The sequence below is a fragment of the Paenibacillus endophyticus genome, from assembly GCF_014192395.1.
Classification (GTDB): domain Bacteria; phylum Bacillota; class Bacilli; order Paenibacillales; family Paenibacillaceae; genus Pristimantibacillus; species Pristimantibacillus endophyticus.
Map to the genome: position 1 here is coordinate 195,691 of NZ_JACHXW010000010.1, position 56,290 is coordinate 251,980.

Below are 56,290 nucleotides of genomic sequence, written 5' to 3' on the forward strand. Positions count from 1 at the left end.
TCGCTGTCACGGTTCCACTGGTAGGTCGGACTGTCGCTGCTGGTGCTTGGCGTGTAAGCGACTGCACTCAGATCTACTGCTAGCGTTTCTCCATATTTTTCTGTTCCCGTAGTCCCGACCGTTCCTCCGATAACCGGAATGGCGTTCACATTCTGAGTCACGTTCGCATCTGCATAACCCGTCGCCAATACTTTAATCGTATGGGAACCTACACTGAGCACGCCTGCGTTAATACTAATCTTTCCTGAGACAATGCTGTAATCCGTTTCTTGCAATGCCGTGTTTCCGTCCTTAACTGCGGTAATTGCTCCCCGCCATGTTGCATCATCGGTAAACGCAATGTCAATGGGATGAGTTATATCATTATCGGTGCTGTCTGCCGCTAAGGTCGGCGAAGTTGCCGGCGACGTCAATACAGGGTCATCAACAGAGAATGAATTGAAGTAAAACTGAAGACCAGGATATTCATTATCTGGATCTGAAAATTGACTGTCTGAACTTGGCGTTATCACTACACGGTCTACATCTTGAAAAACACTTGGCGTGAGTTCCGAAGATGTCAATTTAGAAAGAAAAGTTGGAGCACCTACAGTTTGAATGGTAACTGAGCCGGTAGATAACTCGTTCTTAAATCCAATAATCTTCAGCTTGGTGTCATTCCCGTCAAGACCAAAATAATTAAAAACATTTAAACCATTAAATTGAAATTCGCTACCATCCGTTGATTTTAGTACTAAATACATTCTGGCAGTATTATCTCCGCCGCTATAATCGCCTCCGAATTGCGTATTCATTACAGTTGCTCTTTCACCGTTGAATACATCCGGGTAATCGCTAATATTTAACTCAGTGTCCTTCCATTGATACAATCCAATGCCGTCAGATCTCGTGTCACTCATTGCGGACTCCGCATAAAAGATTTCAAAATCCTGACCCAATATATTAGTTGAGTTTTGTTCGCCGTCAGTAAGTTCAGACCCCAAGTCATGCCAACCTGCCGTTCCAGTTGGCTTTATCACATCTTTAATATCCGTAATTTCAAAGTCTTGAAACTCAACGTAATCACTAGCCGTAATCTTAATTTGACTTACATCATTGATTGGATAATCAAAGGTATTACATATGGAGTATCCACTCGAACCGTCAGCAATGACTGGACAGCTATCGTTATAAGCCACGCCTTTTGATATATAATTTAGTTGAATCGCATTTTCAGACTCTAAAATAGCCGCAAACTTAAAACTCGATAAATCAAAGGTAGAGCCAGCTTGTGCTTCAATAATCAGTGTTACTGGTAAATTATCGTCTCCAGAATATGCATATAAACCGCCAGGGTAAGTTCCGGCATTCTCTCTAACCCCATAAATGTGAAGATATGCCGAATCACTCTCAGGTGTTTTGAAGGTGAATTTTGCGGTTCTGCCGGCTGTCACCTGTTTTGTAAGACTGTTATTCTCTATATGCTCATTATCCGAAGTAGAAAGACTAACATCATTGATGTCAATTATTGCAATAGATACGTGCTGATCTGTACTTCCATTATGATCGTCAGCAGTTATAGTAGCCTCATATACGTTATTACCATCCGCATCCGAAGGCTGCTCATAATTAGGAGCACCTAGGAAAATCATGTTGCCCGTGGAAGAATTAATCAAAAACTTGTCTTGATCAACCCCGCCAGTAATGGAATATGTAATGTCGTCCGTACCTGTTGCTTCTGCCTTGTAGACTGTTCCAGATTGATTTTCGGCAAACTCTGCAGTGGCGGCTGAGGTAAATACCGGTGTAGTCACCAGCGGGGTTGCCGAATAGATACCATACTTATAAGTCGTCGCGGTAATATAATCACCATTCGACAGATTTGCAATACCGGCATTTCTATTAAGAAGCCCCTGATCAGGATCACCGGAAACAGCAGTTGACGCAGCACCTGCATTCACCGTTCGTGGAAAGCCAACAGAAACCAGCTGAAAAATGAAAACGAACAATAACAACAGCATAAATAACCGTCTCGCAAATACATTCTTGAATAAGAACATATAGTAGTCTCCTCTCATTGAGACTTAGGTCGAATGGTTGGGTCCACAGGAAGAAAGACCCTATTATTCGCCAAAATTCCCCATGAAAATAGTATAACTGCTTTACGATTAGGTTGTAACTTCTTTTTTTCATAGGACTTTTAAAATAGAATATGGCTGATCTAGTGATAAATAACAGCTAACTATTCAACACAATAGCACTTCCCGCTCCCTCCAAGTGCAGCCTTGCGCGGGACAACCTTGCCTTGAGCTATGCTACTGCTATCAGTAACCCAAAGGCGCGCCACCCGTTAAAAAAGCGGCAAAGGATAACGAATCCCTTGCCGCTTTTTACAATCAGGCTGACTCTTGAAATGGTTACAAAAGATTTGTAACTAGAACGACAAGCACTATTATTTAATTGTGTGTAATTGGTGTTCCAGTTAGCCAAGACTACGGCAGCAATTTGACGAAAACGTATAAATTGATATGCTATGAATCTCGTATCCATGTAAAACGTCATGGTAGCTGGGATATTTACACTCTTGCACCCACCTCCAACTGCCTATCTTCCCCCATTGACATTGTTCGCACGGCTTCTTCTGCAAACTTATGCTAACGACTGAATCGACGGCGCAGCAGCCTGCTCTTTTTCGGTTGAACTTTTTTCCTCTAGGCCTATCTTCCCTTCGGTTCCGACAGCTCTCGGCGCCGCTTATCCACCGCGTCCCCGAATAATTCACCAGCGCTTCCTCAAGCGCCGCTCTCGACGCGATGTCCATATTGTTCGTTCGTTTGTCTACATTTTAGCAATTGATCGATAACATGCAGGTTCCTCCTTATGCGAGGCCCCTTCCGATCCTTGGCCCATAAAAAAAGGACGCAGGGAAAATTCCCTGCGTCCAATCCAGTTCGGTCCTTTCAGGTTAAGAGAGGCGCCTTCTTGCGAATTGTGAATTCGTATGGTTAAAAATGAACATGTTTCTTCCGCCATACGGATAACCATGAACGACGCCAGCCATCGCGGTGGGAAGCCTGATCACTTAAACAAGCTTTCAATTCATCCTACCTTCACACCTTTACACACTTAGTTCCGAGCATACTGCTGCTCACTGCCTTCAACAAGCAGCACCCTGCACTCCCATACATAGCCCAATTCACTTATTCAGCCGCTCGACGATACGCTTGATGAGCGTAGCGGCTTCCGCCCGGACGGCAATGCCGGACGAGTCGAATCGGTTAGCGTTCGTGCCGCGCAGCAGACCAATCTTGATCGCCGATGAAACCTCGGCACGGGCCCACTGACTGATCTTGTCTCGATCTGCGAAAGGCTGCAGCAGCGCCGCACTCTCCGCGTCCGTCGCCGCCGCTGCTTCGGGTACGAGCTTAGCGTAAGCTCTCCAGGCCATCAAGGACATTTGCTCGCGGGTAATCCGGTCATTCGGCCGAAGCTTGCCTGAACCGTCGCCGCTAATCAGGCCTAGAGCGGCAGCCTTCCGAACCGAATCGTAGTACCAGTCGCCCGGCTTCACGTCATCAAACGATATGCCGACCGTATCCAGTGTCCCATCGCCGACGATGCGTGCGACCAGCGCCGCGAATTCGGCCCGGGTCACGCTTCGATTCGGCTGATAGGCATCATCGGACACGCCTTCCACGTACAAACGAGCGGCAAGCCAGTCGATGTCTGCCTTTGCCCAGTTCTTTTCAATATCTGCAAAAGGACTCTCATATACTACAATCCCGTAATAAGCCGAACCGCCTGCTTCGTTCCCTAGTGGAAGCGCCGCAGCTGGCTGTATTTCAGAGACGAAGCGCCAGTTCGGGCTGGACGGCTCGTAGCGGTAAATACCTGGCGCACCGCCATTAGCGATAAAGGTCCACTTGACGTTAATCGCATCCGGCAGCAAAGCATCCAGCGGTATTTGATTCGTCCCCTCCTCCGCTGTCATGGCAAACCGGTACAGTCCGGTCCGCGCGTCCATCCCGTTCGAGTCGGCGCTTAAGCCATCCAGCCAAGCCCGCTCGTCGCCGACCGAAGCCCGACTAACAACCAGATGAACGAGATTCGTCTTATCGCTGACGCCATGCCAGCCATCGGTGCTTACGATAATGGAGAACGCTTCGGTCTTGAGCGTCACTTTCGCTTTCGCTCCGGTGAGCGCACGGTAAGCTTCTGCGGGAATGACGATATCATAGGAATCGTATCCTGAAGGCGCGCTTAGGAGCAGCTCTATTCCGTCCTGCCGTGCCTTCAGCGCAGCCAGTACCGTCGCGGCCTTCAGCGAGACGACCGCTTCCTTGCGTCCGTCCGCTTCTTTGCCCGTCACCTCCGCGTCGCGGCCGATGTCCGCAGGATCTCCGTCGTTTGATCCGCCCGTTCCCCCATTGCCGTTGCCCGAACCAGGTCCAGGCTCGGAACCGCGTACGATCTTCAGCGTGTATACATTATTAACTTCAGGGTGGTTCGCGGCCTCGACCTTGATTGGTATTACATCGTCGCTCGGAATGCCTATCGTACGGAATTCGCCGTCTTCAAGCGGAACGTCCCGTACGGACAATTTGCCGCCGGCTTGCGCCAAGGAAGCTTTGAGCTTGACCTTCATGACATCTGCGCCAACCTTTACCGTGTAGTTGGCTTTGTCGGGGGAAAACGTCTCGGTCAGCGCGCCGCCCTCGATCACTAGCCCGTTCAGCGTGGCGTTCGCTCCCGACAGCCGAAGCGTGCCATCGACGGACGGATTGCCGAGCGCATCGGTCGCTGCGCCAGCCGCGATATGCACCGTGACGCCATCCGCTTGGGAGATCGGTCCGCTGAGTGTCAGAATCGCCGCCTGCGGCTGCCCGTTACCTGTCGGTACCTCTACGACGGCAGACTGAACCGTGCGGTTCGACCCGCCGATCGTGAACGCCTCTCTATCCAGGAGCGCGCTCAGAGACAACCCTTCATCGAACAAAATTCGGATCGCTGCATTGCCCCCCACCGCCGAAGCCGAAGTCGGCACCGGGCCCGACATGTCTCGAAGGACAGCCTTGACTGTTTGCGCCGTACCGATCAGCATCTTCACGTCCGCGTAGCTGCTGAACGGGTCTGGCTGAATATCGACGCTATATTCAATTCCCTCCGTCAAGCTGCTCCCGCTCGGCGTGAATCGAACCTTGCGGGCTAGCTTCGCGCCTCCAGTTTCTTGCGTTTCTATATAAGCGACAGTACCAGCTACGGTTCCGTCAGGGCCTGTCACGACGACCGTCCCGTCTGTTACCATCCCGTCTGCCTTCATGTACTTGCTAAACGTTATGTCGATATAGCCTTTGCCTTCGCCTCCAGCAATGGCCTCGATTCCTATTATGGTCGGCGGCGCCTTCGAGACGAGACCCGCATTGACGTCGAAGTGCGGAGGCGGTACCTTCAGCTCCTCGCTGTAAGCAGTCTCATACCCTGACTTCTCCCAGACAACCTTCCAAAAGCCCTCAGGGACGTCCCAGCCGTATCGGCCTTGGGCGTCTGTGTATTGCGGATTGATCTGCCCGTAATCCGGCGCGTCGTTCCACACCTTCCACTTACCCGAGTTTGTATCCTTGAAGAGCACGGTCGCCTTCACCTGCTCCAGACGGTTGGAGGGAACCGCTTCGTACACATAGCCGCTCGGATCGTAAATCCATTTCATACGGGCGACCCGCTTCAATCTTTTCTTGTAAATGTTTTCTTCGTCGAGGTCTTCGAGGTCATCGTCTTGACAAGCCGCAGGATCCGTAGGCCCCGCCGATCCGACAAGTCCAATTTGCTCGTCGACATAGCTGTCGATCTTGTTGGTGACGTATTTGCTCGCGTAGCCCGCCAGAAACCCGACCGGTCCCTCCAGCATCATCGCGCCCGTCCAAGCGCCGAGCGCGGTCTTCGCGATTTCGCCACCGACCGTGGCCAGCAGTGCCTTACCGGCCTGTTCGCCGGTCGCTTCCATATTTTCCGGACATACCGATGAGGATCCGACATTCTCCATGATCTTCATGACTTTGCCGGCGTAGCCTTTGTAGCCCTCGTATTGATCCTTGATTGAGAAGAGCGGATCGGAAGCACTCTTAGAGATCATCGCATAATCCGTGGATACCTGAATCATTCCCTTTCGATAGGGGGTCGTCTCGATGCCCATCTCTTCCAGAATCTCGAGCGGGTCCAGCTCTTCGTCGAACGCAGCCATCCCTTGGACGCCCAATGGAGCTTTTTCCTCAGGGAACAGGTATCCTTTCGGCATATACGCTTTCATATTGACCAGGACGCCGTTATCCGTCTCCTTCACATCGAAGGTGACGTTGTACAACGGGATGCCCTCCGCCTCCGCCTTTACGATCTCTTCCACGGTCGGAAGATAGGACGTTGGCGTCAGATCAATGCGCTCGCTCGCTTCGAGCCGGATGTTCTCCGCCTCAGGGAATTCTAAGACGGCATGACCGGCATAAACGCCGTCTTTTAGGGCGAACGGGGTCTTTTCGACGATTTTGAAATCCCGGAATGCTGGAGGCAATAGCGCGTTCGTCTCTTCCTCAGTCGGGATATCCCGGGTGATCACAACCTTCGGCTTCACAGTGTCGTAGGCCACATACAAGCCGCCGAGCGAATTCAGCGTCGTTGGGACCGTTGCCCTGAACTTGCCATCGTCATGCTTCTCTGCCGCGACGGGCTTACCGATCTGCCCGCCCAGATAAACCTTTACGTTTTTCACAAGTTCCGGTTTGTCGAACTGCAGAACGAATTCGAATGGATGGCCCGGCACGATCGTGTATGGAAGCTGAGCGATTCCGTTTGCGACATTCAGACTAACCCACTTTCCGTCCGGATACTGGACCATATCAATCGATTGGAGCGTTGGCTCCGCCTCGTCGTAGCTCAGCAGCTTGCGATCCGTGCGGATCTTCCGTTCACCCGTCACCGCCTCTGCCCACAGCAGATGCACGTCCGAGCTGCCCGAAGGACTCAATTGAATCACGCTTTGCCAAGTGCCGGCCGATGTCGCATTCACGGTTGCGAGCAGCAGCTGCTCGTCGTAGATATTGACTCGGCTGGACGAGGGGGCCAGTCCGTTGACTTTGACAACGGACGAGGAGACCGTCTTGGGCGCTTCAATCGTTACAGTCGGCACTTCCAGCACCGCGGTGCCCAGCGCTTCGTCCACCGTTTTCCCTTCGGACGTCCCCGTAATCCGAGCTACCAGCTTCGCACGGCCTTGACTATAATTCGAAGCCAGCTTCACCTGTAGAATAACCGCCCCTTTCGCGTACGAGGCGATTTCACCGAGCTGGACTTCCAATGTTCCGTCCTTTATGATGGCCTTTCCAGCCTCGCCGTTCACGCGAACGAGAACCTCTCCGTCTTCTGCCACCGGCGTTACGCCATTCGGGAGTTCCATTCGAAGTACGGCTCCGCCGATCGCCGCCTTCGCGCCATTCTGATAGTAAGCCCGCAAATTGGCGGTCGCGCCAGGCGATACCTCGCTCGGTTCCGCCATGAAGCCGTTGTATCTCGAGCTGCTGAAATAATTCGCCGGCGCAAGTCTCAGCTTACCGACGTCCAAGTTCTCCCTCTCTCGAATGGTCACTTGAGCCGAAGCCGTCAAAAGCGCATCCGTATCCGGATCCCTGCGCGTGAGATCCAGCTTGTAAGTTCCCGCTTTTGGCGCATGTACGAGGAAGCTCCCTCCGCGGTAGCTTTGGGAGTCCGCGTAAACATAGTTTCTATCGGTAACCTCGTACAGTGTCACATTTGTCCATGCCTCAAAATTGCCGTCAAAACTCCCGCTGACGAGCCCGCCCTTCTCCTCGACCCACAGATCGGCCGTCGCATTGGCGTTGTCATCCAGCACAACATTCGTGCACTGCATGAACGTTCGCGTGATTACGCCGTTCACGCATACCTCTACGTTGTCGCCGGGCAAGCCTTGAAGCGTAACTATATTATGGAAATAACTGACACGATTGCTCGTTCTTCCCTTTAGCGTAGCGCTGAACCGAAGCGCCTCCATATCGACCGGCCCCTGCCATTCGCCGCCGATTGGCTTGAGATGGACATTTAACGTCACCATCCCCGTCGGAAAAGTCGCTACCGGAATATCCAGTGTCTTCGTCACGCCATTGACGATCGAAACGGTCAAGCCTTCCTCCGAGTTATAGTTAAAAGAGGACTTTGCCGCCTGGATAGCCGCTTCTCCGGCATACAGTGTCAATTCATAGGAGCCTGATGGCCCCGTGTACGCTTTGCGGACGACTGGCTTTCCCTTATGCATCTGAGTCGCGGATACAAGCGCATTCGCAATCGGCTGGCCTTTGGGATCAAGCACCCTGCCCTTCAATTTTCCCTCAGGCGTTCGCTTGACAGCCAGCTTGACTATCTGATCGCCGCCGACAACCGAGAACGTCAACGGTGCCATTTCCTCAAATTCCGTATTTTCCAGCTCGGCCTTCACGGTATACTTCAAGGCAGCATCCTCGAGCTCAATCAGGTTTGAGCGGCCGTCATCCTCTGTCACCGCTGTCGACAGATAGTTCTCTTGAGATTCATCCCAAAGCTCGACGCTAATACCAGGCACCGGATTATTGCCCTGATCACGGATTTCGAACGCCAGACGGACAGGCTGTTTGACAGTCAAGGACAATGCGGAGATTAATCCTGCCGACACTTGGACGGGCGCTTGGCTTGCGAGCAATTCGCCCCCCGAAGACATCAACGAGACCGTATAGTCCTCGGACGGCATCAATCCTTCCAGCTCTGCAGGCCCGTCACCCATCAGTCTCATCGACTCTTCTTCTCCTGCCGAACTGGACACCGATAAATACGCACCGTCAAGATTAACTTGGCCGGGGTTGTCAAACGCAACCTGCAAATTTCCGGGGACCAATAGCGGCAAGCCTGCTGCCGTCTTCTCCACGGGTCCTCCCGCCGCGCCTTCCATGACAGCCGTCACCGACAGCATCCGTGAGACACCTTCCTTCACCTTGAACGTCGCTCCATATTCGCCCGACCCTAACTGCGTCTCGCCAAGCTTGATCGACGACTCGGCCCAGCGGGTATCCGGCAGTTGGTTGCCTGACTCGTCCAGCCATGTCTCGTAAGCGACTTTGGCAGTAATCGTGCGTCCGGTCATCGCCTTCGCTTTGATTTTCAACATACTGTTCAACTTCGGCAGCCTAGCCGGTGTCATCTTGTCGAAAGTCAGGCTCAGTTCGAGCGTTTGGTCGTCCGCTCGCGTATTTACGCGCGCGACAGGCCCGTTGGTCGACGAAATGTCATTCACGTTTACAGCCTCTACACGAAAAATATATTCCGTAGCAGGAGAGAGTCCCTCAGCCGTATACGTCAACGTGCTGCCGTCAACGACAGTGATCTGCTCGTTATTCGCAAAGACGCGGTACGCCTTAATTCCGCTGGTTGAGACAGCTGCTCCCCAAGCTAATGTCGCCCGGTTCGAACGGATGTCGGCTGCTTCCAGCTTGCTGCCTTCCGGCCATGTCGGAACACCGTCATCGGGACGGGTCTTCGAAGCAATGAACAAACCCGCCTGCAATTGCTCATCCTCTGTCACGGGGCCACCATTGCCGTATCCGGCGCTGAATACGGCGACCTCCGCGCCGTCGCTGAGCGCCACGTCCGGAAGCGGCAGCTTCAACGCCGGATCCGACACGTTAACATTCGCTTCTTTCGTGGTGCCGGTTTCCACCGAAGCAATCAAGGACTGTTCTATCTCCGACGAATGGAGCGTCGTCTCGAAAGAGACATACCGTCCGTCCGCACTCATACGCGGCTCGTAGCTCCCATTCTCGAGCTCCGATCCGTCCGGCGCGACGGATATGCGCTCGAGGCCAGCGTTAGACGCACGATAGACATAGATGTCTTTGAACTCGTTTGTATCATCGTCCTCCAAAGCGCCATCCGATTCGAACACAACGATCATGCCGTCGGCGCTTATTGTCGGGCTGCCGCTCTCCTCCCCGTTCTGCTCGCCTGAAGCCGTCACGCTAATGAGTCGATTCGTCCCGGTCGTGCGGTCAAGGATAAAGACGTCCTTGCTAGAATCATTATCTTCCTCGACGAGGTAAGCAGAATCCGACTCGAAGGCAACATAGCGGCCGTCCGCGCTGATCGAAGGCCGTTCGCTGTAGTCCGAGTCGGACTCAGTAGTCGAACTGATCTTGGTGTTCGAGCCGCTATCGCGGTCGTATACAAAAACATCGCGGTTGTCTGTGTCATCCGGGACGAGATCCGCAGCGCCGGAATCATAAGCCACGTAACGGCCGTCCGCACTAATGGAGGGGTTATCGCTCATCCCCGTCCCGGGATCATCACTATCCGCTTGTTTGCTGATTAGGATTGTTTCCTGTGTCGTACGGTCAAAAAGATAGACCTGCTTGTTAAGCTGGGCGAAAATGCTCTCCGCGCCTATAATGGCAAACGAACGAGCATCCGGCGTCATCTCGAACTTTACAGCCTCCAGCCCGGACACCTTTTTTAGAATGGACTCCTGCGTGCCGGACTTTCGGTCGAACAGAATAATCTCTGAATGAAACTCCGCCCCTTCCAGCTTGTAGTGGAGGAAGGCGACATAACGTCCATCAGGCGTGACCCTCATATTATTCAGCAGATCCGTTTCAGAGTAATCGAATATTTTGATGAGATGATTCCATATCGGACCTTCCGTGGACGGATCCAACTCGGGCTCGAGGATCTGGGACTGCCGATCTGGCACGCCTTCCTCTGCCTGCACCCACCCCGCGAACAAGCTGCCACTCAGCATCGAGACGATCACCAAGCAAGCGATCCATCGCATGCCGATGCTTTTGGCTTTGAACAAACTCACGATAATTCTCCCCTTTCATATTGTTTGCGCAACCTAGTCTGAACACCTTGTTGTATGTGCCTCCCTTTCATCTAGGGCTATCCCATTTCGCATGTCCTACGTGTCAGACTTTGTTGGTGCCTTTCTCGTTCGGATTTTAGAAAATACGCTCCCTTATCCCACAGAATTGGCTTGAACGAAGTCACATGATATGCTCATGACGATATTCTCCAGTGCATGCATTCCTAAGCCGCAATTTCATTTAATCGCAGACGCCCGGAAGAGTCGACGGACTATGGGTATCATTTTGTAAAATAGCGTTTCGAATCTAAGCCACATCCGCAATCGCCATCGCTTCAGCAAGATAAGTCCTCTTAACCACTCGTCAATGACGAATGAGATCCAGATCCCCAGTAAACCCAACTTCAAGGAAACTGTAAGAATATAAGAGAGTACCACGCTATCCCCCATATCGAAGCAAACCCGAGATAAATGGCGAACTTAATATCGCCCAATGCGAGCAAGTAGATGAACATCATCAGGTATTCCGTATATGCTTTGATTGTCAGCTCCTATTCCAACAACCGCAGCGATATAAGCAATGGCCAACGGGGAGGAATGAAACGATAGGAGTTCTGAAGCGGAAGGCGCACCTATTTAAAATAGTCTCCTAAAAAGCGCCACCGGCAAGCAGAATATCCGCTTAACGGTGACGGTATTTTACCCGCTTCTTCAGAATCGCGAAGTGGACGACAAGTCCGGTTCCTTAGCTAATCTTAGTCGTAATCGCAACGCCAAATACGCCAAGATGTGGACTTGCAAATCAGGTTACCACTCCCTCCAAATTCCCCCTTAAACCCACGCCCCACAAGAGTTACCAGCGATTCCTCCTCCTTCTCTCCAAATCTCCGAAGAAAAATAAGCTTGCCCCTGAAGCCCGCAAAATGACCGAGGAAATCACAATAAATCGAGCAAAATCAGAGCTGAAAAGGCAAAATAAGTTTGACGTAAAATTAGGGAAGATCGTAGGGAAAGAACTGGGCTTAGGACGAGATCAATCGGGTAAAAAATCGGCAATTGAGTCGAGAAACAACTGAGAAGAGCTTTCATGCGGGAGATAAAAAACTGAGGAAAAAAGCCTGAGAATGCAGGCGTGCAGCGGTATTCCTGAGATGTGGATGCGGATGAAAGGCGGAAGAAAGAGATTCGGGGTAGATACGTTAAATTCGTCGGCTTTGTGATAAGCCTGTAAATTTTCTGATATCCGCCCACTCGGGACACAAGTCTGCAACTACTTCAATCCAATAAAAATAAGCAGGCGCCGAGGCACCTGCTTATACCTATACGTATTCTATTAATAAAGAACGTTCCAAAGCCGCAATAGAACGACTGCTGCTTCGGCTCTAGTAGTCAAACCTTTCGGCGCAAAATGATTATTTTCCCGCCCTTTTATAAGTCCGTTTTCATGAGCATTTGCAACATAATCTCGGGCCCAAGCTGGAATGGCGGCATCATCAGCAAAAGAAGGGCTTTTCGCATTATTTGCCTCCCATTTCATTGCTCTGGACACCATGGCAGCCATCTCTGCTCGATTGACCCTTTGCTGCGGCTGTAAGGTTCCATCCGAATACCCCTCAATAATTCCCACGGCTACTGCTGTCTGAATCTCCTCCTGTGCCCACTCTGGAATGCTGTCCTTGTCGCTGAATGGCATTGCCATAGCTTCATTGTCTATAGAAATCTGAAGAGTACGAAGCAGCATAACCGCAAACTCCGTCCTTGTTACATAGCCATTCGGCTTAAATGTGAGGGCATTTGTTCCCTTGACGATTCCGAACTCTACCGCTTCGCAAATATTAGCTTTTGCCCAGTGATTCGTAGTATCCGTGAAGGTACAAAACGATGTGCTGACATCATCGGCAATGCGATTAATCGTGAGCTTGTACGCCTTGACGGTTCCATCCTCTGCCTGAACCGTTATTGTGAATACATTAGCTCCCATTGCCAAAAGAAGTGCCTTGGTCTCCCCTATGCGTTCCCCTAACAGCTTAACAACGGCTTTGGAATGAGAAGGTGATAATTTCAGTTCAATCTGCTCTGCGTCTGTCTGTACGGTATACTCCGTTTTCTCAGGTGTAAATGCAGGCAATAGCTCTAATTCCTTGTCCGATTTATATATGTCTAATTTAGCTAGGTTGGCATTGCTCGAAAGCGTTACTGTTGGCGGCGTTGGCGGGGCTGCCACTGCGCCCACTGTAACTGTAGAAGCTAGATCGACTACTTCCACACCATTAAGGTAAACCGTTATGCTAAAGTTTTTAGCAGACTGTGTTCCATTGTTTGGAAGAGTAATTATGGCTGTCGCATTTGTGCTGCTGCTGACCGCTGCAATTGCAGCTTCTACTCCATTCACATATACCTGCAGTGTTTGTCCAATTAAATTGACCCCAGTTACAGTAGCCGTTATATCGCCTCCGGTACTCGGCAAGCTGGCTGGGCTCGCTGCAATATTGGTAACTACAGGAATAGCTACGACAAAAGCAGCCTTCGCTTCATCAAGCGTTGTGCCATACTTATTAGCTACCTCGTCCCCGGAAACATGAACCTCGTATTCGCCATCACCGAGCGTGCCATTAAAGGTCAACGTAAATGTGAATGAAGACTCATCATAGGCTTTCGTATAATCGGAAAATGTATGGCCGTCCTTCGTTATGCTAATTAAAGCCAGTGCATTAACAGAAGTGAGCTCCGCTCCTCCTGCAACCCAATATACGGACTCGCTGACCGTAACGGAAACACTAGCGGGCGGTACAACGAATTGCTCATTATGTGCAAAGTTGCCAAATGTAACAGCTAGCAGCGTTGTATCATACATCAAATTCAATGTATTGGAGGCTGTACTCTCATTGCCTGCCACATCCGTTGCAGCTCCTGCTTCAACGAATACCGTTACATGCTGACCGCTTGTCGCCGGACTAATTGTAGCTGTGTAAGTAGATTCGCTTACAGCGACCAGATCTGATGCTGTCCCATTCGTGACCTCAAGATCATCCACGGTAAAACCATCAACACTCTCATTAAAGGCTATCGTTACCGGAAATGAGCCATTTACCCCACTGCCTGCCGAGCTAGATATGGCAGCTGTCGGTGCGGTGTTATCAAGTACAAAGGCGCCTGAAACAGCAGCAACCGCATTGCCTACTTTGTCTGTTGCTCGAATATGCAAGTACCAGTTGCCGTTGCCGCTTGTCTGGCTTATTGTATCCTGGTCATTGAAAGGCATCCATCCATTGAATGGAACCACAGTGCTTTGGCTCCATACATATGCCAAGGAATCAGAATCGACGCCGCTTTGTGTATCATTAAGCAGTACCTTGCTTGACGCTGTTTTCGCCGCTATTGCTTGTCCATTCGTGCCAAACACTACTTCCGGGGACGTTGAATCGATTTCCAGCGTAATGGTGTAGGTTTGACTTGCCTTAAGATAGGGCTCTACGCGAACAGGAATAACGGTATTCGTGGTTGCTCCCGCTATATTAATGGTCTTAGAGCTGCCGCTAGCCAGCAGCTCATTATTCACATACAGAGCCGCTCCAGTTAAGTCTGCAAGCGTTGGTGTTACATCTACGCTGGACAGTGATTGTCCGTCATAGTAATACGTGTAGGAGGTGTCGGAGGCTTGGAAGGGCTCAGAGAAATCACCTTCTTGCAAAGCTAGGCCGCTTAAATCGGCATTACCCGGTACAAGGTCTGGACGATTAGCGCTTGCACCCCATCCGACGACCGTACCATCTGATTTCAATGCAAGTGAATGAAACTTCCCCGCAGCGATAGATTTCACTCTGCTTAGTCCATTAGGGACAGTGGCTTGACCAAAAACACCAAATCCCCATGACACTACACTTCCGTCTGATTTTAACGCGAGTGAATGGCTTGCTCCTGCAGCTATTGATACCACGCCATCTAGTCCTGCAGGTACTGTACTTTGATCATAAACGTTACTTCCCCATGCCACAACGGTGCCATCCGATTTCAGCGCGAGAGAATGGTTTGCTCCCCCAGCAATCGACACCACGTCAGTTAGCCCACTCGGGACGCTAATTTGACCAAAGTAGTTATGTCCCCAAGCTACGACGGTACCATCCGATTTCAGTGCAATTGAATGGGATTCTCCCGCAGCAATCGACACCACGTTATTCAGCCCGACCGGTACGGAACGTTGACCATCCGCGTTACTACCCCATGCCACAACGGTGCCATTCGATTTCAGCGCAAGAGAATGGAGTTCTCCCACAGCAATCGACACCACGTTATTCAACCCAATTGGCACGGAGCTTTGACCATAAAGATTTTGTCCCCATCCTACGACGGTACCGTCTGATTTCAGTGCAAGTGAATGGTACAACCCACCGGCAATCGACACCACGTCAGTAAGTCCCACCGGAATGGTTGTCTGACCCACAGATGACATTCCCCAGCCTGCGACTAGGCCATCCGATTTCAGTGCGAGCGAGTGGTATCCTCCCCCCGCAATACTGTTCCCTTTGATCGGCAATGCAGCACTTGTCGGTAATGTCGTTTGATTATAATTGTTGGCCCCCCACGCAACAACAGTACCGTCTGTTTTCAAGACGAGCGTATGGTTCCAGCCTACAGCAATTGAAGCCACATTAGTCAGTCCAGCAGGCACGTTGGTTTGGCCGTTATTAGGGTTCCCCCATGCGACGACAGTACCATCTGTCTTCAGCGCAAGTGAATTATTCCCCCCCGCTGCAATGGATAACACGCCACCGCCTGTAAGTTCAGCTGGTATTGTTGATTGACCATTAACGTTGACGCTTCCCCATGAATCAACCGTTCCATCCGATTTCAGTACTAGGATATGACTGGTGCCCGCAGCAATGGCAACCACGTTATTTAATCCAAGAGGGACGTTCATTAGTGAACTGCCTCCCCATACGACTACATTGCCATTCGATTTCAGTGCGACTGAGAACCCTTTACCGGCAGCAATTGCAATTACACCTGTCAGTGCTTCAACAGGTACATCCGCCTGACCAGCGTCATTTCCCCCCCATGCAACGACAGCACCATCTGCCTTCAACGCGAGCGAGCTGTTTGCCCCTGCTGCAATGGCTATTACTCCTCCCGCTGTCAAATCATCTGGTATTGTCGAGGCGCCGCCAGTGTTATTCCCCCATGCGACGACGGTGCCATCCGATTTCAGAGCAAGCGAATGCTCGCTTCCGGCAGCGATTGATATGACATCAGTCAAAGAGTTCGGAATACTTACTTGACCTGCATTATTAAGACCCCAACCCGCTACGGTGCCATTAGGTTTTAAGAGGAGCGAATGGTTGGCTCCAGCAGCAATTTGTGTTCCCTCCACACTTCGAATTCCCGTTTGCGATGCATAAGCGATGTGCGATCCGTAGGGAACCATTAAGCTAAGCAGCAGTACAAAAGTCAATAAAAGGTGAACCGATTTGCGCGAATGTAATGATAACAATGTATACGTCTCTCCTTTGTATGAAAAATAGAGGAAATTAACCATAACAGGACATTTTCCTTGTTTCGACTCTATCATAGCGCTCTGAAAGACTAATGAAAGAATGAGGTATAAGAAACTACGGTAGAGCCGATTACTCAAACTCTGCCGTGTTTTTATTGGGTATTCTTATTCACTCAACTTTTGCAGCTTGAAATCTCACGGCTTGGCAACACCGTTACTTTGTAGGACACTCAGTCAAAGCAAAACTTTTGTACATTAGGGATTAAGCCGAATCAAATACATTTGCACAAAAAATACACGGTAAACGATATCGTTTTGGAGACTTATCTTTCGGTGAAAGCGCAAAATGGGGGTTGATGTTTAGTTGGGCGAAATTAATAAGCAGAAACTTAAGGAGTCCGGAAGCAGAATTGAAGAAGGTTCTCGTCGTGGAGAAAAACATCAGCAGACACATAACAAACCAAAAGGGAGCAGAGGCGTTGGGGCTGTCGAACCGACAGGTCATTCGATTAAAGAAGAAGTATATGACGGAAAGGGGAACAACTTCCATTTTACAGAACTGCTTGAGCAATGCGAGTTGCTTGTGCTCCGCACCTCAACCGTGCGCAGGATTCTGCTGGCAAAGGTAATGAACAAGCAAAACAACGCCGTCGCTAGAAGGCGCACCAACCTCGCGAGCGTCGTTCTCAGGCTGGAGCGCTATGGCAGATTTACGCTACGCCTTACGCCTGGCTTCGAAGATCATGCCGCAGCTTTCGCGTTTCATACGGCCATAAATGACGCCACAGGCATAGTTGCAGTGCCATATTCAGACCAACCAAATGCTGCGATGGCTAGAAACAGTTCATGCTTCAAGGGATCAAAAAACACGCGATTCTGCTTGGATTGTACAGCGTCCTGCTTACGATCTTCAGTTCGACGAATGATCAACTCACGGTAAAATAGGAACTGACAGGCGATACCATGCTGAGCTTCCAACACCATGTTCTCTAGAAAACGAGAAGCTGGAGCTTAAAGTTCGGATTGGAGAAGGCCCAAGTCTTTGGCTCGTTGGACCGCGATCATTCTTTTGTTTACGCCCAGCTTCTCGTAGATGCTCTTAATGTGGTTCTTGACCGTACCCGTTACGATGCCGAGCTCGTTAGCGATCTCGCTGTTGGACAGTCCTCTGGCGATCCACTCCAGAACCTCGAGCTCGCGGAGGGACAGCAAGTTCAGCTTAGTCGCGCTGTCGATCGAAGAGGAGGTAGTCGGACGATTGGAGTATGAACGGTTCTTCTCGTCGTTGGTCGATTCTGGAGGCTCGTCTGTGGCATCTTTGGTTCGATTCAGCGCGCGGATTTTGGCGGCGGCTCCCCACTTCCGGTAACGGAGGCCGGCTTCCTTGCGGGTCGTGTCGGCGATCTTGGTTGCTCCGCCCGAAGCGAGCATTAAGGCCATCCGTTCCAAGGATAAAGCCGCATACCCGTAATGGCGGGTCGAGTCCCCGGCAATAACCGCTTGGTCATATAGACGGAGCGTCTCTATTTGCTGCCCGAACAAGCGTTGAAGCTCGGCCGCGACGAGCAGCGAGTGAATGGCGTAATGCTTCGGATTGGCGGCGGCGAGCGATTGCAGCTCGGAATGGTGTACGCCCAATCGCGCTTTGTATCGAGTTCGTTCGGAATCCTTGAGCTTATCCCAGGATTCGGAGATTGCAATCGTATCGTACACGCGCAATTCCGGAACGATCGCTTGCATGTCTGCCGAAGGCACTCGTTTAAACGCTTTGTCCGCGGAGCGCAAGACGGCCGGAAAGTCGCGGAACAAGAAATGGAGCAAGGCGCCGTAGGCATGCTTGTTGAACAAGAGGAAAACGGCCTCAGAATTCGCGAAGCCGGCTGCCGGCACGTCTTCTTCGAAGTCCTTGGCGACGACGGTCTCCCTTACTACTTCCTCAAGCGCGCCAGTCTCTGCTCTGCGCATTAAATGAACGAAGCCGAAGACTTGATCCAGTAACTCAGATCTAAACGATCGTTCGCCGGGCACCATTAGCTTGCGATAGCGTTCGATTAAGCTCTCGGCTTCTTGAAGACGCCCCCTGGCGCAGATGAAATGGATATGCTCGACCATGGATAGACCGGTATGCAGCCTAGAGCCTAGCGGCGAGTTTCCTGACGCCGCTTGGAAGAGGAGATAATAAGCTTCCTCATTCCGATCAGTCCACAGCGCCAACGCCCTGCCCTCCGAATACTTGCGTATAACGGGATCTTCTGCTTCGTCCGGCGATCCTTCGTTATCGGAAGAGATAGCCCATTGCCTCGCGCGACGTTCTTCTCTTCGAATCCAATTCGCGAGCTCCGCGCTTAATTCCTCGACTCTTAACGACATGGTTAGACTCCAATCCTGCCCATTCTGCATAACTAGATTCATCATATCACTATTAAAATCGAATAAAAAGAATGAACAGCGTGCAAAACTACTTCTTTTGGGGCGAATTTTAGAACTCAGTATCCCTTTAGTTACATCTCTTTTTCCAGTAAAACGCCTATAATAGACGATAGTCTTAATATCATATTATTTGGGTTGGGAGTGTAGTGTATTGATGTGGCAATTTAAACATAAGGGAGTGGGCAAGCTGCTCGCGTTGGCGCTTGCGGTATCGTTGACCTTCGGATCGGGTGCGTTTCTGCAGCCGAGCTCGGCGGGCGCAGAACCGGTCTCGGTTGTTCCGGGAACGGTGGAAGTGGATAAAGCGGCGCTCTCAAACAATAACCGGGACGTTACGATCAGCTTTAAGACGAGCTTGTCCGATTCCGCTTATCTGGACAAGGATCTGTTAGAAGGAATCGAGATTAAGCGCACGGGCGAGGGACATTACAACTGGTTAAGCAGCCAAGGGATTTATGAACTCGACGATGGCAAGTTGATTCTTCATTTGAACAATCCGTTAACCGGCAATGCGAATCTCATTCGCATCGCGATCGATTATCTGGCGGATCCAAGCGGCAATCCGCTATCGCTGTCCAGCGCAAATCCGATCGTCGTATCAGCTCCGGAACTGAATGACTACTATATCGTTAGCAATTCGGTGATTGACGGGGGACGTACGATAACGTTGCATTTGAGTCAACCGGTTGCGCTCCGGGATTCGGTTAATTTAAAGAACGCTATCACTACGTCTGATGGTCCTCTTGCTTCTGAAGATACCGCCGAGTTGTCCGCATCCGGCATGCAGGTAATCATTCACCTGGACAAGCCTTTACCGAGTAGCAAAAGCATAAACGTTAATTCTTCTGCTTTTCAATCGCCACACGGCCCTGTTGGGTCACTCAGCACTTATGTCAATCTGATCAAGGTCGGTGAACGCCGATCTCTCTATGTATTTCCTGAACAAGAGCGCGATCTCGATATTATTGATTTGGATTCAGCTGGCATATATAACAATCTTGCCGATCTAGATGCTTTAAAGGCAGCCATTACGGTATATAAAGACGAGGTAGTGTTCGACGGGGATTTTGAGATTGTTTCCTTGTTTAGTAGCTATGATGGTGGCTATTTCAGGCTAAAGTTTGCATCAGAACTTCCTTCGGGCTACTATCGTCTTGCATTCCCCGCCAACTCGTTGAAGAATATCAGCGGAATTGGAACGACAAAAGAGTTGCTCACCGGGAGGAGTTTCGTCGGTCCCGCACCGCAATACCAAGGAGCGGAAGTATCGCATAATTTCTCCGGACAGACGGTCGCTTCCCTTTTCTTTGATCGACTTATCGATACATTGTACTCGGAGGAAAATACTCCGGGAGCCCTGAAGAGGAGCATAACTTACTCTTTGAAGGCGGGAGATGACTGGATTCCGCATAACCTTGGCGCTGAAGACAGCGTTGTTTTTGAAGACAATAAACTCGTCGTCACGTTTGGCAAGAAGCTAAACGGCACTTCTATCAAGATTAAAGTAGATCCCAGAACGATCATAGATCCCTGGAATTCAATTGTAATTGATGAGACGATTGAGACGGCCGCTCTAGCGATAGGAAGTAACGTGTCCCCTACCTATGGGGGGGCAGAATTCGATAATAATAACCATGACGTTATCTTTAAGTTTGACAAACACGTTCAACCAGCTCCTAACGTGGACCTTCACAGAGCCATCACCTACGGGGCTAACGACAATGCTTTGGCTGCTTTGGATTCCGATGCGACCGTGTCGTTCAAAAACAATAAGGTTATCCTCCATTTTCCGAACGCTCTGATCGAGAATCATTACGAATTCTCCATCGCGGCCGGCACGCTGGCGGATCTGTCCGGGAATGTGCTTGATGAGGAGATAACGGTAACAGAGCTGAAACCCACTGATCTTGATCTCGCCCCTCCGGAGATTGCTAAACTTGAAGCATCCTCCGATTTGGAACTGGGCAAATCTGTTATCAACATCACTTTCAATGAAACGATTGTGGATCATACCGTCATTAACGGAGTCTCGCATCTGAAGGATTACATCGAGGTATCCAGGGATGGAGGAAACACTTTCTCCGGTCTTGGCGCTAACGACAGCGTTCGAATCGAAGGGAATTATATCGTGCTCTCGTATGGTGCCGGAGTCGATTCTGATTACAGAGTCAAAGTAAAGGCGAACGCCGTGAAGGATTTGTTCGGCAACGTGGCGACGGAGGACCTGACGGCGGAAGGACTGGCGGAAGGCAATCATCACCTCCAAGGCAATATTTACACCGATGCGGACACGGTGCTGACGACCTTCTCCGACAGCCAATGGGGCAGCAATGTTTACCGAGTGCTTATTAAGAAAGGCAACGAAGCCACTAGCCCCCTTTCGAAAGACCGATACGAAGTAGTAAACAATACAGTCGTGATCAAACAAGGCGTGTTCAGCGAGGGCGAACGCTATTCCATCCAAGTGTACTCCTATGGCTATGAGAATCGTAAAACCGATGGTAGCTACGGCGCTATTTCTCATCATGAAACGTACTATATGACCACTCCTTCGGTCCTGTCCACATCGGGCGGAATCATCGCTACGGCTAACGTTTTAGCGAATCCGAATGCCAGGAACAACCGCGCAACGGTCGTATTTCAATTGATGAAGGGCAACCTGCCCGTTGCTAATACGGCAGTCTACACGTATGTGTATGCCGGCATAGTATCCGCTTATTTCAACGTCAACAATCCATCCGATTATACGGTCAAGGCATTCGTGCTTGACGACTATAAAGGCACCGTTGATAGTGTCGGCTTGAATCTGGCTACCGTGGTATCGGAAGAGGAATTCGATTTCCTATATTTAAGCAGTCGTCGTTAATGTGAGTGAATAGTCAAGGTCTACACTGATGCAAGAAAGCGAGGAATAAGCGAGTGAAGCTGCGAATAGCAAGTCTGATCATGGTGTTCTCCCTGCTGCTGTCGGTGCTTCCGATAACGGCGCTGTCTGCCGCTAATCCCGTCGAACTCGAAGCGATCGCCGAGACAAAGACGGGACAAGCGGTGACCATTAAGGGCACCTCTAGTTTCTCCGTAGTCAATATCAAGGTTCTGCGGCCGGACGGCAGCATTCTTTATTTCAATATCGTGCCTGTTAGCGCAGGCAAGTTCACAGATACGATTACCCTGGCAGACGCAGAGAAAGCCGGAACTTATCAGGTCGTGGCGGGGCAAGGGACGACGGTTGATCTGATTACGTTTACGGTCGCGGGCGATACCACAGGAACGCCGCCTCAAGGAGGAGGCGGTGGCGCTCCTGCCTCGGGCGACACGACCGCGAACTGGTATAAGGTAACTCCAGGCAGCTCGACGAGTGTCGTGACGTTCGATGCCGAGAAGCTGTGGGCTCAGTTCTCCAATCTTGTCGGTCAAGGCGGCAGCGCCGAGCTTCTGGTCGACTTAAGCAAGGAGGCGATCGCGGATATGGTGGCCGAGCTTCCGGCATCCGTGCTTCTGGACGGCTCCAAGCAGGTTCCCGAGGCAAAAATCGTGATCAAGACGGCCGCGGCAAGCTACACGCTTCCGCTTAGCGTTTTGGATCTGGTTTCGTTGTCCGATCGATTGGGAACGACTCTGGACAAAGTGACGATCCGAATTAGCATCACGAGGGTTACCAAAGCGATAACCGATCAGATTGAATCCGGTCTGCGAAAGCTTGGAGGACGTTTGGTTGGCGACGCATTAGAATTTAAAGTGATCGCCGAAGGGAACGGCCGATCGATCGAGCTGAACGACTTCGGTACGACTTATGTCAAGAGGACGATCGTTCTTCCTACGGAAGAGAGCCCGGATTCGGTGACCGGGGTGCTGTACGATCAGGCCACGGGGGAAATCTCGTTCGTCCCGGCAACGTTCGGCAACGAGAATGGGAAGACGACGGCTGCCTTGTACCGCAACGGCAATAGTATTTATGCGGTTGCGGACGTGAGCAAGACGTTCCGTGATCTGGGCAAGCATTGGGCGAAGGCCGATATCGAGCTGCTGGCTTCCAAGCTGATCGTTAACGGAGTGAAGGAAGCAATCTTCGCGCCGGATCAGACGATTACCCGGGCCGAATTCTCCGCTCTTCTCGTCAGGGCACTCGCGCTTCCCGGCGTTGCCGCTCCAGCTGGCGTATTTAAAGACATAAAGAGTACGGCGTGGTATGCCGGAGCGGTGGGAGCTGCCGTGAAAGCCAATCTAGTGAATGGCTTCGACGACGAAACCTTCCGTCCTAACGAAGCGATTACCCGCGAGCAGATGGCGGCTCTGGTTTCGAAGGCGATCGTCGCAGCCGGCAAGAACGCGCCCAAGACGGCCAGCCTCTCGCCTTTCGCCGATCAGGCCAAGATCTCGACTTGGGCGAAGGAAGCAGTCGGACAGTCCGTGGAAGCTGGAATCGTGACCGGAACGGACAAGGGCACTTTCGAGCCAGTTGCGAATGCCACCCGTGCTCAAGCGGTAGTCATGCTTAAGAGATTGCTTCAGTATGTCGAATTCTTAAATAAGTAGCCGGTATGTATGTGGTTTCGGGAGGGGCTGTCTCAAAAGTAGTTTTTTTGCTTGACGAGACAGCACACTTGTTGAAAAGTTAGCTAAAATAAATAAATGGTGGTGCCAGGGACGCTATCCCTGCACCGCCATTTTTGCTTTTTGGTCTATTGCCGCCTTCTTGAGCAAATTATGGGCGAGCGAAAGCCAACCGACCTCTAGGCTCACTTTTGGCAGGCCTCGAAGCAGAAAACGTCTAAACCCTCGGTTATTCTTCATTTGTCCGAATACTCTTTCCGGTTCAATCGTCCTTCGATCCAAAAGGGCGTACCCGTCCTCACTTCTGAGCTTCTCGCGCGCTGTTTGTAACGCAGATACTTCAGACTCACGCTGAATTCGCGATTTCCCTTTGCTTTTGTACATGCATCTTTGAGCGGACAACCTTCGCAGCCCTCGCTTCGATAGTGCCGCTTTTTCATCTCATATCCGCTTTCTGTTGTTTCCATGCTTTCATAGCGAAACAGCAGCTTCCGCCCGGCTAGACATGTCCATGTATCTTCGTCCTCGTCGCACTGCCAGTTGTCTAGCTTACTGATATCTCGTTGCCACTTCTTCGATTTTCCCCTGTGATACGTGCTGAACTTCACTAATGCTTCCATTTGTTTAGACTACGCAATGGCGAAGGCGCACGGTGAGAAATTCAACGTGAGCAAGTCCATTGCGACGAACCTGGTCAGCAACGCTGTGCCCGGTTTGGGCGAAGCGAAGACTGTTAATAAGTCTCTGATGCTAGCCAAAACGGTAGATACGGCTATGAAAGTGGCTATTAAAGGAACCGGGAAAGGTATTAAACAAAATCATACTGTTACCTACCGCCCGAGTAACTCCTCACTTGACAAACACCTCACTCATGGTTGTATATAGATTAATCATTTAAATTCTGAGGTAATTTATAAAAGTTGTAAATTCAAAAAAACAGGGTGAAAATTTGAATTCCTTTCACATGTGAATCTAGTACACTTGTATAAAGTCCTTTCTGTTATAGTGTCATGGTGAAGAAGTGAAAATATGCAGCAGCTCAAAAAGCAGCTGTTATTGGGCAAATTCACTACATTGATGCTGAATTTTTCTGGAGAGCTTAAAGGTTTTGTATATTTGAATTAATTGGCTAGACGTATCTACTATTGCTATTTTGAAGGGAGGGGACATCTACCCGGACGGTGTCAAGCCAGTATAGTGCTACGGAATGTAGAATTGAAGAAAAGGTTCTAGCGATCAATTGAATGGATTACTCGGTGAATACTAGAAAGCGCTTTCTGCGAAAGGCCAATTACTAGGTATAGGAACATTACAGAGAGTAAATGTCATATTATACCAAATCAAAAAAAGTATTTCGTAAGGAAATTACTATTACTGGAGTAATAAGTTAGTTCAGTAATAGGACAAGCAATGGATTGAATCTTTAAAAACTAATTTTGAAATGTGAACAGGAGGATATTATGAAAGCGGTTAACAAAAGATTGATATCATTGATTACTGGGTTTTCACTATTTTTCGGATTACTGCCGGTTGGGATGAACGAGGCGCCTTCGGTATCCGCTGCAGCGAATGCTATCGCTAATGATAGTCTTTCTGCTAATATCGGGGATTTAGGGCAGATTGAAGTACTAAATATCAAGAATAACCCATTAAACAAAAAAAATGCTGTTGTCAATTTTGTTTTGCCAAACTCTACATCACCACAGAACGACGTCCAGCACCAATGGATGGGCGAAATGCTTTTTTCTTATCGTACCGGTGACACGGCAGTATTCCCTAACGACAGAGTTGGCTTTGTAGAAGTGGATACAAATAAAACACTGGCGGCTGGTGGATCGACTAAATATTCAACCATCAATGCTAGTAACCAATATTTTACGAAGGTGGCTTCTTCAGACGGAAAGAAAGTAGAAGTCAATTTTATCGGACAAGCCCTTACTTCTACAGCTGCTCGCGTGATGAAAGGTTTTGATGTGAAGTCTGTATTTAATATGGATACCACTGACGGTTCATTGCAATGGGAAATCACCTTGAAAAACAAAAGCACCAAATATATTGAATTCGGTGATATTGGTTTACCGATGCCATGGAATAACAAATATTTGAGTACATCAGATACGTATGACAACCGAGTTACTGTGCATAATTTTGCCGGTGCTGATAGTGGGTATTCCTATGCCATCCGCACGAGCGGCGAAGGGAATTTCATGATGTTCTCCCCAGTGCCGGAAAGCGGCGCACGCATTGAATATGTTGATTATTGGTTGGGTGACGCGGGTGAAGTTCGCGCTGGATCTACGTACTCCAACTGGGTCGGTGACAGTGGCGGCTGGTTCCCGGGACTGAGTGTTCTATATATTCACTCCAAGGATATATCGAAAACAGGTCGTGGATATTTTACTGATGCCACTAGCTTGGTTTTGGCGCCTCAAGCGGAAAAAACATATAAGTTTAAGTTTTCAGCGGTACGCGCAGGCGACAACACACCGCAAGTAAATGCGGCAAGTTCAAATAATGCTTCTACTTCTATGGAAGACCGTGAGAAAAACCTTCGTTCCGTTCTATACAAATCAGGGATGATTGACGCTGTAGCGTTGCCTGGCTTCCAGGCTGCAATCAATATGCCTGTCATGCTGGATCTGCATTTCGACAACACTAAAATAGATTTTCAGTCGATAGAGATTCAGAATATCCTCCAGAATGATCCATATGATGCAGCACATATCCCGGTTATTAAAGGTACGAACAGAGCCGCTATGGTCAACAATACTCGTACCGGACGTGGTTTACCTTCCGGGAACCCGGGATATACAAAATCCGCAACGTTTGTGGAAACCAAGATAATAGACGGTGAACAGCATCATATCTATGCACTCACTTTTGACAACATCGGCAATAACAGCGTTCGTGTGAATTATAAGCTAAAATCTGATCCTGTAGGGGTGAATAAATTTACCCAACTTGAATTCAATATTCTAGCTGAGCTTGACCAAACATCGCAAGCCCATAGCCAATTTATGGTAAACAACACTCAGGATAAGGTCACGACTAGTCCTACCTTCGGTATCTACCGTGACTGGTACCTTACAACCGGCCTTGATACGGCGAACAGCCATTGGGGAGATGACTGGAGTCACGATAACATCAACTTCATGGCTATGAAAAATTATCTCGATCCAAATGCTAGTGAAATCCAATCCATTGAAAACTACCTGATCGACTTTATGTGGAAGAATTATATGAAATATACGCAATCAACTTTTACGGTTGCGAACTATCTCAACGCTTCAGGTATTTACTCAGCTTCAAGTGCGCCTTATGTACGGACATTCTCTGAAGCGATGGAAGCGACTGGATTCTTCAATATGTATCGGATCCAAAAGGCATATCCCAATATGATACAGTATCGCGAATCTCCGCAATTCTATCTGGAAAAGGCTTATGGCATTTACTATAACCGTGTCGGCACCGGAGCAACCGGATTCTACGGTGAACAACAAATTCCAGATTTAATTGAGGCACTTAAAGAAGAAGGAATGCTAACTCAGCATAATAATCTAAAAACGAAGTTTGCTCAAAATAAAGCAACGAGCATGTTAAACGCTGCTTATCCTTACGGGTCAGAATTCGAATATGACAATACTGGTGAAGAAGGAGCCTATGCAGCAGCAAAGGCATTGCGCACTTACTACCCGCAAGACTCGAAGGTAGCCAAAGCCTTGGAAAGCATGAAAGCAGATGACTTGAAAACTCGTGCAATGCGTGGTATTCAGCCTACTTGGTACTTCTATTCCGTACCGGCATTCCGCGCTGGCGAAGGCTGGTGGAATTTCCAATATACCGCGTCTTTGGCAGGATCCATTATGGATGATATGCTTCGCTATCAGGCTGATGGCAGGAATGCAGATCAAACGGCTGTCGCTCAGCAGCGCAACTATGCTGCGAAGATTTCAAACTTCAACTCCGTTAATATGGGGCAGATATCAGCCCAGTCTGTAGGAAGTATCGCTTGGAGATTTAATGCTCATAAGGGCGGAACAGGTACCAAAGATGTATACGATGGTGGTACACGCGTTATGAACAACGGCTGGCAGGACTTTTCTGGAGAATCAGAGGAAGGACTCTATGGCTCGCTATTGCGTATCAGTTCTGATATTGTCACCGATCCGGTATTTGGGCTTTTCGGGTATGGGGCTACGGTCACTGACGTAAGCAACAAATACAATATCACGCCAAAAGACGGTTTTGGCAAGCGTATCAACTTAATCAAAGAGAAAATTTACCTAGTTTCGGAAAGCGATAAAATTCAAAGTGCGTTGATTCAAAAAGATGGTAAGGCAATTACCCTGCAAATCTCGAATCTTTCTCAAAAAACGCACGCATCAAGGATTACTCTCGATGGGCCAGGAGTAGAGAATGGCTATTATACAATCAAACTGAATGGTGCAAATGCCGGACAGTTCTATGTTCAGAACAATAAAGGTGTTGCTATGTTCCAAATGAGCAATGCGCTAACTACTGCTGAGGTGATCATTGAAAAGTCACTTACTGGATCAAATCAAGCTCCACAGGTTACTACAGAAGTGGTGACACTAAGCCCGCCGGTAAATCTACCGATTTTGTTGAACGGAATTGTAACCGACGACGGCGCACCGAATGGCGCTACGACTTACCTATGGGAAGTTGTCAGCACTCCGTCAGGTGGCCAACTAAGCTTTACCAATAATAAAGCAGCAGTCACAAAAGCTGTAGGTACAATAGCAGGCTCCTATACGGCTAGGCTAACCGCTAATGATGGTGCATTGAGCACCTCTAGCTTACTGACCTTTGTGTTGGGTGGTAGTGGTACAGGTAACGTAGACAAGACGGAGCTAACAAACAACTATAACTTTGCAAATTCATTAGTAGCTGCGAACTTTACCGGTCAAGGACTTACACCGATTGCTGCTGCGAAAACGGGCGCTTCCGCTGTGATAGCAAACGCATCTGCTACTCAAGCTGAAGTTACTCTAGCAAATGATAAGCTGCTGACAGATTTGCGATTGCTCACTCCGCTCAATAATAATATGGCGTTTGCAGCGAGTGTCTCAGCCAGCTACACTTCAACTTGGGAGAGTCTACCTGCGGTTAAAGACGGGTTAAAAACTGCTACAACCAACCCGCATTGGGGTAGCTGGGGCAATGCAAGCGCTTCGGAATATGTGCAATATAATTGGCCACAGGGAGCAACAATCGGAAGTTCAAATCTGATGTTGTGGAACGATGGGCAAGGTATAAAAACGCCTACAAAGATAGAATATTCATACATTCCGAAGAATAGCAGTACGAATGCATGGGTAACTGCCGGGACCATTACCACAGGCATCGTAGCTTTAAATACGCCAGTAGGTTCCTCAAATATATTTAATATTAATCCAGCCTTAGAAGTTAAAGCGCTGCGTGTTACAATTACAAAACCAGTAAATGACAGTAATGGTGTTGGCTTATGGGAATGGGAAGTTATCAAGGGGTAACGGTTGGTACTTCCATCCAGTAATTATGCATTTCACTGCAACAGATGATGCAAGCGGCGTGGAAAAAACATTGTATAGTGTTTGATGAAGAACTGCACCTCGTCAAGTAGACAGCAGAAATAGGAAAGTTAGTTAAGCGGCCTTTGTCCTGAATTCCATAGGACTGAGGCCGTTTTGTATTGCTTGTAGTCGCTCGTAATTGTAAAAATGAAATATAGACCTTGCCTTAATAAAGTAGACAGCAAGAAAGCCTCATTACAAAACAAACGTTGGTCTAATCATTAAACCGCCTCAAAACGCTGTAATGGCGGGATGTAATTGTTGGAAGAATGCGTTCTCCGTCAATTTATTATTTTTAAGATTGTATCTCTTTTTTAATAATGGCAAATTATAATTTATTGAGTCATTGATACTTTGATCCGTACCTTGAATATGCACTTTAAATACTCTAGGATCATCCGATAAGTTAATATTAGGAATTCCCATGAGTGCTAAAGAATAATCAGAAATAGATTTATGACACCTATGATTCTTTGTTATCTCTAGATAAACAAAATTCTTGTCGGACATTAGAGAGAATAAATATTTGAATGCCTGTTTCTTTCTTGCATCGAATTTCCAACTCACTACCCTTCTTATTTGTGAATGAAATGGAAATTACACCCTGATATTCTAATAATATTTCAGAAATAATACTAATCTTCTCAACGACAGTAAATGTTTTACCTCTACCTGGCTTTGAACGCAATGCATGCGAAGATGAACCGGCAAATTACGTTCTAAAGAATTAAAAATTGGACTTGAAGACAGGCTTTTCACTACTGTTGATCATCCCAGATTGGTGGGAGTGCTTCTAGTAATGGATTATTCCGATAATCCTCCTGCCCGTTGTCCAACCCACACCACGAGTGGCTTTGTCATCCGAGGAAACATCCTAAATCCGAAGCCATGGTAGATAATCTTTGCCTGTTCCTTGACCTCTTCCTTCTCTAATAAAACGATCTATCTTTGCTTCTGTGATCTCCCGTTTCCGTTTAGCCATTACGAACCACCCCCAAAATGAAATTCAAAAAAAATGAGGCTACCCGAAGGTAACCTCAAATAGAGTCATGTTGTTTATTCTGGATGTCGATTCTGTAGACATTAGTAGAGCTCCTAGTAGCAGTATGGCCAATTCCGTCAGCCTACAACTTTATTTTCTCAGTCTAATGCTTTATCTTTCAATCTAACACTTTATTTCTTTTAACAAAATCCTAACCCAACCCACCTCTCCCTACTCCACCGTCACACTCTTCGCCAAATTCCGCGGTTTATCCACGTCATGCTCTAGCGCTAGCGATGCATAATAGGAGATCAGCTGAAGCGGAATAACCGACAGTGCAGGCGATAGGATTGGGAGAGTCTTCGGAATCGCGAACAGCTCATCCACCGACTTCGCTACCTCTTCTTCGCTGCCTTCGTTCGCTATGCCGAGCACGTGAGCACCGCGAGCTTTCACTTCTTTAATGTTGCTAAGTGTTTTCTCGTACAGCTCTTCTTGCGTCACTAGCGAGATAACTGGAATGCCATCCTCGATCAAAGCCAAGGTACCGTGCTTCAACTCGCCTGCCGCGTAGGCCTCCGAGTGAATGTACGAGATTTCCTTCAGCTTCAGCGAGCCTTCCTGCGCTACAGCGTAGTCTACGCCGCGGCCGATGAAGAACAGATGCTTGTGATGCGAGATCGATTCCGCTACTTGCTTCAGCACTTGCGCCTGCTCCAGAATGCGTTCAACCTGCTCTGGCAGCTTGTGCATCGCAGCAATTACTTCTTCAATATAAGCCGCGTCTTTCGTCTCCAGCGTGCTAGCAAGCTGAAGGCCAAATAGATAGAATGCGATCAACTGGGAAGTGTACGCCTTTGTTGATGCAACAGCGATCTCAAGACCTGCCCAAGTAATGAGCACATGGTCTGCTTCACGGGCAACCGAGCTGCCTACCACGTTTGTGATCGCTAGAACGCGAGCACCGTTGCGCTGTGCTTCACGAAGTGCGGCAAGCGTATCTGCCGTTTCGCCCGATTGGCTAACAACGATAACAAGCGTATCCGGCGTGATGATCGGCGAACGGTAGCGGTATTCCGATGCGACATCCGTCTCAACCGGAATGCGCGCCAGCGACTCAATGACCGATTTGCCTACAAGTCCTGCATGGTAAGCTGTTCCGCAGGCAACAATGTGTACTTTACGAATCGATTTGATATATTCATCCGTCATGCCAAGCTCTTTCAATGCCACCGACTTGCCATCTTCCGAAACACGGCTCATCATCGTGTCACGGTATGCTTTGGGCTGCTCGTGGATTTCTTTCAGCATAAAGTGATCAAATCCGGCTTTCTCTGCCGTCACTAGATCCCAATCGACATGAAATATTTCCTTGGAAATACTTTCGCCTTCAGTCGTCAGCAATTCGACGGAATCCTTTGTCAGAATCGCCATTTCGCCGTCATTCAGAATATATACATTGCGCGTATGCTCCAGAATAGCTGGAATATCCGATCCGATAAAGTTTTCGCCTTCACCTACGCCGATAACAAGCGGGCTTGCGAAACGAACCGCAACTAGACGTTCAGGCTCGAACTCGGTCAATACGCCAAGTGCGAATGCTCCGCGCATCCGCTTCACCGCACGTTGTACCGCTTCGACAATATTACCGTCATATTCATCGGCAACAAGATGAGAGATCACTTCCGTATCCGTCTCCGATACGAAAATATGTCCTTTTGCGACCAATTCTTCTTTCAAATTCAAATAATTCTCAATGATACCGTTGTGGACGACAGAGAACTTAGCCGTGTTGTCCGTATGCGGATGCGAATTGACGTCGGACGGCTTGCCGTGAGTAGCCCACCGCGTATGCCCGATTCCGACAAAGCCTTCAAGCGGCTCCTCGCGCAGCAAGCCTTCAAGATTCGCCAAACGACCTTTGGACTTCGTAATTTCAAGCCCGTTTTTCGTGAAGACCGCGATTCCGGCAGAATCATATCCCCGGTATTCAAGCTTCTTCAAGCCTTCGAGCAAAATGTCCTGAGAGTCGCGTTTACCAATATATCCTACAATTCCACACATAATTTAATAAGCCTCCGAATAGGTTATTTCCCGCCTTATCGGATGCCGCCATTGCGTGGCACAGGCAATATGAAGTTGTCACAGATTAATCGCAATCGTTGCGGATAATGTAACCCCTCTGCCCGTGCCCACCTCACAGGTGGCATCTTGGACATACGGGAGCAATGAATACTAATCATAATAAGCCTGCCGCACGATTGTATGACCGGTCGCCCGGCCGTTTTACGTTACGGCTTTCGGTTGGCTTGCAATACCGGAAGGTCCCCGCCGAATGTTTCGAACACCTTCACCTCGTCAGCTTCCCGTATGAACAGCTGTTTTATGCCAAGGCTCTCACCCTGGGCAACAGCTCGTTCATCACGCAAGCTCTGGCGCTTAACTTGCTTCCGTAACCTCTATCCTCGCTTTCCTTCTTGAATCACACTACCTATCATATTCATTTTATGTCTGCTGTGCAACCTTATGATCCGAAATTACACGAATATCTTCCAAAATAAGGTGTCGAAGATTTGTCTTCTACACGGTCTGACAAATCTTCGACATTGTTTGCTAAAAGGCTTAGCCCAGCTCGTTTTTCACGACTTGAGCGATCTGATCCACATAAGCTTCGACCTGATCCTTCTCCGGACCTTCCGCCATGACGCGGATTAACGATTCCGTTCCGGATGGACGTACAAGCACGCGGCCGTTATCGCCGAGCTCAAGCTCTACGCTTTTAACGGCTGCTTCGATTGCGGCATTGCCTTGGTACAAGCTTTTATCCGCTACGCGAACGTTAACTAGCTTTTGCGGGTATTTGCGCATCAAGCCTTTAAGCTCGCTAAGCTTCTTCCCGGATGCCGCCAGCGTATCCACGAGCTGCAGCGCAGTCAGAATACCGTCGCCAGTAGTAATATGATCAAGGAAAATGACATGGCCAGATTGCTCGCCGCCCAGATTGAAGCCGCCACGTCGCATTTCTTCCATCACATAACGGTCACCGACAGCCGTTTTCGCCGTTTTCAAGCCAATGCGCTCCGCGCCTTTGAAAAATCCGATATTTGCCATTACCGTAGTAACAATCGTGTCTTCCTTCAGCTTGCCTGCCCGCTTCATCGCATCGCCAATGATGCACAGAATGAAATCGCCGTCTACTTCGTCGCCCTTCTCATCAATCGCAATGAGACGATCCGCATCCCCGTCAAAAGAAAGACCAAGATCCGCGCCATGCTGCAGCACCTGCTCGCGCAAATATTCAGGATGCGTCGAACCCACGCCCGCATTGATATTAAGGCCGTCCGGCTCCGCGCCAACCGTGATGATATCCGCACCCAGCTCGCGGAACACCGTTGGAGCCAGTTCGTACGCCGAGCCGTTCGCGCAGTCAAGCACGATTTTGAGACCGCTGAATTCGCCCTTGATCGTCGTTTTCAAATAATCGAGGTAACGCTGCTTGGCGCCTTTATCGCTTGATACCGCTCCGATATCGCCGCCCTCAGGCCGCGGCAATTCATCCGTAAGCGCATCGATTAATTGCTCGATTTCGAGCTCGGTATCATCCGATAATTTAAAACCGTCGCCCGCAAAAAATTTAATGCCATTATCTTCTACAGGATTATGCGAAGCTGAGATCATAACACCCGCATCCGCTCCCAGCTCACGAGTAATATAAGCGACTGCTGGCGTAGAAACAACGCCAAGCTTGATTACGCTTGCGCCAATGGACAATAGCCCTGCGATAAGTGCGGATTCAAGCATCGGCCCGGAAATGCGCGTATCAAGACCGATTACCACTTTAGGCTTATTCGCTTGGCGTGTAAGCACATAGCCGCCGCAGCGGCCGATTTTGTATGCTAGCTCTGGTGTAAGCTCACGGTTGGCTACCCCGCGAACACCGTCTGTACCGAAATATTTCCCCATAATTATAATGCTCCTTTGTTGTATGCTGCATCCTTTATTCTCTACTTATGCTGGTTATCCGATTATGGATTCATTGTTGGGCCGCCGGAAGCATTCCCGCTTCCATTACCGCTCTCCTCGCCTGTATCAGGCGTTGGCGTCGGTGTCGGCGTAGGGGTTGGAGGCTCCTCTGTCGGAGTGCCTCCTACTTCTTCTGAGTCGTCTTCTCCTATTCCGGTGGAAGCATCCTCGACAATCTCGATGGAGACCGTAAGCGTCTGGCCTTCGCTAAGCACGGTCTGCACGTAAGCAGGCACGTCTATCTGAAGCGTGACCGAGTGAACACCGGGGCTCAGCCCCTCTACATTCGCGGCTATTGCCAGCGACTCTGCCTTAAGCGCGTTCAAAACCGATTCCGCCCCGCTGACGCTTAGATCAAACTTGCCGCTCGCAGGCGTGCGGAAGACGGCTGACATCCCGGTTGGAACGCCCTCCAGCGTAATCGGCAATCCTGCAAACTCTCGTGTAATGATCGGCGCAACAACGACCGCAAGCGTAACCTCAGCCGGATCAATCGACTTAATGCCGTCTATAGCTCCTGTTTTAACCTGCACCTCGCCGGATTGCTTCACCTTCGAGAGATCAAGCACAACCCCATCGTAGACCTGAAGCTCGTCTAACAGCTTCTGCTCCCCGTACACGGTTACTTGATCGATTGCCGGCTTCACGGACACCAAGCTTAAACCATCAGGCAGAGCGCCTGTATAGCGCACCTGAAGGGGCAGTGTTTTGAACGGAGGCGTTACCTTGACCTCCACATGAACCGTTTCCGGTGAAACAACGGCATTAGTCATTTCTATGCCATCTGTATCGTAAACGATAATTTTCGCTTTTTTGTTGACGACCGTCTTGTCTGCGCCATCGACATTGATTTCTGTCGTGACAACGCCAACCCTGCTCATATCATCCTTAGGCAGCGTGACCAGAACTCCAGTCGTTGGTGCAACGATCGTGGATGCCCCCACCACATAACCTGCTGCTGGCTTACCATCCGTGACGACTTGAAGCTCGAATGGCTTAGTCAATATTTCTTCGATCTGCACCGTTACCGTTCGCGGCGACATCTCTACAAGCGTAATGCCTTTCGGCAAGGTTGCCACTAGCGGGAGCTCCTGAATGCCAGGCTTGGCACCCTTCAAATCTACGCTTACCACATAATCATCATCCGAAGACGCATTCAGCAGATTGCTGAGTCGGCCTTGCACATCCAGTCTAACGACCGAAGGCTCCATGGCCGTAAGTATATATTTATCCGTATCAAGCCCCTCCGCTTTAATAACGGAGGCTTCGATGGTTTTGGTATCCACATTGGATGTAACCGTCTGGGGCGACGTGTCTGGATCAATATGAACGACGGCCCATAGCAGCAATCCAACAATAACTGAAATAATTTTGAGCGAGGTCGGGTGACTTAGCCATTTATCCATCACGGCCTCCTTTCCGCTTCCAAAGAGACGACACGCTCACGCGCTCCTTCGCACGTCCGTTCGTCTTTGGCGTAAGCTCATCGAACAGCTTCGAAATAAGCGATTCCTCGTTAATATCCCTTACAATCATGCCGCCGAGCGAGAGCGATACTTGTCCCGTTTCCTCCGACACGGTGACCGACACCGCATCCGTCACTTCGCTTACGCCGATTGCGGCACGGTGGCGGGTACCGAGCTCCTTGCTAATGAACGGGTTCTCCGATAGAGGCAGATAGCAGCCTGCGGCCATAATTTGATTCGCGCGTATAATAACCGCACCGTCATGGAGCGGCGTATTGGGCGTGAAAATATTAATAAGCAGCTCTGACGTAATCTTCGATTCCATCCGGATACCCGACTCGACAAGCTCACTCAGTCCAGTCGACCGCTCGAATACGATCAGTGCTCCGATCTTCCGTTCAGCCATAAAACGGACAGCCTTAATGACGCCGTCAATTTGTTCATTAACGACATCCTTGTCGAGCGAGTAACCACGTGAGAACAGCTTGCCCCGTCCGAGCTGCTCAAGGACACGCCTCAGTTCAGGCTGAAAGATAATAAGCACGCTCACGATACCGAAGGTGAACATCTGATTCATGAGCCACTTCAGCGTATACAAATTGAACCAAGTGCTCAGAGCCCACACCGCTACGAGTATGAATATGCCCTTCAACAGCTGAACCGCGCGCGTTCCCCGCACCAGCAAAATCATTTTATAAATAATGTAACTCACTATGCCTACATCGATGACGTCCTTAAACCAGTCATGCCACGTCAATTCCGAGAAATAACTCATATGCCAACCCCCAACAGCCGATCCCCTTATTCTTGTCTAATATCGGTTTTCAACTTTATTATTTTCTAGATATGGGATTGGAAATCCTTTTTTTCAAAAAAAATTAAAAAAATGCCCCCCTGCAAGAGGGAGGCAGCCTGCATTAACGAGCGTTACCGCCAAAAGTTTGCGTCACCTTGTACCAGAACCAATCAAGAGCTTGATCGATCGTTCTGCTCTGCCCTGCGATATGGCCGGTCGATGCAAGATTCAGGGAGCCGTCAATGACGGTCACATTGCCGTCTACCTCGCCTTTCACTTCAGCTGTTCCATTCTCGACGGTCAGGTTCCCCGTTAAATGGGCGCCCTCCGGCACGATGACTGTATTGCCTTCTATAATGACTTGCTGAAGATCCTCGCCTGCTACAATGAGCTTGTTGTCCTCTTCCCACATGGTAAAGAAGCTGCCCAGCATAACGAGTACAAATACAGCAGCAGCCGTAACGCCTGGGTACTTGTAAATAAACCGTACGACTCGGTTGCGCTGCTTCTGCTTCTTCGGCAACTGCTGCATAATTCGCTGCGTTAAATGCTCCGATGCCTTCTGGTCATAATCCGCGGCAGGCTTAAGCGCTTCTAAAGTCTGGAACGCTGCGGCGTCCGTCTTCTGGAGCTGTTCAAACCGACTGCGGCAAGCCGGACAGGAAAGCAGATGAGATTTTAACGTAACGATATCTTCACGCGGCAGCTCGCCGTCCAAATAGTCATGCATCCATACGATGGCGACGTTGCAATTCATAGCAGCCAGTCCTTTCTTTCCATTGCTCGCGCATTAAGTTCTTATCTCGCTATTTAGGATACGTTGCGAGAGAGAGGGATGTTTCACTTTTTTTCGAAAAGGGGCAAGTATTCCGTCCCGGGCATGAAATCCGTTCTTTTCTCTCCGAAAGAAGCCTATGCCCTCCGGGACATGGCTTCCTTCTATCATCAACCGCTCGCTCCGGCTATAATTTATGCTCCAGCTTCTTCCTAAGAAATTCCCTGCCTCGGTGGACCCTGGTCTTAATCGTCGTAACAGGCATGTCCAGCACGTCGCCAATCTCCTGCAAGGACAAATCCTGCATATAACGGAGCGTCATTACGCTTTTGTATTTCGGGGGCAACGAAGCGATAGCCGCATGAATGATGCGCTGTGTGTCCGAGAGAAGCAGCTCCGACTCCGGCGTGCGGTTGTCGCTCGGTATCATCGAGTAGCCATCCAAGCCTTCATGATCGTTGGACTCCGCATCAAGCGAATACGTGGGCTTGCGCTTGCGCAGCCGGTCGATGCAAAGATTCGTCGCGATTCGGTAAATCCAGGTCGAGAATTTTAACGTATCGTCATACCGGTCTAAGTTTTTGTATACGCGAAGGAACGTGTCCTGAACGACATCCTCCGCTTCCTGCCGGCTGTTTAACATTCGATATGCCATATGAAAGAGCTTATCTTGATAGAGGTCTACAAGCTCAGCAAATGCTTGCTGATCGCCTTTTAGCGCTAGCTTCGCCAGGCGTGCTTCCAATACATTCACCTTAACTCCTCCAAATCTTCCGTTCGTTCGGCCGCTCGCCAAGAACCTAAACAAACTGTATGTAACCGCTGAGGATAGCGTCTTGCCTGTTCAAGTAAGCTGCGGCCGATAAAGGAATTTCCAACCTTTGCCGCACTAGAAAAATCGTAATCCACCTGAACCGAAAAAGCAAGACAAATGAGAAAGAAGCTCATGATTTCCTGTAGCGTCCTTTGTAAAATGAATCGTCATTCAGCCCATTATATCGGTTTGGCACGAAGTCAGCAATCGACCTAAGGCTAGTTTCTCGTTTCTACCTCGGGCCAGTTGGCGAGCCCATTTATGAATCAAATAAAGGCCTGAGAGGCAGCCAGCTCTCAAGCCTTCATATATCGATGCTTTTACAGTGTATTCGTCTTCAATTGCTCCAGCACCTTAGTGATCGTCGTCGTAGGGATAGCAAAGCCAATGCCCTGTGCCTCTGAGTTCACCGCCGTATTAATTCCGATAACTTCTCCCTGCTCATTGAGCAACGGCCCCCCGGAGTTCCCCGGATTAATGGAAGCGTCCGTTTGCAGCAAATGCTTGTACTCATGATCGCCTTGCTCGTCTGCTATCGTGATTGGGCGTTCTTTGGCGCTCAAGACACCCATCGTCAAGGTTTGATCGAAGCCATACGGATTGCCGATGGCAATCACCCAGTCGCCGATTTGTGTCGCATCGGAGCTTCCAAGCTTAAGGGATGGAAACGCCTTGCCATCCGGACTCTCTACCTTAAGCACCGCCAAATCCAGCTCGTAGCTGGAGCCGAGCACTTTTGCCGTGAGCGGCTCGTCGTAGCCTTGAACGGTAACCTTCACCTCTGCCGCATCAGCGATTACATGCTCGTTTGTCAGTATATACCCATCCGATTCAAAGAAAAATCCTGTACCGGAACCCATCAGCTGGAGTTCTGCACTGTTTTGTTGCTGTTGCTGCTCCTCCTGTTCTTGCTGCTGGCCGTTTCTGCCGGATTGCCCGCTTCCGAAAAATTGCCTAAAGCCTGGATCGTCGAACATGGATGTGGATTGCTCAGGCTGCGCATAGTTCTCGATCTTCACGACTGCCGGGCTGGCTGCCGCATAGACAGAGGCAATATCATCGCTGGTGCTTAATGATGCCGTGGACAAGCCTGCATCCTTCTGTGCAGATTGGCTGACTATGCTAGTACCGTTATTATTTAAAGCTTGCACATTGCCGCTGAACAAATTGTTTTTGTCCGCCATGTAGGAGAATCCTCCAATAACGAGCGCACCGATCAGAAACGATGCCACCAGCGTTTTAACCGATTGGCCGCCTTTTCGCTTCGGCTCCTTCCTATTCTCCCGATTTCCACTAAGCGGCTGCCTTGCATCCTTCTGCATATTCAGCTCTCTCTCATAAGAAGCTCTAAGCTCGCTGGTCGTTTTCGAAGATTCATAGATATAAGTAGTGGGAGGAGTCTCGCTTGCGTTGTTCGATGTATGTGTTTCGGAATAAGTAGGGTTCGTCGAATCATGATCATTGCGTTTGTTTTCCTCGTTCATGTCTATCATCCTTCCTTCATGTAGGTGTCTGCTTCCTATGTTTCTATCATGCAGGATGTACCTTAAACGAAACTTAAGGGGATTATAAATGAGCATAAGAAAAAAAACGCCCTGTTTTCAGCTTCCTTTAATGTTCACAATAGCGGCTGCCGGCAGCCTAAGCCGCATGCAAAAAAAGCCAGCCACGGCTTGCGCCGTGACCAGCTTTCTGTATTTGAATATATGCTTTAGCCCGTATTCCGAAGGCCAGCCGCAATGCCGTTAATCGTAAGAAGCACCTCGCGGAGCAGCTGCGGATCATCCTCTTCATTGTCGCGAAGCGCGCGCAGCTCGGTTAGAAGCTGCACTTGCATGTAGCTAAGCGGATCAACGTAAGGGTTGCGCAAGCGGATCGATTCTTGAATGACAGGTACGTTATCTAGAATTTCCGTTTGGCCAGTGATGCTAAGAATAAGCTCGGAAGTCAGCTTATATTCCTGCTCGATTTGCTCGAAAATGCGATCGCGAATCGTTTTGTCCTTGATCATATCCGCATATTCCTTCGCAATGACCAAATCCGCTTTCGCTAGCGCCATTTGGAGATTGTCGATTAGTGAACGGAAGAACGGGAACTTCTCGTACATCGTACGAAGCGTATTCAGCTTAGACTCATCCTCGCCGGCATACTGTTTGAGCGCCGTGCCTGCAGCATACCAAGCTGGCAGCAAATAACGGCTTTGCGTCCAAGCGAACACCCATGGGATGGCGCGCAGATCCTCAAAGCGATCGCTGTTTTTGCGTTTGGATGGGCGTGAACCGATATTCAGCTCGCCAACCTCAGGCAGCGGTGTCGATTCCTTGAAGTAGGTCAAGAAATCCGGATCGCGGAAAATCAGATCCTGGTACTTCTCAAGCGCCGTCTCGGAGATCGACCGCGCAATCTCATCCCACTCTGCTTCTGCTTGCGGCGCTTGCTCTGGGTATTTCGCCAGGCGAGCAGCCGTAATCAATGCCCAAGTCGCTTGCTCTAGACTGCGGTAAGCAATGCCTTGCATCGAATAACGGGACGAGAGGACCTCGCCTTGCTCCGTGATCTTGATGCCTCCGCCAATCGTATGAGGCGGCTGTGCAAGAATGCTTCGGTTAAGCGGCATTCCACCGCGGCCAAGCGCACCGCCGCGGCCGTGGAAGAACTTCAGCTTCACGTCGTACTCTTTTCCTGCTGCCGTAATTTCCTTCAACGCTACGCGCAGCTCCCAGTTCGCTGTAACTACGCCGCCGTCTTTGTTGCTGTCTGAATAGCCTAGCATAATTTCATGCAGGTTGCCGCGGGCAGCAACTGCTTGACGGTACACGGGAAGCTCGAACAGCTCCTTCATGATAGCCGGTGCCGCATGCAGATCGTCGATCGTCTCGAACAATGGAACCGATTGAAGCGTGCAGCGGATAGAGCCGTCCGCTTCTTTGCGGAACAAGCCGACTTCCTTCGCAAAAACCATAACCTCAAGCATATCGCTCGCCGCCTGCGTCATGCTGATCAGGTAGCTAGAGATACAGTTAACGCCAAATTCTTGCTGCGCGCGATAAATCGTATGGTAAACGTTCAAGCATTCACGTGTCGACTCCGAATAATCCAAATGACCCGACGTTAACGGGCGTGGATCGTTCAATAAACGGTGTAGCAGATCCGTTTTCTCTTCTTCGGAAAGTGAAGCATAGTCTGCAACGATGTTCATCTTCGCCAAAATCTCGGACATCGCGTTCTCATGCTCTTGGCTATGCTGACGAACATCAAGCGCCATGAGGTGGAAACCAAACAGCTCTACTTGACGAATCAGCTTAGCTAGCGCCGTATCTGCTACGTAGTCCGCAAAGTGATGACGGAGGCTTCGGTCGATGATAAGAAGATCCGCACGAAGCTCATCCGGATGGTTATAGCGCATCAGCGAACCTTTAAGGGACTCATCACGCGTGTTAGCAAGCTTCTCTAGCATGAAGCCGAGCTTAATCCGGTAAGGCTCCTTCGTGTTTCTCCACAGATCCACACATTTCAGTTCTACATGCTCGCGGTCCGAACGAATCGATTCCACAAGCTCCTCAGAAATTTCAACCAGATTCGTGCTGAAGCTGAGCAGATCCATTAGCTCATTAAGCTTTTCTTCATACTTGCGAATAGCCAGCTGGCGGTGAAGCGACAATGTTTCCCAAGTCACCTTCGCCGTTACGGACGGATTGCCGTCGCGATCTCCGCCGATCCATGAGCCAAAACGCAGGTAATCAGGCACATGCCAGTTCTCATTCGGATAATATTTGCTCAGGCAGCGCTCAAGCTCCTCATAGACGTTCGGCAGCACCTCGAACAATGTTTCGTCGAAGTAGTACAGCCCGTTGCGAACCTCGTCGATAACAGTTGGCTTGCGGTCACGAAGCTCATCGGTTTGCCATAGAATGAGAACCTCATTCATGAGCTTCTCGCGCAGCTTCTCGCGTTCGCGATAGGTGAGGGTTGGATTATCCAGCTCCATTACGTCAATCGCAATCCGTTTATGAATATCCAATACCGCACGGCGTGTCGCCTCGGTTGGATGCGCAGTCATAACAAGCTCTAGTGAGATGTTGCATAGAATATCTTGCACGTCTTCGATTGCGATGCCGCGCTCCTTCAGATCCTGAACGGCGCTCTCAATGGAGCCGCGTTGTACCGCTTCGCCAGACGAAACCTCATAATCCCGTTTCCGTCTAATCCGGTGGTTTTGCTCAGCAATATTGACGAGTTGAAAATAAATAGCAAACGCCCTAATCACTTGGTGACGTATTTCCGGGCTAAGGGAAGATACGTTTTCTTTGAATTGATCAAATATTTCCGGTACGAATTCAGCGCGAAGCGCTTTGCTTTGTTCACGAATCCGTTCTACGATATCTAGCAGCTCCCGGCCGCCTTGATGAACGAGAACTTCTCCAAGAATGTTACCTAGAAACCGGACATCGCGTCGCAGCAAATTGTTGGCCTGCTGCCGATTTGTCGTCAAAGTAGATGCAGATTGATCCGACATACTGTTCCTCCTAAATTTTTGCGAAGCGAAATCGCTCCGTAAGCATTTACTTGTATTGCGAAGCTGAAATCACTTCATAAGCTTGCATGTACAACATGAACGTTTTTTTGACTTCTACCATCATACTACAAAAACCTACAGGGTTGAAGCCCTCGGCCCAATCCGCCCAAAATCATCGCAGCCGCATAGCCACGGGCAGTTTGCTCTTTTTTCTAAACCACTCAGCCAACAATTAACATCACAAACGTAAACGGCTGAAGCCGTCCTCTGGCGGCTAAGCTTACGTTTCGCGTAGAAATATAGAGAAAGTTGGCGAAATGATATACTTTCCTATATTTTAAAAAACCGCGCCATCTTTCCATGAAAGACGACGCGGTCTAGCTTGTTGCTGCTTTATGCCATTAATTGAATCCATATTGCGAGCATTTTCGCTGTTTCCTCACGGGTAGCGGCATCCTTCGGCGCGAATTGGCTAGCCCCGCTTCCCGCTGCCGTTTTACCGTTAATGATGCCTGCTGCCTGTGCAGCTGCCGCAGCTTCCTTCGCGAATCCGCTTATCGAGGATTCATCTGAAAAGGCTTGTGCATTTGTATGGTTCGGCAATGCAAAGCCCATTAGCTCGCTGAACCTCACGATCATCGTTACCAATTGCTCGCGGCTAATATTGGCCTTCGGTTCAAACTTCCCGTCGCCCGTTCCTCCGGCAATGCCATTCTCGGAAGCCCATGCAACTGCACCCGCATAATAATCGGCAGCCTTCACATCCGTGAAGCTTGAAGCTTTTTCTGCATCTAGGTCAGCTCCGGCAATGCGAGCAAGAATGAGCGCGAAATCCGCTCTTGTCATATTTGCTTTCGGTGCGAACTTATCGCCGCCCATGCCTCCGATGATGCCTCTAGAGGATAGATATACGATAGAATCCTTGGCGAAGCTTGTCGCCGTATCGCCAAAGCTTACTTGATTATAACCAACTGCGTACGTAGAGAAATGGTCGACTGTGAAATGCAGCTGGCCCGTCAGCGCATCATATACGCTGTTAGGCACAACGACGGGCTGCCCATCACTGCCTACATAGTAGATGACAATCGCATGGCTGTCTTCGTTCGCTTGCAATGTGTAAGGAATGCTTAGCCGCGCTTTGCCACCAAGCAGATCGGTTACAGCCGAGCTGCCCGCCGTCACATCGAATTCAAAGGCCGGGTGGCTGCCAATAACTTGCTTGGCTGACTCGCTTAGCTTTTCTTTATCGGCTTGCTTCACAACGATTGAAACCTGCTCTTTCCCTGCAGCTGCGGTAAGTGTGCCGATCGCCTTGGCATCGAAGGAAACAATGCCGAGCTCTGTATTCAGACTAAGCGTCTTCAGCCCGCTCGATGCAAGCTGGGCAATCGCTTCTTTCTCGAACTGGATCGATGCGGACACAGCAGACTTATTGGATGTCGCCTTAAATTCAATCGCACCCGACTTGCCGCCTGCTGCTTTATTAAGAGCGTCCAGCGCCGATGCTACTTGGCTCGTCTTAATGATTGCTGTCGACTTGCCGCTGCTGTCTGTCGTTGCCTCAATATTCGTTACCGCCTTCACCGTATCTCCGTTCACGATGGTCGTGTCCGAATTGCCTGGAGCAGGCGTTGACGCTGGCAACGTAGGTGCAGGATTTACAGTACCTTCGCTTACCGTTACATTCGTCTCGGCTAAACCATAACCATCTGCGCTTGTCGCAGCAATCACTGCAGTACCCGGCGCAACTGCCGTCACGCTGCCATTAGCATCTACTTTCGCTACCGCTGGGTTCGAAGACGACCACACGGAAGTTTCCGGGCTGCCACCTGCCGGCTCCACGATCGCGTTCAGCTTCACAGCCGCATCTCCTACTTTAATGGCCAATGCGGCACGGTCTACGGTTACTTTTGAAACATTCAACTGATACACGCCGACCTTGCCCCCAACCTCATAGGCAACTAATAGAAGCGGCTGTCCCGTGGGGCTTATGCTGGCCGGAATAAATTCCAGACCCTCAGGACCTGTGTCCGTATTGAAATTGTCCTTGCCTTCGCTATCCTTAAACACACGGGAATTCGTATAATTGACGAACTTCGCGTTCGCCGGATCTGTTACGTCGTAAGTCATGAAGCCGCCGATGCGCTCAAGACCTACGAAGGCAAGCACCTTGCTGCCTACTTTTCCGGTCTTGATGTCCTCTGGCTCCGGCCCCTTCTTCCCGCTACGGTCATCGAGGGCAGTCTTGCTATTGCTCGTATTGAAATATTCAGGCAGACGTTTTGCCGTTATCGCCTCGAAATCGCTGCCGCTGTCGAAGACCTGGTCCATCGAATCCGCGTTCCAGATGGAGAAGGAGCGTCCGCCATACATGTAGATGCTGTCATTGCCCATATCGCTTGCCACTTCAATTCCGTCATACGCGGTTTTGCCATTAAGGAAAATAGCCGCCGCAGAGTTAGGATCAAGACTGCCCTTCAAAGCGCCGATCGTGCTGCCGTTCGTACGATTCGGCCATTCCGTTACATCTCCCTCGTTAGCCGTAAACAGGTAAGTCTGTCCGTCAATCGTGTGCGATGCCATGCCATCCGGCATATACATGCCTTTGAAAGGGACATTTTCGAGCTTAATCGCGCTGTCTTTGACCAGATCCAGCGCATTGCGCGCTTCATTGTAATCCTTCAAGCCTAGCGCCTTCACGGCTTTCACTTTATTCGTTGCAATGTCGATCAACGCTATCGCATTATTTTCCTGCAGCGATACATACGCTGTCTTGTTATCCTCCGACAGCGTAATATACTCCGGCTCCAAATCATAAAGCGCGTCCGCTTTCGTTCCGCTTGACTTAATCTTGCCGTCGGCAGGATCCGCTTGTCCGCGAATATGAACGCCATCCTCAATTACCGATGCATCATCAAAATAAACCGGCGTTGACACGCCCGATTCCGTGTTGACGATCGTCACGCTGCCCTTCGGATCTGTTGTGCCCAGACGCGGCTCGGCCTCGTCGGCGCTAAGGATATATTTGCCATCCGGTGTCGATTTAATCATATCGGGCTGTACGCCTGTTTTATAAGTCGTTACCAAGTTTCCGTCATAGTCGAGGACTAATATTTTACCCGCTTTAAGAGAATCCGCCTCCTGCACGGTTACCGACACATGCTTCGTCACGGTGTTAATGTCTACGCTCGTCAAATCGCCATACAAGAAGCCGTCGGTTTCCGCTAGCTCCTTAACCGCTATCGTCTTTTCCTTGATGAGTGTCCCGCTTCCGTTACCAAGGCCTACAATATCCAAGCTCGGAGGATCGCCAGAGCCATTCACCAAGTAGAACTTGCCGTTGTCTTTGTTGAATTTGACGATTTCGGCAACCCCGCCTTCTTTATTGAATAGGCCAACGGCATACTCTCCGATTTTTGTCACATTCAGCGTATCGTCAAACGCCTCGGATACAGGAACAATATCCATATCCGTGCTAGCATCAACAATTGCCAGGCGGATGCTTCCTTCAAACACGCCGATTGCGCCGGTCGCTTTCACCGTGTCGCCAATAGCAAGCTTCGGCAATGCTCCGTTCACATACAAGAGCATCCCGTTGTCCAGCAGGATTGTTTTTGCCGTTTCGTTAATGGCTTCAGCCTTGCCGGTTGTTGCAACTCTTCTGCCATGCATATCGGACGTTACCATCGATAGCTTGTCCACAACGAGCATCGAGCTGTCAAACGTATCCTCTGCCGTCAGACTGTAGATGCCGTTGTTCAGCCTCAGTACCTGCGGATCGCCTTTTACGCGAATCTCACCTTCATGAAGACCTGCCATACCGGTTACGCGTACTTCTGCGCCGACCGGGATTGATGCATCCATGCCTTCTACCGCAATCGCACCCGTGAACGATTGTACATAGCGCACTGCTGTTGCTTGAGCGTTATCTGCTTTTACTGGCGGCGTTGTTACCAAGCCCTCTATCACGACGTTTGTATCAGCTTCCAGCGACTGAAGCGATCCAATGAGCTTCACGAAGCCCTGTACAACCTCCGTTTCACCTTCCGCATCGCCAGACTTTGTAGGAGATGGGTCCACAATTGCAAAATCAATCGCATTATTGTTCGAATCCTGAAAGTTCACGCGGCGAACCCCTTTAATTGCAGCAGGCAGCGACGATCCATTACCTGCAGAAGCCCCTTCATGCAGCGAAGTTGTTAGACTGCCAAAGCCTACTGCATCTACAACTGACTCTGAAGCGTAAGTTCCTTGATACAGCTCTACTGTTCCATCCGTATCGGACATGCCGATCGATTGTTCCTTCGTGCTCGCGTAAGCATCAGCCTCAAAGGCTTCGCCGTAATTTTTGTCGCTAGTATTTCCCCAAGTCGCTTCAAGGCGCACAAGGTAATAATCATGAGGCAAAATAACCGCGTCTTGGTCAAAATCATAGCCTTGAATGGTGGTCGCGCCTTTATTGCTGTATTTCAAATGATAACCTGCAAGCGAGATCGGCTCGGCAGTCGGATTATAGAGCTCTACAAAATCATACAAGTAAGGTGCTGCAACCGGAGGCGTTTCCTTATTGATTTTGCCGCCTCCTCCATATACTTCATTAATAAGCACATGGTTTGCTGCCGCTATCTCTATGTTAATCGTAAGCTTAAACGACTTGGAAATGCTAAGCGGCGTTCCTGCCGTACTATCCGTTACCGTCACTGTCACATCGGCTTCTGAAATGGCTGACGTCGGCGTGCCGGCCAGCTCGCCATTCGTGTTCATGCTTAACCCGTTAGGCAACCCCTCTGCTGTAAAAGAATACGGGGCGGTTCCTCCGGTAGCTTGTACGAATGCTGAATATGCTGAATCTACAAAACCATCCGTCAAAGCGGCCGTACTGATCGCTAACGGCTGTACAACGCCAGGCCCCCATGCGCCATCCGCGCTGCTGCGAGGCAAAGCGGCGAGCAGAGCATCTCCTGTAGCATTATCGTAATCGACTTGTTTGAAATCCAACTTATTGTTGTCTGTATCTCCGAAGTTGCTGCGGCGAATGGACTTCTTCTTCGACGTACCTTCAGCCGATCCAGAAGGATGGGCGGTTTCATAACCATCGATTTTACTGTTGGTATCATTGCTGCCTGTACCTACCATGTCGACATAGCCATCTGGCATAGTGAGGAACGGATTAGCTTCTGCAATTACCGTTTGGTTGCTCATTAGAACAACCTTCATTCCTTTATTATTAATATACTGATCAAAAGCCTGATCCGATTTGGTCGAAAGATCTACCTTCGGATTTGCCGCTCCAGTGGATTTTCCAGTAATCAGAAATGATGAATGAGCCTTGATTGTACCTGCCAGCTTGAGCATCTTCCAAGCCCTAGTAGGTTCTATCTCTGGATTGGTGAAGGGGTCGGCATATTGCAGCGACCATCCAGTCAAATCGATATCGCTATTAGTCGGATTATAAAGCTCAATGAAGCCGTGCGATACCAGCAAGCCTGAATCGTCGGCTAATCCACCACCATACACTTGATTAATGACTACGTGCGGAACGCTAATGTCGTAAGCATTATCTACTGCGTATGGTGTCCCAATAGGTTGCAGCCCCGCTGCCAAGACCGGTCCGCCAACCATAGCCACGCTAGCCGTAATTTCAGCGGCCAACAATAGCGATACCAACCTTTTGCTATAAATCTTCAAAAGCGACTCACTCCCATTTCTAATAAGTTAACTTAATTGTAAAGATCGAATATTACGTGAATATCAATCTTCCGTTAAGCTTTGGTAAATGGAAGCAGCACGTTTAAAAAATACTATATATAACTAAGGCTGCCCCTCGGTTCGTCTGAACAATCGCTCTAGAGAATGCATGCAGCATAATTGCTTCTCTTGTGAACGACAGGTCATTGAGACTTGAAGGACAGCTATAATGGATATATATCTAAGATCTGATCAGAATTCACTCTATAAACAAAGGAGAGTTAGCTTCTCTTGAATGAGGAAACACGCGTGGTAATGGATGATATCCATTTGAAAACTGCCGAAAGAAATAAAGCAATTGATCAATCCCATGTGAGTACAAATGCAAGACTGGATTCAATAAATGTGAAAATAGATGAACAACAACAAAAAGCCTTGCTGCGCAAGGCCTTCGGGTTTAAAAAGTTGGAGCGCGTGGGAATCGAAGTCCGTTTCTAAAATAGCGTTGCCCCAAATTTGCCCTAAAACAACTAATGCGGAATAAATAATGCAATAGACCCAAAACTGTTTTTTGTTACGCCTTTGTTATGAGTTCCTATAATTCCACAAATGAACATCTATTTATCTGCGACATCCTGTTTTTTTTAAATATTTATTATTCCTTTGGAAACATTCTGTTCAGCGATTCCTTAAGGGGCTTCTTTATAATGATTTCAGGCCGAAGCCGTTGAGCCTCTTTTTCTGCATCTTCATAAGTGTCGAATAACCCGAGTGATATTAATGTCCCAATAGCCACACTTCCTGTACGGTTTCGGCCAGCAGCACAGTGGAACGCAACCGTTTTACCTTCTTTGCTAGCCTGAATAACTGTGTTAATAGCATTCTTAAGCGATTGATCCTGATCTTCCGTTTGTTCTCCATCAATTAACGGTATATGAATATATTCTAGATTAGGATTTTCTGTGGATGGTGCAGAAACCTCGTCGCGCAGGTCAATAATAACATCACATTTTTCATTCTTGACCATATCCTCTACGTCATCTGCCCCACCCATATAAATGCCATCATGCAACTTTTGGTATTTCTTCATGTTTATCACTCCTTAATTTTTATTAATGATAACAAATGAACAGATTGAACCCCATCCGATGCTGGTATTCTTAGGTTTATGATATGAAATCTTAGATTCTATGCAAAGCAAACTGGACTTATAAAAAATTCTTCTTCTATACTCTCAAAAAAGTACAACACGCAGAGCTTACGTGTAACAATAGCTAAACAATGAGGAAAGCCAAAAAAAAGGCAACGCATGTAGCTATAGAATAATTTAATACCGCTATACTAGCAATGTAAATAATAATCGCCATCGTTTGCCGTTCTAGCCAAAACAGATAGTCAACGTGAACAACGGTTACCGCTCCTTTCTACTCAAATACGGGAAATCAAATGCAAAACAGCCCTCCATATTCATGAGAATATGAAGGGCTGTTTTTAAAATTAAAATTTAGTTAACATACTTAGATTATTAAGCTCCCTATTAACCCGGAGACGCTTTTTAAGTGGTCGCGACCTCTCAAATCCGAACGAATGATCTACGCCGCACAACTGCCATGCCGCTCCGTGAGAGCGGAGCTGAGATCGGAGCTGATCTCTGCAAATACAGGAACGCTTACGACATTCAAATAGGAACAACTGCTAATATCTATACGCACGAACTAGAACTGATTAGTCGTGAGTCAATGACCGACTTGAATCCTTGAATCCGAAAAGTTTTACTTTTGCCCCAGAACCTGCCCCAAGATAGGGGCAGGCCTCATTTCCTTCGGAAAACAAACAACAAAAAAAGCCTTGCTGCGCAAGGCTTTCGGGTTTAAATAGTTGGAGCGGGTGATGGGAATCGAACCCACGCTATTAGCTTGGAAGGCTAAAGTTCTACCATTGAACTACACCCGCAAATAAATGAATATGGTCGGGACGACACGATTTGAACATGCGACCCCCTGGTCCCAAACCAGGTGCTCTACCAAGCTGAGCTACGTCCCGAAGTGTAAATGAATTGCGTCTAATGCTGATAAAATGGCGCGGCCTAAGAGATTCGAACTCCTGGCCTTTTGATTCGTAGTCAAACGCTCTATCCAGCTGAGCTAAGGCCGCACAATTTATGGAGCGGAAGACGGGAATCGAACCCGCGACCCTCGCCTTGGCAAGGCGATGCTCTACCGCTGAGCCACTTCCGCACGTTACTTTCGTTTGTCGTTCGTGATGTTTAACATCGCGGCGACAAGTAATAATATATCACCCCTGAAAACAAAAAGCAACTGTTTTTACAAAAAAGTTTTAATCTTTTTTCAAACGCTCTGATTCCCCGTAAAACGAAAGCAAGAAAATCCAGTAATGACGCGAAATCCGGAGCCTTCTTTGCTTGTTGCATTTTTAAAAACATATGCGATTGCGGCATCAATATGACTAATGATTCTTTAAATATACGACTGCATTGCTGACCTGGATATTAATACTCGGAAGAGTACGACGGTAATTTTCTGTAATTGTCTAACACCCTAACTTACTTGTTGATCATAAATACTCCTTATTTCATCCCCCACTACTTTTTACAACTTACAACTTACTGCTTACTTTTTACTTTTTACTTCTTACTTTTTACTTCTTACTCCTTACTCCTTACTTCTTACTTCTTACTTCTCTTACTTCTTACTTCTTACTTCTTACTTCTTACTTCTTACTTCTTACTTCTTACTTCTTACTTCTTACTTCTTCTTACTTCTTATAATGACATGAACCGATGATGACTATCCGCGAGATATGGAGGCAGAGCCACCTCTATAAAAACATCTTCTAATGGTGTCGACTCATCATATTGCTTGTAACCGATAGACGCGAACAAGCATTGCTTGTTGCGCATGTCCATTGTCAACTTAGGCGGTTGTTCAATCTCTATACAGAAAAGACTGTTCCCAATAGCATGAATCGCTCGGGAACAGTCTCTTCAATTGCAAAGACATACAATTGCAAAGCCAAATCAATTAAGCCTATAAAAGCATCATACATCTGATTCTAAATTTAAGTATACCTGACTACGCTCCAGCAGCTGTCAGCGTCTTTTCTTGCTCCGCGCTTCTCTTGATCGCTACTTTGTCGGCAGCCGGTTGTCCAGCAAGCGCATAAGGCAAGCAAAGCGGTACGCCTGTGCGCGGATCAGGAACGATATCTGCTTCAATATTGAATACTTCGCGCATAATATCAGGCGTCATAACCTCAGCAGGCGATCCCTCGCCAACAACAACACCTGTCTTAATAGCAATCATATGGTGCGCGTAGCGTGTTGCATGGTTTAGATCATGTACAACCATGACGACTGTACGATTGTTCGTTGCGTTAAGCTTTTGAAGCAAATGAAGTACTTCGAGCTGATGCGCCATATCAAGGAAAGTTGTTGGCTCATCCAGAAATAGGATATCTGTCTCCTGCGCCAAGGACATCGCGATCCAAGCGCGCTGACGCTGTCCGCCTGATAAATGGTCAACTGGACGGTCTGCGAAATCAGTCATGCCAGTCGCTTCGATTGCCCATTGTACGATACTCCGGTCTTCCTTGCTCATCGAGCCAAAACCTTTCTGATAAGGAAAACGTCCGTAGGATACAAGCTCGGCTACTGTCAGTCCATCTGGTGCGGTTGGATTCTGCGGCAAAATGGCCAGCTGCTTCGCTACTTCCTTCGTGGATTGCTTATGAATCGATTTGCCGTCCAGAAGCACACTGCCTTGGGATGGATTCATAATACGGGCCATCGTTTTCAAAATCGTCGATTTGCCAGAGCCATTGGCTCCAACCAGCGCCGTAATTTTCCCTTGTGGTATAGCAATGTTTAAATTCTTGACGATAAGACGATCATCATAACCAATATCAAGACCCGAAGTCGTTAGACGAATCATTGGACATGCACGCTCCTTCTGCTGCCGCGGCAGACATCTTCTGAATGTAAATATAAGTATAAGTATGTGGATTCCGTTTCTTCAAACGAAAATTGATAACGATTATCATTGACGTTTTAATGATAATGTTTCTCACGTCAAAAGTCAATGGTTAACTCTGTGACGCATTATATTTCTATAGGCTATGAACCTATTCAAAAAAATAAAACCGTCCCCAACGCGAGGACGGTTCATAGTGCTCTTTTACCACTTCAGCTTCGTTCCGAAAACAAGACTGTTACTAATCAACCTTCCTGGCGTCGTAATGAGCTTGCCTTGGGCATACATACCTGAGGATGCGCCGCCGTCCAAATTCATCGCTTGCACAGCGCCAAGCTGCAGCATGATTTGTCCCCATTGCTTTATGGTTGCCTGAGACACGGTCGCCAGAACGACAGTTCCATCTTTTTTAACGAGAATACCGCTTCGCGCTGCAGAGTCTGTTAAAATTTTGGAGCTGCTGAAGCCTTCTCCCGCAGGGTTGATCGCCAGCTTCCCGTCTTTTACCAGCCTAGGGCCTGCTCCGACTGCCGTATGCACGCGTGACCAGGCAATTGGCATTTTTGACAGATTGGCCATCTCGAGCTTATAGTCTACGGCCGTTCCGACCTTGAAACGCTCTGCCAGTTTCTCTTCTGAGCCTATAAAAACAAGGACGTATCCATCCGCTGGAATGCTGACGTTCTCTTTCTTGCTAATCTTTGTCACTTTCCCCTTACTTACTGTTATTGTCGTGCCTAAAGCAAAGCCAACCTTGGCTCCTCGCTTCGGCGTAAACATAATAGCTGAGGAAGCACCTGCCGACGGGGTACGATTAATAAAGTAAACATACCAATTATTCGGGTAGGCAAATGAACCGTCGGTGCCTCCCAGCACTTTAACGCGAAGCGAATCCATTACGATGGTGCCATCCCAAGTAAAACCGATTGCAGTTCCCGTATTGCCGATATGCTCCACATTGCCGTCTGCGATGATCGTACCGTACGGCTCCGGGATGCCTCCGTAAGCCTCGAAGTAGGTTCCATTGATCGCGGCATCGGCGTTGTAGGCCTTTGTAATCGACACTAGCGGCTGAACGATGCCAACCTTGCGGCTTGCTAGACCTGCCGTCATTGGTATTCCTTTAGGAATGACCACCGTTTGAACCGTATAGGACTTGCCTGATAGGCTAACTTTCTTCGCCTCGTGCTTCACCTTCAGCTTGGAGGCCGAAGCAGCAACCTGAACAGGAAGCTTAAGCTGGCCTTTGTAGCCGCTCGTTATGACGTCGACATATAAGTTTGCCGAGCCCGCCGCTATTGGGGTCACAACGCCTTTATCCGTAATGCGGACGATCGCCGCATTATCTGAGCGGAAGGCGAGGGCGACGGAATCGGACAGCTTCAGCTTGTCCGTGAGCAGGAGCCTCGTATCCAGCGGCAGCTTAAGCGTCGCCGCTGCGTAAGTGACCGCGACAGGCCGGACTGGTCCCGCCGCGATGAGCTTGCTTCCGGACGCATACGCGAAGCGTCCGGCACCCATCGGCGCCACGCCGCTCGCGGGAACCGCGGCGTGTCCGCCGTAGGTGTACAAGATCGACTTGGCGAAGCCGTCGATCGCGTAAACAGCGCCGGATCGGCCGCCGGCCAGTACGATGCCGGCGGCAGCATCCGGCGCCAGCGCCACGGGGCCGAAGCCACCGGCCCCGGCGGCGCTGATGCGCCATAGTTCCGCCCCGTCTGCGAGGCGGAACGCAGCAATGCCGTTGCCGCTAAGCTCTGCGGCAACGACAGCCCCAGCATCCCCGGGCAGAAGCACCGGGGATGTCCAGCCGCCTGCGGGCGCAGCCGCAAGCTCGCGCGTGAATCGGACTTTGCCGTCCTCTTCATACGCAGCGACCGCTTTGCCCGCAAGCAGCAGCACGCCTCCGCCTACCCGGTCGGCGGCCAGCTTAGCCCCAAGCAGCGACTGTTCCAATGCCGCTTCCCATACAACCGCTCCTGCACGCACTGCATAAAGCGTGCCGTTGCTGCCTAGGGCGTACACGCCGCTCTTACCTGCGGCGAGCTCCTTTACCGTGACGCCGTCAGGCAATAAAGCTGCCTGCTTCTCACCAGTACTGCTTAGCGACAGGATCGCATGCTGATAGGCAAAATACGGATAACCTTCTCCATCCGTCACCACGCCGGAGGGCTGCAGCTGTTCTTTTTTATTCTTGAAATAAAAAATACCTGTCTGCCCGCCATTTGCCGCCCTATCATATTTGAACAGCCGTGCGCCCGTGCCTGCTATATAAATCTCGTTTTTCCCATTTATAGCCGGAGCAGACAGCTTGCTGTAAGTGTTCACACGCTTCACTTCTTTGCCTTTCCCGTCCAACACGGATAACCATCCATTGGCAGTCACCGTAAAAAGATTGCCATTGGGCAAAGCAAGCGGTGCATACAACATGCCTTCCCCTGTATACCGCCAATACTCCAGTTCCGCTTTGCTGCTTGCTGGGTTCTTTGTCGCTGCTGCTCCGTTTAATGCCGTATTTGATGATTCGGCCGCCATCATGCTCCTGTTCCCAAGGGCAGCTGCAGTCTGCAAACCGTGGCTTCCTATATGGCTGATTCCAATAATCATGATTAGCAGAACAACAAAGGCTCTAAGTTTGTGATCCGTCATTTTCTGTTGCATCGTTCCAGTCTCCTTCATCTTCATAGGTTCCAAATAGTCCCAATGAACTATATCGACAGCTCTATGCACAAAATGAAGAGAGTTCACGCCTAACAAAACTCATTATTACAATAGGCTAACATCTTGGTAACCATTGCTAGTCAGTGCTCTTACACCACGTAACAACAACTAGACAGTTAAACTCATATCTATTTCTTATTATGAATCATTCAATTGTTTTATAGTTTATTTCCCTAATCATTAAGCTGATTGATATTTAACCACAATCATTATAGTGGATTTTCTTGATAAACTAATGATGAAGATACGTGGGGGATTATCTAAACGATGGGTGTAATTAAAGAGGGACGACTAGCCTAATACACCGTTAGTTGCGTTTTCTGACATTATTTCTTGGGGATATAGGGGGAGTCGCAAACAACATGCGGATATCATCCTTCATTTTAGGAAATTCAATTTAAGAAATCTTTTATTACATTACTTGTAGATATTATAATCGAACACATGCAGGGGAAATGACAAGCTTAGCCATTTAAGTGTGTAAACAGCAAAAAACCCTTGTTCGCCAAGGGTTTTCTCATGGTATGGTGCGCGTAGAGGGACTTGAACCCCCACGGTCGCCCGCTAGATCCTAAGTCTAGTGCGTCTGCCAATTCCGCCATACGCGCATATTTCGTTGTGTTCTTGCTAAACCATGTTTTGTAGGAGTTCCACCTACGTTACTTTGTTGACATACAAAGCGCTTCCCGATTAAGGGTGTTAAAGATGGTGCGCGTAGAGGGACTTGAACCCCCACGGTCGCCCGCTAGATCCTAAGTCTAGTGCGTCTGCCAATTCCGCCATACGCGCGCGTTAGATAAAAAAAATGGTGAGTCATGTAGGATTCGAACCTACGACACCCTGATTAAAAGTCAGGTGCTCTACCAACTGAGCTAATGACTCATAGTATAAGTGGCTGGGGATTCAGGGATCGAACCTGAGAATGACGGAGTCAAAGTCCGTTGCCTTACCGCTTGGCTAATCCCCAACAGCGATATGGTGGACGCTGACGGGATCGAACCGCCGACCCTCTGCTTGTAAGGCAGATGCTCTCCCAGCTGAGCTAAGCGTCCAAATATATAGGCGCCTTTTGTAAAAAAGGTAATTGGTGACCCGTAGGGGACTCGAACCCCTGTTACCTCCGTGAAAGGGAGGTGTCTTAACCACTTGACCAACGGGCCATGCATAAATGGAAGCTTGTCCTTAAAGTTGAAAGATTACTGGAGCTCTCAACCGGATTCGAACCGGTGACCTCATCCTTACCATGGATGCACTCTACCTACTGAGCTATGAGAGCATAATGGCTCCCCGAACAGGACTCGAACCTGTGACAACTCGATTAACAGTCGAGTGCTCTACCAACTGAGCTATCAGGGAACATTGCATATTTGCGTTGAAATGTCTCCAAGAGCTTCAACTGCAAAAGAGGCACGGTTGAACAACAAGGCATTGCGCCCTGAAAACTGGATACGAAAGATAAGGTTGCTGAACCTTTACTGCTGCTGTCTACCGGATGTATGGGTCCGAGTAAACCTGTTTAGGATAAGCCCTCGACCGATTAGTATTCGTCAGCTACACACATTGCTGTGCTTCCACCCCGAACCTATCAACCTCGTCGTCTTCAAGGGG

At 49.1% G+C, this 56,290-nt stretch carries 21 protein-coding genes, 12 tRNA genes, 1 rRNA gene and 2 pseudogenes; 5 read left to right on the plus strand and 31 right to left on the minus strand.

What is annotated here, in order from left to right:
- The 3 genes from FHS16_RS17635 to FHS16_RS17645 all read right to left on the minus strand — a co-directional run.
- Positions 1 to 2,039, minus strand: a 2,039-nt coding sequence (locus FHS16_RS17635) for a hemoblobin-interacting domain-containing protein (RefSeq protein ID WP_183565295.1), incomplete at its 3' end; no start/stop codon positions are given.
- Between the two features lie 1,136 nt (positions 2,040 to 3,175).
- Entirely contained in the window at positions 3,176 to 10,864 is a 7,689-nt protein-coding gene (locus FHS16_RS17640; protein WP_183565298.1) for an S-layer homology domain-containing protein, read from the minus strand.
- 1,333 nt (positions 10,865 to 12,197) lie between these two features.
- The gene (locus FHS16_RS17645) at positions 12,198 to 16,352 is read right to left on the minus strand and encodes an S-layer homology domain-containing protein (RefSeq protein WP_183565301.1); all 4,155 of its coding nucleotides are present in this window, start codon (positions 16,350 to 16,352) and stop codon (positions 12,198 to 12,200) included.
- A 359-nt stretch (positions 16,353 to 16,711) separates the two neighbouring features.
- Between FHS16_RS17645 and FHS16_RS17650 the strand changes: the two are divergent.
- Positions 16,712 to 17,297, plus strand: a pseudogene (locus FHS16_RS17650) (transposase family protein); the annotation flags it as partial.
- 69 nt (positions 17,298 to 17,366) lie between these two features.
- Here the strand turns inward: FHS16_RS17650 and FHS16_RS17655 are convergent.
- The gene (locus FHS16_RS17655) at positions 17,367 to 18,725 is read right to left on the minus strand and encodes a response regulator transcription factor (RefSeq protein WP_221226391.1); all 1,359 of its coding nucleotides are present in this window, start codon (positions 18,723 to 18,725) and stop codon (positions 17,367 to 17,369) included.
- 214 nt (positions 18,726 to 18,939) lie between these two features.
- On the opposite strand from FHS16_RS17655, the gene FHS16_RS17660 reads away from it, so the two are divergent.
- Together FHS16_RS17660 and FHS16_RS17665 are read left to right on the plus strand one after the other, a co-directional pair.
- Complete coding sequence (locus FHS16_RS17660; protein ID WP_446685749.1) at positions 18,940 to 21,651, plus strand: hemoblobin-interacting domain-containing protein; 2,712 nt, start codon at positions 18,940 to 18,942, stop codon at positions 21,649 to 21,651.
- Positions 21,652 to 21,704: 53 nt separating this feature from the next.
- Complete coding sequence (locus FHS16_RS17665; protein WP_183565313.1) at positions 21,705 to 23,321, plus strand: S-layer homology domain-containing protein; 1,617 nt, start codon at positions 21,705 to 21,707, stop codon at positions 23,319 to 23,321.
- A 114-nt stretch (positions 23,322 to 23,435) separates the two neighbouring features.
- Here the strand turns inward: FHS16_RS17665 and FHS16_RS32675 are convergent.
- A pseudogene (locus tag FHS16_RS32675) lies at positions 23,436 to 23,959 on the minus strand (transposase).
- A gap of 840 nt (positions 23,960 to 24,799) precedes the next feature.
- Between FHS16_RS32675 and FHS16_RS17675 the strand changes: the two are divergent.
- The gene (locus FHS16_RS17675) at positions 24,800 to 28,852 is read left to right on the plus strand and encodes a DUF5695 domain-containing protein (RefSeq protein WP_183565316.1); all 4,053 of its coding nucleotides are present in this window, start codon (positions 24,800 to 24,802) and stop codon (positions 28,850 to 28,852) included.
- A 1,273-nt stretch (positions 28,853 to 30,125) separates the two neighbouring features.
- Here the strand turns inward: FHS16_RS17675 and glmS are convergent.
- From glmS to FHS16_RS17725, 10 genes are all read right to left on the minus strand, one after another.
- Positions 30,126 to 31,958, minus strand: coding sequence for a glutamine--fructose-6-phosphate transaminase (isomerizing) (glmS, locus tag FHS16_RS17680; RefSeq protein WP_183565319.1), 1,833 nt, complete (start codon positions 31,956 to 31,958; stop codon positions 30,126 to 30,128).
- A 227-nt stretch (positions 31,959 to 32,185) separates the two neighbouring features.
- The gene (locus FHS16_RS17685; RefSeq protein ID WP_183565322.1) at positions 32,186 to 32,323 is read right to left on the minus strand and encodes a hypothetical protein; all 138 of its coding nucleotides are present in this window, start codon (positions 32,321 to 32,323) and stop codon (positions 32,186 to 32,188) included.
- 193 nt (positions 32,324 to 32,516) lie between these two features.
- Entirely contained in the window at positions 32,517 to 33,857 is a 1,341-nt protein-coding gene (gene glmM / locus FHS16_RS17690; protein ID WP_183565325.1) for a phosphoglucosamine mutase, read from the minus strand.
- Positions 33,858 to 33,919: 62 nt separating this feature from the next.
- Positions 33,920 to 35,323: a CdaR family protein gene (locus FHS16_RS17695; protein ID WP_183565328.1), complete on the minus strand. Its 1,404-nt coding sequence runs from the start codon at positions 35,321 to 35,323 to the stop codon at positions 33,920 to 33,922.
- Positions 35,316 to 36,158: a diadenylate cyclase CdaA gene (gene cdaA / locus FHS16_RS17700; RefSeq protein WP_183565331.1), complete on the minus strand. Its 843-nt coding sequence runs from the start codon at positions 36,156 to 36,158 to the stop codon at positions 35,316 to 35,318. The genes FHS16_RS17695 and cdaA overlap by 8 nt, the downstream gene beginning before the upstream one ends.
- A 142-nt stretch (positions 36,159 to 36,300) precedes the next feature.
- Positions 36,301 to 36,936 (minus strand): zf-HC2 domain-containing protein, encoded by a 636-nt coding sequence (locus FHS16_RS17705; protein WP_183565334.1) that lies wholly within the window; start codon positions 36,934 to 36,936, stop codon positions 36,301 to 36,303.
- Positions 36,937 to 37,141: 205 nt separating this feature from the next.
- A complete protein-coding gene (gene sigW / locus FHS16_RS17710; protein WP_183565337.1) occupies positions 37,142 to 37,708 on the minus strand; it encodes an RNA polymerase sigma factor SigW in 567 nt (188 codons plus the stop codon).
- Positions 37,709 to 38,088: 380 nt separating this feature from the next.
- Positions 38,089 to 39,252, minus strand: coding sequence for a S1C family serine protease (locus tag FHS16_RS17715; RefSeq protein WP_246431809.1), 1,164 nt, complete (start codon positions 39,250 to 39,252; stop codon positions 38,089 to 38,091).
- 227 nt (positions 39,253 to 39,479) lie between these two features.
- The gene (ppc, locus tag FHS16_RS17720; RefSeq protein ID WP_183565343.1) at positions 39,480 to 42,284 is read right to left on the minus strand and encodes a phosphoenolpyruvate carboxylase; all 2,805 of its coding nucleotides are present in this window, start codon (positions 42,282 to 42,284) and stop codon (positions 39,480 to 39,482) included.
- Positions 42,285 to 42,677: 393 nt separating this feature from the next.
- Positions 42,678 to 47,972 (minus strand): choice-of-anchor I family protein, encoded by a 5,295-nt coding sequence (locus FHS16_RS17725; protein WP_183565346.1) that lies wholly within the window; start codon positions 47,970 to 47,972, stop codon positions 42,678 to 42,680.
- A gap of 291 nt (positions 47,973 to 48,263) precedes the next feature.
- On the opposite strand from FHS16_RS17725, the gene FHS16_RS17730 reads away from it, so the two are divergent.
- Positions 48,264 to 48,470, plus strand: a complete 207-nt coding sequence (locus tag FHS16_RS17730; protein WP_183565349.1) for a hypothetical protein — start codon at positions 48,264 to 48,266, stop codon at positions 48,468 to 48,470.
- 157 nt (positions 48,471 to 48,627) lie between these two features.
- On the opposite strand, the gene FHS16_RS17735 is transcribed toward FHS16_RS17730, so the two are convergent.
- The 16 genes from FHS16_RS17735 to FHS16_RS17810 form a co-directional block, all read right to left on the minus strand.
- Positions 48,628 to 49,062: a protein-tyrosine phosphatase family protein gene (locus tag FHS16_RS17735; RefSeq protein ID WP_183565352.1), complete on the minus strand. Its 435-nt coding sequence runs from the start codon at positions 49,060 to 49,062 to the stop codon at positions 48,628 to 48,630.
- 789 nt (positions 49,063 to 49,851) lie between these two features.
- Positions 49,852 to 49,925 (minus strand) — tRNA-Gly (locus FHS16_RS17740).
- Positions 49,926 to 49,938: 13 nt separating this feature from the next.
- Positions 49,939 to 50,015 (minus strand) — tRNA-Pro (locus tag FHS16_RS17745).
- Between the two features lie 34 nt (positions 50,016 to 50,049).
- A tRNA-Arg gene (locus tag FHS16_RS17750) sits at positions 50,050 to 50,126 on the minus strand.
- An 8-nt stretch (positions 50,127 to 50,134) separates the two neighbouring features.
- A tRNA-Gly gene (locus tag FHS16_RS17755) sits at positions 50,135 to 50,209 on the minus strand.
- Between the two features lie 855 nt (positions 50,210 to 51,064).
- Positions 51,065 to 51,922, minus strand: a complete 858-nt coding sequence (locus FHS16_RS17760; RefSeq protein WP_183565356.1) for an ABC transporter ATP-binding protein — start codon at positions 51,920 to 51,922, stop codon at positions 51,065 to 51,067.
- Positions 51,923 to 52,165: 243 nt separating this feature from the next.
- Positions 52,166 to 54,622 carry a phosphodiester glycosidase family protein gene (locus FHS16_RS17765; RefSeq protein ID WP_183565359.1) on the minus strand — a complete coding sequence of 819 codons (2,457 nt, stop codon included), beginning with the start codon at positions 54,620 to 54,622 and terminating at the stop codon, positions 52,166 to 52,168.
- 585 nt (positions 54,623 to 55,207) lie between these two features.
- Positions 55,208 to 55,290, minus strand: a tRNA-Leu gene (locus tag FHS16_RS17770).
- Between the two features lie 98 nt (positions 55,291 to 55,388).
- Positions 55,389 to 55,471 (minus strand) — tRNA-Leu (locus FHS16_RS17775).
- A 17-nt stretch (positions 55,472 to 55,488) separates the two neighbouring features.
- Positions 55,489 to 55,564, minus strand: a tRNA-Lys gene (locus FHS16_RS17780).
- A 10-nt stretch (positions 55,565 to 55,574) separates the two neighbouring features.
- Positions 55,575 to 55,649, minus strand: a tRNA-Gln gene (locus FHS16_RS17785).
- A 9-nt stretch (positions 55,650 to 55,658) separates the two neighbouring features.
- Positions 55,659 to 55,734 (minus strand) — tRNA-Val (locus FHS16_RS17790).
- Between the two features lie 33 nt (positions 55,735 to 55,767).
- A tRNA-Glu gene (locus tag FHS16_RS17795) sits at positions 55,768 to 55,842 on the minus strand.
- A 40-nt stretch (positions 55,843 to 55,882) separates the two neighbouring features.
- A tRNA-Thr gene (locus FHS16_RS17800) sits at positions 55,883 to 55,958 on the minus strand.
- A 4-nt stretch (positions 55,959 to 55,962) separates the two neighbouring features.
- Positions 55,963 to 56,038, minus strand: a tRNA-Asn gene (locus FHS16_RS17805).
- Positions 56,039 to 56,199: 161 nt separating this feature from the next.
- A 23S ribosomal RNA gene (locus FHS16_RS17810) occupies positions 56,200 to 56,290 on the minus strand; the annotation flags it as partial.

Coding starts and splice junctions, on each gene's coding strand:
- FHS16_RS17675 (WP_183565316.1), top strand. CDS start 24,800: ATGAAAGCGGTTAACAAAAGATTGATATCATTGATTACTGGGTTTTCA.
- FHS16_RS17695 (WP_183565328.1), bottom strand. CDS start 35,323: ATGGATAAATGGCTAAGTCACCCGACCTCGCTCAAAATTATTTCAGTT.
- cdaA (WP_183565331.1), bottom strand. CDS start 36,158: ATGAGTTATTTCTCGGAATTGACGTGGCATGACTGGTTTAAGGACGTC.
- FHS16_RS17660 (WP_446685749.1), top strand. CDS start 18,940: ATGTGGCAATTTAAACATAAGGGAGTGGGCAAGCTGCTCGCGTTGGCG.
- FHS16_RS17655 (WP_221226391.1), bottom strand. CDS start 18,725: ATGTCGTTAAGAGTCGAGGAATTAAGCGCGGAGCTCGCGAATTGGATT.
- FHS16_RS17715 (WP_246431809.1), bottom strand. CDS start 39,252: ATGAACGAGGAAAACAAACGCAATGATCATGATTCGACGAACCCTACT.
- FHS16_RS17760 (WP_183565356.1), bottom strand. CDS start 51,922: ATGATTCGTCTAACGACTTCGGGTCTTGATATTGGTTATGATGATCGT.
- FHS16_RS17765 (WP_183565359.1), bottom strand. CDS start 54,622: ATGCAACAGAAAATGACGGATCACAAACTTAGAGCCTTTGTTGTTCTG.
- ppc (WP_183565343.1), bottom strand. CDS start 42,284: ATGTCGGATCAATCTGCATCTACTTTGACGACAAATCGGCAGCAGGCC.
- glmS (WP_183565319.1), bottom strand. CDS start 31,958: ATGTGTGGAATTGTAGGATATATTGGTAAACGCGACTCTCAGGACATT.
- glmM (WP_183565325.1), bottom strand. CDS start 33,857: ATGGGGAAATATTTCGGTACAGACGGTGTTCGCGGGGTAGCCAACCGT.
- FHS16_RS17705 (WP_183565334.1), bottom strand. CDS start 36,936: ATGAATTGCAACGTCGCCATCGTATGGATGCATGACTATTTGGACGGC.
- FHS16_RS17735 (WP_183565352.1), bottom strand. CDS start 49,062: ATGAAGAAATACCAAAAGTTGCATGATGGCATTTATATGGGTGGGGCA.